General features: G+C 71.1%; 54 protein-coding genes, 1 tRNA gene and 1 pseudogene (1 of these 56 running past the window's edge). 34 read left to right on the top strand and 22 right to left on the bottom strand.

Annotated elements, in window-relative coordinates; all coding sequences use genetic code 11:
* On the bottom strand, positions 1-519 hold the 5' portion of the coding sequence (locus tag ACFQTY_RS00510) for a TetR/AcrR family transcriptional regulator (protein ID WP_337974173.1). 84 nt of this gene lie to the left of the window's left edge; the window shows 519 of its 603 coding nt (coding positions 1-519); the start codon lies at positions 517-519; its stop codon lies beyond the left edge, outside the window.
* A 130-nt stretch (positions 520-649) separates the two neighbouring features.
* Between ACFQTY_RS00510 and ACFQTY_RS00505 the strand changes: the two genes are divergently transcribed.
* A complete protein-coding gene (locus ACFQTY_RS00505) occupies positions 650-1174 on the top strand; it encodes a DinB family protein (RefSeq protein ID WP_378095741.1) in 525 nt (174 codons plus the stop codon).
* A 55-nt stretch (positions 1175-1229) separates the two neighbouring features.
* On the opposite strand, the gene ACFQTY_RS00500 is transcribed toward ACFQTY_RS00505, so the two are convergent.
* Both ACFQTY_RS00500 and ACFQTY_RS00495 read right to left on the bottom strand, forming a co-directional pair.
* Positions 1230-3455: a SpoIIE family protein phosphatase gene (locus ACFQTY_RS00500; RefSeq protein ID WP_378095738.1), complete on the bottom strand. Its 2226-nt coding sequence runs from the start codon at positions 3453-3455 to the stop codon at positions 1230-1232.
* Between the two features lie 54 nt (positions 3456-3509).
* Positions 3510-4703: a zinc-dependent alcohol dehydrogenase gene (locus ACFQTY_RS00495; RefSeq protein WP_378095735.1), complete on the bottom strand. Its 1194-nt coding sequence runs from the start codon at positions 4701-4703 to the stop codon at positions 3510-3512.
* Between the two features lie 244 nt (positions 4704-4947).
* On the opposite strand from ACFQTY_RS00495, the gene ACFQTY_RS00490 reads away from it, so the two are divergent.
* From ACFQTY_RS00490 to ACFQTY_RS00455, 8 genes are all read left to right on the top strand, one after another.
* Positions 4948-5184: a hypothetical protein gene (locus tag ACFQTY_RS00490; RefSeq protein ID WP_378095732.1), complete on the top strand. Its 237-nt coding sequence runs from the start codon at positions 4948-4950 to the stop codon at positions 5182-5184.
* Positions 5185-5284: 100 nt separating this feature from the next.
* Positions 5285-5980, top strand: a complete 696-nt coding sequence (locus ACFQTY_RS00485) for a TetR family transcriptional regulator (protein ID WP_378095729.1) — start codon at positions 5285-5287, stop codon at positions 5978-5980.
* 89 nt (positions 5981-6069) lie between these two features.
* A complete protein-coding gene (locus ACFQTY_RS00480) occupies positions 6070-7020 on the top strand; it encodes an ATP-binding cassette domain-containing protein (RefSeq protein ID WP_378095726.1) in 951 nt (316 codons plus the stop codon).
* Positions 7017-8675 carry an ABC transporter permease gene (locus ACFQTY_RS00475; RefSeq protein ID WP_378095723.1) on the top strand — a complete coding sequence of 553 codons (1659 nt, stop codon included), beginning with the start codon at positions 7017-7019 and terminating at the stop codon, positions 8673-8675. The genes ACFQTY_RS00480 and ACFQTY_RS00475 overlap by 4 nt, the downstream gene beginning before the upstream one ends.
* A gap of 131 nt (positions 8676-8806) precedes the next feature.
* Positions 8807-10396: a DHA2 family efflux MFS transporter permease subunit gene (locus ACFQTY_RS00470; protein WP_378095720.1), complete on the top strand. Its 1590-nt coding sequence runs from the start codon at positions 8807-8809 to the stop codon at positions 10394-10396.
* A gap of 60 nt (positions 10397-10456) precedes the next feature.
* Positions 10457-11065 (top strand): TetR/AcrR family transcriptional regulator, encoded by a 609-nt coding sequence (locus tag ACFQTY_RS00465; protein WP_378095717.1) that lies wholly within the window; start codon positions 10457-10459, stop codon positions 11063-11065.
* Positions 11066-11183: 118 nt separating this feature from the next.
* A tRNA-Gly gene (locus ACFQTY_RS00460) sits at positions 11184-11254 on the top strand.
* Positions 11255-11358: 104 nt separating this feature from the next.
* Positions 11359-12759 carry a tyrosine-type recombinase/integrase gene (locus tag ACFQTY_RS00455; RefSeq protein ID WP_378095714.1) on the top strand — a complete coding sequence of 467 codons (1401 nt, stop codon included), beginning with the start codon at positions 11359-11361 and terminating at the stop codon, positions 12757-12759.
* Positions 12760-13120: 361 nt separating this feature from the next.
* Here the strand turns inward: ACFQTY_RS00455 and ACFQTY_RS00450 are convergent, their stop codons facing one another.
* From ACFQTY_RS00450 to ACFQTY_RS00430, 5 genes are all read right to left on the bottom strand, one after another.
* Complete coding sequence (locus ACFQTY_RS00450) at positions 13121-13408, bottom strand: hypothetical protein (protein WP_378095711.1); 288 nt, start codon at positions 13406-13408, stop codon at positions 13121-13123.
* On the bottom strand, positions 13408-13953 hold the full coding sequence (locus ACFQTY_RS00445; protein WP_378095708.1) for a hypothetical protein: 546 nt from the start codon (positions 13951-13953) through the stop codon (positions 13408-13410). Before ACFQTY_RS00445 ends, ACFQTY_RS00450 begins: the two co-directional genes overlap by 1 nt.
* A gap of 326 nt (positions 13954-14279) precedes the next feature.
* Entirely contained in the window at positions 14280-15392 is a 1113-nt protein-coding gene (locus ACFQTY_RS00440; protein WP_378095705.1) for a hypothetical protein, read from the bottom strand.
* Positions 15385-17934: a Z1 domain-containing protein gene (locus ACFQTY_RS00435; RefSeq protein WP_378099056.1), complete on the bottom strand. Its 2550-nt coding sequence runs from the start codon at positions 17932-17934 to the stop codon at positions 15385-15387. The genes ACFQTY_RS00440 and ACFQTY_RS00435 overlap by 8 nt, the downstream gene beginning before the upstream one ends.
* 367 nt (positions 17935-18301) lie before the next feature.
* Positions 18302-19672, bottom strand: a complete 1371-nt coding sequence (locus tag ACFQTY_RS00430) for a DNA cytosine methyltransferase (protein WP_378095702.1) — start codon at positions 19670-19672, stop codon at positions 18302-18304.
* 45 nt (positions 19673-19717) lie between these two features.
* Here ACFQTY_RS00430 and ACFQTY_RS00425 point away from each other — a divergent pair, with 45 nt between their 5' ends.
* The 4 genes from ACFQTY_RS00425 (at position 19718) to ACFQTY_RS00410 (ending at position 22705) form a co-directional block, all read left to right on the top strand.
* A complete protein-coding gene (locus ACFQTY_RS00425) occupies positions 19718-20254 on the top strand; it encodes a very short patch repair endonuclease (protein WP_378095699.1) in 537 nt (178 codons plus the stop codon).
* Positions 20255-20688: 434 nt separating this feature from the next.
* On the top strand, positions 20689-21420 hold the full coding sequence (locus ACFQTY_RS00420; RefSeq protein ID WP_378095696.1) for a hypothetical protein: 732 nt from the start codon (positions 20689-20691) through the stop codon (positions 21418-21420).
* The gene (locus ACFQTY_RS00415; protein ID WP_378095693.1) at positions 21417-21722 is read left to right on the top strand and encodes a transcriptional regulator; all 306 of its coding nucleotides are present in this window, start codon (positions 21417-21419) and stop codon (positions 21720-21722) included. The genes ACFQTY_RS00420 and ACFQTY_RS00415 overlap by 4 nt, the downstream gene beginning before the upstream one ends.
* A gap of 29 nt (positions 21723-21751) precedes the next feature.
* The gene (locus tag ACFQTY_RS00410) at positions 21752-22705 is read left to right on the top strand and encodes a nuclease-related domain-containing protein (protein ID WP_378095691.1); all 954 of its coding nucleotides are present in this window, start codon (positions 21752-21754) and stop codon (positions 22703-22705) included.
* 47 nt (positions 22706-22752) lie between these two features.
* Here ACFQTY_RS00410 and ACFQTY_RS00405 read toward each other — a convergent pair whose 3' ends face one another.
* On the bottom strand, positions 22753-23241 hold the full coding sequence (locus ACFQTY_RS00405) for a hypothetical protein (protein WP_378095689.1): 489 nt from the start codon (positions 23239-23241) through the stop codon (positions 22753-22755).
* Between the two features lie 323 nt (positions 23242-23564).
* On the opposite strand from ACFQTY_RS00405, the gene ACFQTY_RS00400 reads away from it, so the two are divergent.
* The 7 genes from ACFQTY_RS00400 to ACFQTY_RS00370 all read left to right on the top strand — a co-directional run bounded on the left by ACFQTY_RS00400 (position 23565) and on the right by ACFQTY_RS00370 (position 31752).
* Entirely contained in the window at positions 23565-24167 is a 603-nt protein-coding gene (locus ACFQTY_RS00400) for a hypothetical protein (RefSeq protein ID WP_378095686.1), read from the top strand.
* Between the two features lie 305 nt (positions 24168-24472).
* Positions 24473-27430: a MobF family relaxase gene (gene mobF / locus ACFQTY_RS00395; RefSeq protein WP_378095683.1), complete on the top strand. Its 2958-nt coding sequence runs from the start codon at positions 24473-24475 to the stop codon at positions 27428-27430.
* A gap of 61 nt (positions 27431-27491) precedes the next feature.
* Positions 27492-27710 carry an excisionase family DNA-binding protein gene (locus ACFQTY_RS00390; protein ID WP_378095680.1) on the top strand — a complete coding sequence of 73 codons (219 nt, stop codon included), beginning with the start codon at positions 27492-27494 and terminating at the stop codon, positions 27708-27710.
* Positions 27711-27836: 126 nt separating this feature from the next.
* Complete coding sequence (locus tag ACFQTY_RS00385; RefSeq protein WP_378095677.1) at positions 27837-29126, top strand: hypothetical protein; 1290 nt, start codon at positions 27837-27839, stop codon at positions 29124-29126.
* A gap of 523 nt (positions 29127-29649) precedes the next feature.
* Positions 29650-30423 carry a hypothetical protein gene (locus ACFQTY_RS00380; RefSeq protein ID WP_378095674.1) on the top strand — a complete coding sequence of 258 codons (774 nt, stop codon included), beginning with the start codon at positions 29650-29652 and terminating at the stop codon, positions 30421-30423.
* Positions 30424-30434: 11 nt separating this feature from the next.
* On the top strand, positions 30435-31271 hold the full coding sequence (locus ACFQTY_RS00375; RefSeq protein WP_378095671.1) for a nucleotidyl transferase AbiEii/AbiGii toxin family protein: 837 nt from the start codon (positions 30435-30437) through the stop codon (positions 31269-31271).
* 133 nt (positions 31272-31404) lie between these two features.
* Entirely contained in the window at positions 31405-31752 is a 348-nt protein-coding gene (locus ACFQTY_RS00370) for a hypothetical protein (protein WP_378095668.1), read from the top strand.
* Between the two features lie 17 nt (positions 31753-31769).
* Here ACFQTY_RS00370 and ACFQTY_RS00365 read toward each other — a convergent pair whose 3' ends face one another.
* Entirely contained in the window at positions 31770-32261 is a 492-nt protein-coding gene (locus ACFQTY_RS00365; RefSeq protein ID WP_378095665.1) for a hypothetical protein, read from the bottom strand.
* A 144-nt stretch (positions 32262-32405) separates the two neighbouring features.
* Here ACFQTY_RS00365 and ACFQTY_RS00360 point away from each other — a divergent pair, with 144 nt between their 5' ends.
* Both ACFQTY_RS00360 and ACFQTY_RS00355 read left to right on the top strand, forming a co-directional pair.
* Entirely contained in the window at positions 32406-33647 is a 1242-nt protein-coding gene (locus tag ACFQTY_RS00360) for an ATP-binding protein (protein ID WP_378095662.1), read from the top strand.
* 152 nt (positions 33648-33799) lie between these two features.
* The gene (locus tag ACFQTY_RS00355) at positions 33800-35074 is read left to right on the top strand and encodes an ATP-binding protein (protein ID WP_378095659.1); all 1275 of its coding nucleotides are present in this window, start codon (positions 33800-33802) and stop codon (positions 35072-35074) included.
* Positions 35075-35135: 61 nt separating this feature from the next.
* Here ACFQTY_RS00355 and ACFQTY_RS00350 read toward each other — a convergent pair whose 3' ends face one another.
* From ACFQTY_RS00350 to ACFQTY_RS00340, 3 genes are all read right to left on the bottom strand, one after another.
* Positions 35136-36059, bottom strand: coding sequence for a hypothetical protein (locus ACFQTY_RS00350; RefSeq protein WP_378095656.1), 924 nt, complete (start codon positions 36057-36059; stop codon positions 35136-35138).
* 634 nt (positions 36060-36693) lie between these two features.
* Entirely contained in the window at positions 36694-37218 is a 525-nt protein-coding gene (locus ACFQTY_RS00345) for a hypothetical protein (protein ID WP_378095653.1), read from the bottom strand.
* Positions 37215-37415 (bottom strand): hypothetical protein, encoded by a 201-nt coding sequence (locus tag ACFQTY_RS00340; RefSeq protein WP_378095650.1) that lies wholly within the window; start codon positions 37413-37415, stop codon positions 37215-37217. Before ACFQTY_RS00340 ends, ACFQTY_RS00345 begins: the two co-directional genes overlap by 4 nt.
* 430 nt (positions 37416-37845) lie before the next feature.
* On the opposite strand from ACFQTY_RS00340, the gene ACFQTY_RS00335 reads away from it, so the two are divergent.
* The gene (locus ACFQTY_RS00335) at positions 37846-38472 is read left to right on the top strand and encodes a nucleotidyltransferase domain-containing protein (RefSeq protein ID WP_378095647.1); all 627 of its coding nucleotides are present in this window, start codon (positions 37846-37848) and stop codon (positions 38470-38472) included.
* Position 38473: 1 nt separating this feature from the next.
* The gene (locus tag ACFQTY_RS00330; RefSeq protein ID WP_378095644.1) at positions 38474-38851 is read left to right on the top strand and encodes a HEPN domain-containing protein; all 378 of its coding nucleotides are present in this window, start codon (positions 38474-38476) and stop codon (positions 38849-38851) included.
* A gap of 22 nt (positions 38852-38873) precedes the next feature.
* On the opposite strand, the gene ACFQTY_RS00325 is transcribed toward ACFQTY_RS00330, so the two are convergent.
* Positions 38874-39827: an HNH endonuclease gene (locus tag ACFQTY_RS00325; protein WP_378095641.1), complete on the bottom strand. Its 954-nt coding sequence runs from the start codon at positions 39825-39827 to the stop codon at positions 38874-38876.
* 545 nt (positions 39828-40372) lie between these two features.
* On the opposite strand from ACFQTY_RS00325, the gene ACFQTY_RS00320 reads away from it, so the two are divergent.
* The 4 genes from ACFQTY_RS00320 to ACFQTY_RS00305 all read left to right on the top strand — a co-directional run bounded on the left by ACFQTY_RS00320 (position 40373) and on the right by ACFQTY_RS00305 (position 43442).
* On the top strand, positions 40373-41047 hold the full coding sequence (locus ACFQTY_RS00320; RefSeq protein WP_378095638.1) for a nuclease-related domain-containing protein: 675 nt from the start codon (positions 40373-40375) through the stop codon (positions 41045-41047).
* A 251-nt stretch (positions 41048-41298) separates the two neighbouring features.
* Complete coding sequence (locus tag ACFQTY_RS00315) at positions 41299-42078, top strand: ABC transporter ATP-binding protein (RefSeq protein ID WP_378095634.1); 780 nt, start codon at positions 41299-41301, stop codon at positions 42076-42078.
* The gene (locus tag ACFQTY_RS00310; protein WP_378095631.1) at positions 42071-42841 is read left to right on the top strand and encodes an ABC transporter permease; all 771 of its coding nucleotides are present in this window, start codon (positions 42071-42073) and stop codon (positions 42839-42841) included. Before ACFQTY_RS00315 ends, ACFQTY_RS00310 begins: the two co-directional genes overlap by 8 nt.
* A 220-nt stretch (positions 42842-43061) precedes the next feature.
* Positions 43062-43442: an ATP-binding protein gene (locus tag ACFQTY_RS00305; RefSeq protein WP_378095628.1), complete on the top strand. Its 381-nt coding sequence runs from the start codon at positions 43062-43064 to the stop codon at positions 43440-43442.
* Between the two features lie 93 nt (positions 43443-43535).
* On the opposite strand, the gene ACFQTY_RS00300 is transcribed toward ACFQTY_RS00305, so the two are convergent.
* From ACFQTY_RS00300 to ACFQTY_RS00285, 4 genes are all read right to left on the bottom strand, one after another.
* Complete coding sequence (locus tag ACFQTY_RS00300; RefSeq protein ID WP_378095626.1) at positions 43536-44159, bottom strand: patatin-like phospholipase family protein; 624 nt, start codon at positions 44157-44159, stop codon at positions 43536-43538.
* A gap of 58 nt (positions 44160-44217) precedes the next feature.
* Positions 44218-44517 carry a patatin-like phospholipase family protein gene (locus tag ACFQTY_RS00295; protein WP_378095623.1) on the bottom strand — a complete coding sequence of 100 codons (300 nt, stop codon included), beginning with the start codon at positions 44515-44517 and terminating at the stop codon, positions 44218-44220.
* 225 nt (positions 44518-44742) lie between these two features.
* On the bottom strand, positions 44743-45243 hold the full coding sequence (locus ACFQTY_RS00290) for a hypothetical protein (RefSeq protein WP_378095620.1): 501 nt from the start codon (positions 45241-45243) through the stop codon (positions 44743-44745).
* A 66-nt stretch (positions 45244-45309) separates the two neighbouring features.
* Complete coding sequence (locus ACFQTY_RS00285; RefSeq protein ID WP_378095616.1) at positions 45310-46389, bottom strand: methyl-accepting chemotaxis protein; 1080 nt, start codon at positions 46387-46389, stop codon at positions 45310-45312.
* A 202-nt stretch (positions 46390-46591) separates the two neighbouring features.
* On the opposite strand from ACFQTY_RS00285, the gene ACFQTY_RS00280 reads away from it, so the two are divergent.
* The 5 genes from ACFQTY_RS00280 to ACFQTY_RS00260 all read left to right on the top strand — a co-directional run bounded on the left by ACFQTY_RS00280 (position 46592) and on the right by ACFQTY_RS00260 (position 51929).
* Positions 46592-48658, top strand: coding sequence for an MDR family MFS transporter (locus ACFQTY_RS00280; RefSeq protein WP_378095613.1), 2067 nt, complete (start codon positions 46592-46594; stop codon positions 48656-48658).
* 65 nt (positions 48659-48723) lie between these two features.
* Entirely contained in the window at positions 48724-49383 is a 660-nt protein-coding gene (locus tag ACFQTY_RS00275) for a TetR/AcrR family transcriptional regulator (protein ID WP_378095610.1), read from the top strand.
* 34 nt (positions 49384-49417) lie between these two features.
* Positions 49418-49597, top strand: coding sequence for a hypothetical protein (locus ACFQTY_RS00270; RefSeq protein WP_378095608.1), 180 nt, complete (start codon positions 49418-49420; stop codon positions 49595-49597).
* A 251-nt stretch (positions 49598-49848) separates the two neighbouring features.
* Entirely contained in the window at positions 49849-51129 is a 1281-nt protein-coding gene (eno, locus tag ACFQTY_RS00265; RefSeq protein ID WP_378095605.1) for a phosphopyruvate hydratase, read from the top strand.
* Positions 51126-51929 carry a 2,3-bisphosphoglycerate-dependent phosphoglycerate mutase gene (locus ACFQTY_RS00260; protein WP_378095602.1) on the top strand — a complete coding sequence of 268 codons (804 nt, stop codon included), beginning with the start codon at positions 51126-51128 and terminating at the stop codon, positions 51927-51929. The genes eno and ACFQTY_RS00260 overlap by 4 nt, the downstream gene beginning before the upstream one ends.
* Before the next feature lie 41 nt (positions 51930-51970).
* On the opposite strand, the gene ACFQTY_RS00255 is transcribed toward ACFQTY_RS00260, so the two are convergent.
* From ACFQTY_RS00255 to ACFQTY_RS00245, 3 genes are all read right to left on the bottom strand, one after another.
* Positions 51971-53218, bottom strand: a complete 1248-nt coding sequence (locus ACFQTY_RS00255; protein WP_378095599.1) for an MFS transporter — start codon at positions 53216-53218, stop codon at positions 51971-51973.
* Between the two features lie 70 nt (positions 53219-53288).
* On the bottom strand, positions 53289-53909 hold the full coding sequence (locus tag ACFQTY_RS00250) for a sulfocyanin-like copper-binding protein (RefSeq protein WP_378095596.1): 621 nt from the start codon (positions 53907-53909) through the stop codon (positions 53289-53291).
* Complete coding sequence (locus ACFQTY_RS00245; protein ID WP_378095593.1) at positions 53906-54187, bottom strand: SHOCT domain-containing protein; 282 nt, start codon at positions 54185-54187, stop codon at positions 53906-53908. The genes ACFQTY_RS00250 and ACFQTY_RS00245 overlap by 4 nt, the downstream gene beginning before the upstream one ends.
* Before the next feature lie 217 nt (positions 54188-54404).
* On the opposite strand from ACFQTY_RS00245, the gene ACFQTY_RS00240 reads away from it, so the two are divergent.
* Positions 54405-55055, top strand: a complete 651-nt coding sequence (locus tag ACFQTY_RS00240) for a DUF3105 domain-containing protein (protein ID WP_378095590.1) — start codon at positions 54405-54407, stop codon at positions 55053-55055.
* Positions 55056-55082: 27 nt separating this feature from the next.
* Here the strand turns inward: ACFQTY_RS00240 and ACFQTY_RS00235 are convergent.
* Positions 55083-55559, bottom strand: a pseudogene (locus ACFQTY_RS00235) (prolipoprotein diacylglyceryl transferase); the annotation flags it as partial.
* Positions 55560-55756: the final 197 nt, after the last annotated feature.

Genomic DNA, 55756 nt, shown 5'->3' with positions numbered 1-55756 from the left:
CTCACCGGGCACGCCACGGCCGGACAGGCAGGCGTTGACCAGGGGGACCGTGGTGGACAGGTCCTGCTCGGGGAACACCCCCGCCGCGATGCCGCGGGACAGCACGCCGCGCAGCACGCGCTCGAAGTCGGTGACGTGCTCCCGCAGCCGCGCCTGGGTGGCGCGGGACAGCATCGACCGCAGCTCCGAGCCGGGCAGGTGGTGGTCGTGCTTGAGCTGCACCATCGCGCGCACGTAGCTGCGCAGCTGCTCGACGGGGTCGTCCACGTCCGCCAGCGACTCCTCGAGCGCGTCGGCGTAGGCCTCGGTCGAGTGGGCGATGTACCCGACGAGCAGCGCCTCCTTGTCGGCGAAGTGGTTGTACACCGCCGTGCGGCCCACCCCGGCGGCGGAGGCGATGTCGGCAAGGGTGATGGTGTCGAACCCACGGTCGTTCAGCTGCTCGGCCAGGGCCGCGAACAGTCGTCGGCGCGTCTCCTCGCGGTGCTCGCGGAGCGACCCGCCGATGATCTTGGGCATGCTGACATCGTCGCACACGTCGTCAGCAAAGCCTTCCCTCAGCGCGGCGGCGCGGGTGTGGCGCGGGGCACGTCTGAGGCAGACTCGAGCCGACCGCCGGGCCGTGCCGGCGCCGGAGGAGGAGGACCGCGTGGCCGCCGAGATCGAGCCGGACACCAAGGACTGGACCTGGGTGCTGCAGCAGGCGTGCCCCGAGTGCGGGTTCGACGCGACGACGGTGGACCCGCGCTCGATCGGCGCGACCGTCCGTGCGCTGGTCCCCCGCTGGCAGGCCGCGCTGGCCCGTGACGACGTCCGCGACCGTCCCGAGCCGGCCACCTGGTCCACCCTGGAGTACGGCGCCCATGTCCGGGACGTGTTCCGGGTGATGGACCAGCGGCTGGCGCTGATGCTCGAGCACGACGACCCGCAGTTCGCCAACTGGGACCAGGACGCGACCGCGGTGGCCGAGCGGTACGACCTGCAGGACCCGGCGCTCGTCTCGCACGAGCTCGGCGGTGCGGCCGCCGTGCTCGCCGACCGCTACGACTCCGTCCCGGACGACGCCTGGCAGCGACCGGGCCGCCGGTCCAACGGCTCGGTGTTCACCGTCGACACGCTGGGCCGCTACATGCTGCACGACGTGCTGCACCACCTGCACGACGTGCGCGGCTGACACCGGTACCACCGGCGGCGCAGGCCGCGCGGCACCCGTCCGCCGAGGGGACCGTCTAGGCCTGCTGCTCCGGCGCCGCGGGATCGTCCGGCACGTCGGGAGGCACCTCGACGGGACCGGCCTCGGGCGGCCGTGGCTCGTCCTGCGGGTGCAGCCGGACGGCGACGAGCGCGACGTCGTCCTCCCGCCGCCCGGGCAGCACGCGCGTCAGGAGCTCGTCGCACAGCTCCGCGAGCCCGAGGTCCTTCGGCGCCAGCTCGGCGAGCAGCGCCTCGAGGCGGGCCATCCCGTCTCGCACGGACATGTCCCGCCGCTCCACCAGACCGTCGGTGTACAGCAGCAGGGTGCTGTCCCGCTCGAGCACCACCTCGGTCTCGTGCCGGGGGGCGTCGGGCATGATGCCCAGCAGCGGGTCGGGCTTGCCGTCCTTCAGCGGTTCCACCGTGCCGTCGGCGTGCAGCAGCATCGGCATCGGGTGGCCGGCGTTGGACCAGCGGACGCGGGTCCGGTGCTGGGCCAGGTCCTCCGGCGTCTGCTCCAGGCGCGCGACGACCGCGGTGGCGATCGACTCGGTCTGCAGCGTGCGCATCGCCCTGTCCACCGTGCCGAGCACCTGGGCCGGTGTGCCGCCGGTCGCCACGGCGATCCCGCGCAGGATCGAGCGGACCTGGCCCATCTCGGCGGCGGCCAGCACGTCGTGACCCACCACGTCGCCGATCACCAGCACCGTGGCCCCGTCCGGCTGGAGGAACGCGTCGTACCAGTCGCCCCCCACCCGGGCCGCCTCGGCTGCCGGCTCGTACCGCACCTCGATCTGCAGGTGGTCCGGCGACGGGGGCTTGGTCAGCAGCGACCGCTGCAGGCCCTCCGCCAGCGTCAGCTGCTCCTTGTAGAGCCGGGCGTTGTCGAGCGCCAGGCCGGCACGGCCGGCGACGTCGGCCGCCAGCTGCAGGTCCTCGTCCGTCAGCGGCGGCCGGCCGCGGTCGTGGAACAGGGACAGCACGCCGACGGTGCGGCCGCGTCCCCGCAGCGGCAGCACCACGGCGTTGCCCGGGTCCAGCCGGCGCAGCAGCTCGCTCGCCTCCCCGGGCACCAGCACCTCGAGCATCGACTTCGTCGCGTCGCCGGGGACGATCACGATCTCGCCCGTGCGCGCGGCGCGGCTGAGGAACGACTGCGGGGTCAGCGACGCCAGCCGTTGGGTGGCGTACCGCTCCACGAGCGTCCGCCGTCCGGGGTCGACGTGCCACGAGCCGACGTCGCGCAGCCGCGGGCCGCGGCGCGGCTCCCCCGCCTCCACCAGCGTGACCACGCTCCAGTCGGCCAGCACGGGCACCACCAGCTTGGCGAGGCGCCCGACGGCCTGCTCGGCCTCCAACGTCTCGGACAGCTCCACCGCGACGGTCGACGCGAGCTGGGCTCGGCGAGCAGCGGCCGCCGCCAGAGCGGCATCCCGGCGGCGGTCGGTCACGTCGAGGAAGTAGACGGACAGCCCGTCCGGGGTCGGCCAGGCGTGCACCTCGTACCAGGCGTCCAGCGGTGCGGGGTAGTACGCGTCGAAGTTCACCGGCTCGCCCGTCTCGACCGCGAGCCGGTAGCTCTTCTCGAACCGGGAGCCGACCGCCTCCGGGAACAGGTCCCACAGGTCCTGGCCCAGCAGCTCGTCTCGGCTGCGCTGCAGCAGGTGCTCGGCGGAGGAGTTCACGTAGGTGAACCGCCAGTGGGTGTCCACCGAGAAGAAGGCCGTCGGCATCGCCTCGAGCACGCGGGCCACGCGCACCTCGTGGTCACGCTCGGCGGTGGAGTCGAACGCGGCGCCGAGCAGCCGGACTGCGGTGCCGTCGGGCCCCGGTAGCGCCAGGCCGCGCGCGGTGACCCACCGGGTGACGCCGTCCGACCGGACGACGCGGTACTCCGCGGCGTACTCGCCCGTGGTCTCGATCGCCTCGCGGATCGCCCGGTGCACGGCCGGCACGTCGTCGGGGTGCACCGCCGCGTCGAAGCTCTCGATGGTGCCGCCGAAGGTCTCGCGGTCGTAGCCGAACATCTCCAGCAGCCGCTCGTCCCACGCGAGCACACCGGTGCGCAGGTCCCAGTCGAAGATGCCGATACCGGCGGCGGCGATCGCCACCCGGCCGAGGGCGCGTGCGGGGTCCAGGTGGTCGGCGACGCCGTTGGTCTCGGTGCCGGACCGCTCCATCGCGACGGCCAGGGCTTCGATCTCGATCCGGTACGGCGGCGAGAGAGGGAGGCTGGGCTCCTCGTCGCCCTGCGTCGTCATCGTGCCCCCAGTGCCCTGGCGACCTGATCATCGCTCGGTGCGATCATCCCCTGCTCACGCCTCCGGGTCGAGGACGACCTTGATGCAGCCCTCCTCCTTGCGCTGGAACATCGCGTACGCGCCGGGCGCCTGCGCCAGCGGAAGCCGGTGGGTGCGCAGGTCGAGCACTCCCAGCGGGTCGGACGGGTCGCTGACCAGGGGCATCAGGTCGTCCACCCAGCGGCGGACGTTGGCCTGGCCGAAGCGCAGCGTCAGCTGCTTGTCGAAGATGTCCATCATCGGAATCGGGTCGACGGCACCGCCGTACACGCCGACCACGGACACAGTGCCGCCGCGGCGGGTGGTGCCGATCGCGGTGTGCAGCGCCGCGAGCCGGTCGATGCCGGCCTTCTCGATCATCGGACGGGCGACGGCCCCCGGCAGCAGGCTGGCGCCCTTCTGCACCGCCTCGAGCGCGGGGGAGCCGTGCGCCTCCATGCCGACGGCGTCGATCGTGGCGTCGGCACCGCGGCCGTCGGTCAGCTCGAGCACCGCCTGGAGGGTGTCGTCGACGGATCCGTCGTCCACCGTCCGCACGCCGTGCCGAGCGGCCATCGCCAAGCGCTCCGGCACCGAGTCGACGCCGATCACCAGGCCGGCGCCGCGGTGCAGGGCCACCCGCGCCGCCATCTGCCCGATCGGCCCCAGGCCCAGCACGACGACGGTGCCGCCGGGCGGCACGTCGGCATAGGCGACGGCCTGCCAGGCCGTGGGGAGCACGTCGGAGAGGTAGAGGTACCGCTCGTCGGGCTCGCCGTCGGCCGGGACGACGATCGGCCCGTACTGCGCCTGCGGCACCCGCAGGTACTCCGCCTGACCGCCGGGCACCTGCCCGTACAGCGACGTGTAGCCGAACAGTGCCGCGCCCTTGCCCTGGGAGCGGACCTGCGTCGTCTCGCACTGCGACTGCAGCCCCACCCGGCACATCGAGCAGGTGCCGCACGCGATGCCGAACGGGACCACCACGCGGTCGCCGACGGACAGCCGCCCGGCCGCCGCGCCGGTCTCCACCACCACGCCCATCGCCTCGTGCCCCAGCACGTCACCGGGGGTGAGATAGGCGCCGAGCACCGAGTAGAGATGCAGGTCGGAGCCGCAGATCGCGGTGGACGTCACCTGGATCACCGCGTCCGTCGGCTGCTCGATGCGCGGGTCCGGAACCGTCTCGACGCGCACCTGCTGGCGGCCCTGCCAGGTCAGCGCGCGCACGGCGCACCCCCGGCCGGCGTGGTGGTGCGGTGCCTTCCGCGAGGCGGCTCGGAGGTGCGGGTCGCGTCCATCGGGCCACGGTGCCATCCGGGCTGGAGCCTCGCATTCCGGACGCCGCGGGCGCCGCCTCAGCGCAAGGCGTCGGCCGGCAGCGGCGACCCGGGACCTCGGACCCATTGACATCCATCGATGTTTAGAGCACCGTAGCCGTACATCGACAGACATCAATGAATGGTGCCCAGAGATGCACCCCGAGCTGTTCCTGCTCCTCTACCAGCAGCGCGAGCGTCAGCTCGAGCAGCTGCACGCCCGTCGTGCGGCCGCTGCCGAGCGGTTCGAGCTCACCGGGGCGACCGTCGCCCCGCCGGTCGCACGGACGCACGCCGTCTCGGCGGCGGTGACCGGCCTGGTCGCACGGCTGCGCACCGCCGCCTCGCCGTCGCCCGCGGCCGTCGCTCCGGCCTGCTGCCCGGCGCTCTGAGCCTCGGCGCGCCCGGCCGCTGCGCCTCCGCGGTACCAGTCGGTGAGCAGGGCCCCGAGGCCCTTGCTCACCAACTGTTCACGTGTATAGCCTGCTGGTCGTGCGTACAGCCGAACCGTCGGACGCCCGTCCGTCGTCGGACCTCACCGCCCGCGCCCGCATCCGGGACGCGGCCATCGCGTGCTTCGCGGAGGAGGGGTTCACCGCCTCCTTCCGCACCATCGCGGCCCGCGCCGACGTCTCACCCGGCCTGATCACGCACCACTTCGCGTCCAAGGTCGCGCTGCGCGCCGAGTGCGACGCCGAGGTGCTGCGCCGCTACCAGGCGCTCAAGACGGACAGTCTCGGCGACCCCAGCGGCTTCCTCGTCGCGAACCTGTCGGAGCCCGGTCCGGCCGCCGAGCTGACGCTCTACATGCTGCGCGCCATCCACGCCGGAGGCCGCCCCGCGCAGCAGTTCCTGGAGCGGCTCGTCGACAACGCCCGCGGCGTGATGCAGGCCAGCGTCGAGGCGGGGCTGGTGCGCCCCTCGCGCGACGAGGAGGCGCGCCTGCGGCTGCTGGTGCACCAGGCGATGGGCGGACTGCTCATCCAGCTGCTGATCGCGCCCGAGGCCACGCCCGAGACCTTCGGTACGTCGGTGCTGGAGCTGCAGCGCGCGCAGATCCTGCCACTGCTCGAGCTCTACACCGAGGGCTTCCTCGCGACGCCCCGCATGCTCGACGACTACCTGGCCTACCTCGGCGACCCGCCCCCTGCCGAGGCAGACGCCCAGCACGACGAGCGCACCGCCTGAGAGCGCCGCCGCCGCAGCCTCGCCGCCACGGCCCCACCGGGCCGGTACCGCGCTGATCCATGCACGTTCCCCACCCACAAGGAAGTCCCATGCCCACCAACCAGCCGGCCGTCGAGATCGAGGGCCTGACCAAGAGCTTCGGCAACGTCCACGCGCTGCGCGGCCTCGACCTCACCGTCCCGTCCGGCCAGGTCACCGGCTTCCTCGGCCCCAACGGCTCGGGCAAGACGACGACGATCCGCATCCTGCTCGGCCTGCTCCGCTCCGACGGCGGCCGGGCCACCGTGCTCGGCGGCGACCCGTGGGCCGACGCCGTCCGGCTGCACCGGTCCATCGCCTACGTCCCCGGCGACGTCACCCTGTGGCCCAACCTGACCGGCGGCGAGGCGATCGACATCCTGTGCCGGCTGTCCGGCCCGCTGGACCCGCGGCGCAAGCAGCAGATGCTCGACCGCTTCGAGCTGGACCCCACCAAGAAGGCCCGCACGTACTCCAAGGGCAACCGGCAGAAGGTCGCCCTGGTGGCGGCGCTGGCGTCCGACGCGGAGCTCCTCCTGCTCGACGAGCCCACCAGCGGCCTCGACCCGATCATGGAGACGGCGTTCACCGAGTCGATCGCCGAGGTGAAGGCGCAGGGCCGTTCCGTGCTGCTGTCCAGCCACATCTTCGCCGAGGTGGAGAAGCTGGCGGACACCGTGACGATCATTCGCAACGGGGTCACCGTCGAGACGGGCAGCATCGCCCAGCTCCGGCAGCGGCTGCGCACGCAGGTGACAGCCGTGCTGGCAGGCGGGTCGGCGACCCTGGCCGCGGTCGACGGGGTGCACGACCTGGTGCAGGTCGACGGGCAGACGCGGTTCACGGTGGACGAGGAGTCCCTGCCGGCGGTGCTGGCGCAGGTGGCGCGGCTGCAGCCACGGTCGCTGGTGGCCAACCCGCCGTCGCTGGAGGAGCTGTTCCTGCGGCACTACGGCGAGGAGCTGGCGGCCGTCAACGGGGTCGATGCGAACGGTGCCGGGCGGAACGGGGCGCAGAAGTGACCACCGTCGCGCCCCGGACACGCGCTGCCGCGGTGGCGCTGCCGACGCGGGGGCGGCCGGCGGACACGCTCGCCGGGCTCGGTGCGATGGTGCGCTTCGTCGTGCGCCGCAACCGCGTGCGGCTGGCGGTCTGGCTCGTCGTGCTGGTCGGGCTGTTCGCCTACGTCGGCGCCTACTACAAGAGCCTGTTCACCACGCAGCAGGCGCTCGACGACTTCGCCAAGGTCAGCGACACCCCCGGCATCCGGGCGCTGACCGGCCTGGCGGCAGCGCCGAACACCCTCGGCGGGGCCGTCTGGACCAAGGTCTGGATGACGTGCGCGCTGGCGCTGGCGTTCGGCGTCGTCTTCCTGGTCACCCGCAACGGGCGGGCGGACGAGGAGGTGGGCCGCACGGAGCTGCTGCGCTCGCGGGAGCTGGGGCTGCACGCGTACCCGGCGGCGTCGTGGCTGGTGTGCGCGGTGCTGTCCGTGCTGGTCGGCGCCCTGATCGCCGTCGTCTCGGTCGCCTCGGGCCTCGACCCGTACGGCACCGGCATCACCGGCTCGCTGATCGTCGGTGCGTCCGTCACCGGCGTGGGGCTGGTGGGCCTCGGGGTCGGGGCGGTGGCCGGTCAGGTCGCCTCCACGTCCCGCGGTGCCAACGCCCTGGGGTCAGCGGTGCTCGGCGTGCTCTACGTGATGCGGATGGTCGGCGACCTGGGCGACGGGCGGCTGACGTGGGCGTCGCCGGTGGGCTGGGGCCAGGAGATGCAGCCGTGGGGCGCCGACCGGTGGTGGCCGTTCGGGCTGCTCGTCGTGCTCACCGTCGTGCTGCTGGCGCTGGCGACCGTGCTCGAGGCGCACCGTGACCACGGTGCCGGCCTGATGCCGCAGCGTCCCGGCCCCGCCGGTGCGCCCGTGCGGTACGCGACCCCGCTCGGCCTCGGCCTGCGGCTGCAGCGTGGGCCGGTGGTCGGGTGGAGCGTCACCGTGGTGCTGTGCGGGCTGCTGTTCGGGTCCGTCGTGCACGCGATGGACAACCTGCTCAACGACGCCGGCACCTCGCTGCCCGCCATCCTGCGCGGGCGGGGGATCGACGCGTTGATGGCGGTGCTCGCCGGGATGATCGCCCTGATCGTGGCGGTGTTCGCCGTGCAGTCGGCGACGACGCTGCGGGCCGACGAGGCGTCGGGGCTCATCGAGACGCAGCTGGCCGGGGCGCTGTCGCGGTGGCGGTGGGCGCTGCAGCGGCTGCTGATCCCGGCCGTCGGCGGCGCGGTGCTGCTCGCCGCGGGCGGCGCCCTGCTGGGCGCCAGCTACGGGGCGACCGTGCACGACGGGTCGTGGACCGGCCGGATGGCGGTCGCGTCGCTCGTCTACTGGCCGGCGGTGATGGTGCTGGTCGGGGTGGCCGTCACGTTGTTCGGCTGGCTGCCGCGGCTGGCGATCGCGCTGACGTGGGGACTGCTGGCGGCGCTGTGGTTCGTCATGCTGATCGGCGACGCCCTGCACCTGCCCCACTGGGTGCTCGACGTGCTGCCGTTCTCCGCCACCCCGTACATGCCGCTTGACCCGATGCGGTGGACGCCCGTGGTGGTGATGACGGCCGTCGCCGCGCTCCTGGTGTGGGCCGGCGTCGACCGGTTCGCGCGGCGGGACGTCGTCCCCGGCTGACCGGTCGAACTGACCCCCGCCCGGGAGGCGGTCCCGCGCTCGATCGGGATCGCCTCTCGGGCTGGACTCTGCCGTGCTTCGGGTTCACGCTAGTCACTGTCATTTGGAAGTGACTATCAGTGGAGGCAGCGATGAACCCGACGACGAGCGGCACGGTGGGGTCGCGCCGGTGGTGGGCGCTGGGCGGCGTCACCCTGGCGGTGCTGGCCGTGTCGATGGACGTGACGATCCTCAGCGTCGCGCTGCCGACGCTGGCCGGGGCGCTGTCGGCGACCGCCGCGGACCTGCAGTGGTTCTCCGCCGGCTACGCCCTGGTGCTGGCGGCGCTGACCCTGCCCGCCGGCTGGCTGGGTGACCGGCTGGGCCGGAAGCGGGTGCTGATGGGCTCGCTGCTGGTGTTCGCGGCGGGCTCCGCAGCCTGCGCCTACGCCGGGTCGGCGGCGTGGTTCGTCGTCGCGCGCATGCTGCTGGGCGTCGGCGGGGCCGGGGTGGTCGTGATGGCCGTCTCCGCGCTGACCGTGCTGTTCGACGACGCCGAGCGCCCCCGTGCCGTGGCGGTGTGGGGCGCGGCGAACCTGGTCGCGTTCCCCGTCGGCCCCATCCTGGGCGGCTGGCTGCTGTCCCACGTCTGGTGGGGCTGGGTGTTCCTGCTCAACGTGCCGGTCAGCCTGCTCGGGCTGGCGGCCGTGGCGGCCTGGGTCCCGGAGAGCCGTGCCGACCGGGCCCCTCGGCTCGACGGTGTGGGGCTGCTCGCCTCGAGCGCCGGGCTCGCGGCGCTGACGTGGGGGTTCATCCAGGCCGGTCAGGACGGGTGGAGCTCGGCGCGGGCGTGGGCGTTGATGGTCACCGGGCTGCTGGCGCTGGTCGGGTTCGGCGGCTGGGAGGCGCGGCTGGCGCGGCGTGGGGGACAGCCGCTGGTGGACCCGGCCCTGTTCCGCTCGGCGTCGTTCAGCTGGGGCGTGACGCTGTTCGCCGTGCTGACCCTGGCGCTGATCGGCCTGATCTTCGCGCTGCCGCAGTACTTCCAGGCGGTGCTGGGGACCGACCCCCAGGGCTCCGGGCTCCGGTTGCTGCCGCTGGTCGGAGGCCTGCTGGTGGGCCTCGGCCCGTCCCGCGCGCTGGCGGTGCGGGTCGGGGTGAAGACGACGGTGGCGGCCGGCTTCGTCGTGCTGGCCGCCGGGCTCGCGCTCGGTGCGACGACGACGACCGCCTCCGGCACCGGGTTCGCGGCGCTCTGGACGGCGATCAGCGGGGTCGGCACCGGCATGGTGATGGCGACGGTCGCCGCCGCGGCCCTCGCCGAGATCCCGGCGGAGCGGGCCGGTGTCGGCTCGGCGGTGATGCAGGCCGTCAAGGGGGTCGGTGCGCCGCTCGGTGCCGCCGTGCTGGGCAGCGTGCTGGCCGCCGGCTACCGGAACCACCTGCCCGGGGTGACCACGCCCGGCGGCGCCGGCGAGGCGATGCGCGTCAACGTGTTCGCCGGGCTGCGGGTCGCACGGCAGCTGCACGACGCGCAGCTGGGGCGCCAGGTGCAGGCGGCGTTCGTGCACGGGGTGACCGGCACGCTGCTGGTGTCGCTCGCGGTGGCCGTGGCCGGCGCTGTGCTGGCGGCGCTGTTCCTGCCTCGTCGTGCCGTCGTCGTCCCCGCGTCTGGTGGCGAGGCCGTGGCTGGCGCTGCGGCCGATCCGGTGCCCGGCGACGAGCCGGCGACCACCCGATGACGCGGTCGCGGGGTGCGGCGTGCCCGTCGCGCCCCGCGGGGCAGGCAGCACAATGGGCACGTGCCCGCTGACGCCGCCCCCGCCACCGGCCTGCGGGAGCGCAAGAAGGCCCGCACCCGCACGGCCATCCAGCACCACGCCCTACGGCTGTTCACCGAGCAGGGCTACGCCGCGACGACGGTGGAGCAGGTGGCGGAGGCCGCCGACGTGTCTCCCAGCACCGTGTTCCGCTACTTCCCCACCAAGGACGACCTGGTCCTGACCGACGAGCTGGACCCCGCGCTCATCGCAGCCATCCGCTCCCAGCCGGCCGAGCTGGCCCCGGTGTCCGCGTTCCGCGCGGCGCTGCGGCAGGTGTTCGGCGCCGTCGACGACGGTCTGCTGGTCGACGTCAAGACGCGCGCCACCCTGATCCTCTCGGTGCCGGAGCTGCGCGCCGCGATGCTGGACCAGCTGGCGCAGAGCATCACCTGGCTCACCGAGCTGATCGCCGAACGTGCCGGCCGTCCGGCGGACGACCCGGCGGCCCGGGCGCTGGCCGGCGCGATGGTCGGCGTCTGGATCGCCGCCGCGACCGCCTGGGTGGCCCACCCCGACGACGACCTGCTCGGCGCGCTGGACACCGCGCTCGAGTACCTGGAGAACGGCCTGACGCTCGACGTGCCGTGAGCCGGTGGGGGCCTGGATCCGCGTGTCGGCGGCGACGGGCCATGGGCTAGCATGGGCCGCGCGTTGGGGGGACCGGGTCGGTCCCGCCGGGTGCACGACCAGCGAAAGTGCTGGTCACGCGGGTGTAGTTCAATGGTAGAACTTCAGCTTCCCAAGCTGAGAGCGCGGGTTCGATTCCCGTCACCCGCTCCGCGTTTTCGCAGGTCAGAGCGTCGCAGATGCTCTGTCGGACCTCCTTGAGACCCTCTGCTGGTCGGCTCGTGCCTATACGTGCCTTAAGGAGAGGTCCGGCCATGACCACCCGACACCATCGACGTGTATCCGGCACCGTGCGGCGGCTCCCCAGCGGGAGATGGCAGGCGCGGTACACCGGACCGGACGGCGCGCAGCGCGCCGTCGGCGTCTACGCGACCAAGGCGGAGGCCGACCAGGCTCTCGCCTTCGAGATCTCGGAGATCGCCCGCGGCACCTGGCGCGACCCGCGGCGCGGCGACCAGCCGCTCGGGGACTTCCTGCGGACCTGGATCGCTACCCGCGCCGACCTGGCGCCGAGCACGCGTGCTCTCTATGAGCGGATGTTCGCGCAGTGGGTCGACGCCGACGTCCCGCTGGGTGACCTCTCGCGCAGCGTCGCGCGGCAGACCGTGCGGCTCGGCGAGCGGACCCTGGCGTCGATCACGCCGGCCGACATCCGCGAGTGGGACGCCGCCGTGCTCGCCGAGGCGCGGCGGCGGGCAGGGGAGCGGTGGACCAAGGCGAGCGTCACACCGGAGCGGGTCAACAAGGCGATCCGCGCGTGGGCCGTCGAGCAGGGCCGTCCCGTCGCGCCCACCGGACGGATGTCGGCGTCGCTACGCGAGGCGTGGCTGGCGGCGACCGGGGGAGAGGTGCCGCTGGACCCGCGCGCCGAGCGGCACAACGTCGGCCACACGGAGGCGGCTCAGGCGTACCGGTTCCTGCACACCGGGATGGCCCAGGCGGTGTCCGACGGGCTCATCCTCGCGAACCCGTGCGCGGTCAAGGGCGCGAGCCAGCGCGACTCCCGGCACCGGACCGAGCGGCGGGTGCTCGCCGCCGATGAGCTGTGGGCGCTGGCCGACGCGATGCCCGAGCGGTACCGCGCCGCTGTGGTCGTGGCGTTCCTGTCCGGCCTGCGAGCGGGCGAACTGTTTGCGCTGCAGCGCCGGCACGTGGACCTGACGGCCGGGACGCTGCGGGTAGAGCAGGCGCTCGCGCTGCCGGGGAGCGGGTCGGTCTTCTCGACGACCAAGTCGCGTGCCGGGGTGCGGACCGTGGTGTTGCCATCCGTCGCGGTGGAGGTGCTGGCGGAGCACATCGCGCTCTTCACGCCGGCGGGACGGGACGCGTTGGTGTTCGGGACCGCCTCCGGCCGGCCAGTGAGCAACGGGCACCGGTCGATGATGTTCGGCCGGGCGCGGAAGGCGATCGGCCGCGACGACCTGACGTGGCACGACCTGCGACACTCGGCGCTGACGCTTGTCGCCTCGACGGGCGCGACGCTGCCCGAGCTGATGGAGCGCGCCGGGCATTCGACGCCGCGAGCGGCGCTGCACTACCAGCACGCGGCCGACGACTCGCAGCGCCGGATCGCGGAGCGGCTGGACGGTGTGTTCGGCAGGACTTCGCGCACCTCGGCCGCCGCAGGGCGGCTAGACGAGCCGAGACTTGTATGACCGCCTAAGCTCAACTCGGGCGGCAAGTTGGATCACGCCTGCATCGGCAGTGAGACCCGACGCAGACCGATCGTCCCGGGGCGAGGGCTACAGGCCCGGGAACGCTTCGCGGAGCGCGGTCAGCAAAGCGCTTGCAGCGTCTCTGTCGAGCTGGATCGTCTGGCTGACCTTCGGCTGCGAGGCGCGTCCGTCCGATCCGTAGGTGCTCAGATGGAACAGAGTCCCAGCGCCGTCCGTGACGACTTGATACGTCGCGTCAACACTTGTGCGGTGGCGAGAGACCACCGAAGTGCCCTTGGATATCGATCGAATGACGGCCACACGATCATCGTGCCATCCGGTCCTGCCCCTCTGATGCAAACTACTGAGCGACGAAGAGGCGAACCGCCGCAAGTACCCGTTCGAGGCCGTCCGTGGTCACCGTGCCGCCACGCGACTCGGAACTCGGGGTCCAGACATGGCCGGCCGCCTCGACGATGCCCTTCGCGAGTTCCGGCTTCGTCAGACTGGTGGGAAGTCCTAGGCCGAGGACCTCGTTCGCTATGAGGAAGATCTCCTTCGGTTCAGTTGAACCGGTCGACATCTTGGGCGCTTGGACGCCCAGCGCGGACGCGATGGCGGCTACGAGGTCAACCTTCTGGACTCGCATCAGTCTTGAGCCCCGGCGAGATACGGCCGGATCGTGTCGAGGACCTCGATCACCCATGGTCGGAGACCGTTGATCTCAACATCGTTCTCGAGCAGCCCTGCGAGGCGAATGCGCTCAAGCACCATGCCTCGAAGGGCGAGCTGTCCCCAGAGCCGCTCGTCACCGATTGTCTGCGGCACGACTAGCGCGGTGACTGGGTCAACATCCATCCGAAGCCAACTTGCCCACACACGGGGCTCAACATCCGACGCCTTGGTTATGAGGTCGGCTTGCAGGGTGCACTGCGCGAGGACCACGGGGAAGCCCGGCCGGCCGTCCGGGAACGCGCGCCAGGCGACGACATCAACGCCGCCGTCCTTGCGTATCGGCGGCCGGTACCCACCGCCCACGGGCACGCCGAGCTGGCTGGCGAGCCACTGGATCGCGGCTGGGAACTCGGGCGGCCGGCCTACGTCGGAAGGCCAGCCGAACCGAACAGCCCGGCCAGCGACACCCCAGAGTCCGGCAAGTGCGGCTGCGGCGATCCGCTCGAAGAGGACTTCCATCTCGTGAGTCGAACTGGCGGGGAGCAGCTGTCGCGCGACCGAACCCGACGTCAGCAAGAGGAGCGCGGCGTAGGGAGTCGAAGGTCCAGTTGGCGTGGCGCGGACCGCGAATGGTGACACTACGAAGGGATAACTCGCGGCGAGAGTATTGGCCCGCTGTGTCATCACTCGCTGAGCAAACGACACCTGCGCAGCACTAGCCCCGATCTCAGAAGCGGCCAAGCCGGTGAGCTCGTCTTCGCCCATTTGCCGAGTCCCTCGCGCAAGCAGCGTCGTCTCTAGCCAGTCGGCGACCTGCTCCCGACCCGAAACAGATGCCTCGAGCATCACGCCTTTACCGAGCCCAGTTCGTCCACGACATTCCGGAGAGATTCGACCAGGGCCTCTATGTCTGCAACAAGCGCCTGCACCTGCGGGTCGGACGCGTGGTCGGAAATATCGTCGGACGCATGGAGCAGTGCGTTCTTAGCTGCTCCAAGACGCTTCTGGAGCCGCTCTCGGGGATCCATGCCTGCTTGACTCACTCGCTCCTTGGCCTCCTCGAGCGAATGACCACCACGCAGGGCGTTGAGCCCGATCTCACTCGAAACGACGTTGCCAAGCTGGCTCATCTGGCGCGAGTCGGTAATCACGGGTTCATGGGCCTCGTCACCAAAGACCCAGGTGACCAGTTCGCGCAACTCGTCGGTGCGCTCGAGCGGTATGGGCCTTTGATTGATGTCCATACGTGATCCAAGGGGCGCCCCGATGTGGTCCCGGAGCTTCGTGTTACCCATTGCGACGGTCAAGACGGAGAAAGCCTTCTCGATTTCTGAGGTCTCGAGTCCGAGCTCCTGCGCCTGGCGAACGACTGCCTGGTCGCGGTACAGATCGGAAGCCTTGCTCTTGGTGATCCCGATCATTTCCGCTACTTCGGCGATCGTGCGACCCTCGGCAACTCGAGCTGCGATGAATCTAGCCTGCATGTAGGGCCGCCACTGAAGTTTGCCCACCACGTGAGCTTTAGCGACCTGGGAGTGCGTTGCCTCACGGGAAGCGTGAACGATAACGGGCACCGTCGAGTCCGGAACGAGTAAGGTGCGACCCGCGATCAGCTCCCATCGGTCGGGCTCCGCGAACTGCGCTCTGATCTCCGGGACAGCGAGGCCGAAAAGCGCTGTCAGTCGACGGTTCCCTTCAACAACGACGAACGCGCCAGGTTCGTCATCGGAAGCCACGGCGAGGAGAGGCTCGCCGAGAAAATAACCGTTGTCAACGATCGACTGTGCGACAGAAAAGGCGTCGAAACCCATCTCTAGAATGACGGCCAGATCTTCTTGACTGCCGCCTCGGTGCGCCTCGGGCAAGCGGGGATTGTGTGCGTCCACTCGGAGGTTGCGGATAGCGATCTGCTTTGCTTCGCCAACCTGGCTCGTAACTTGGTACGTCGTCTCAGTCATCGTTCATCTTCCTCGTGATGCCGCGGCTGCCTAGGTGAAGCGCAAGTGTGAGGAGTTCTCGGTCAGGCACGTTTCGGCGAACGACACGGTGCACTTGAACGACCACACGGTCCGGATCCCGGTCGAGATCTGGCGTGCTGCGGTCACCCGGATAGAAGGCGCCGTCCGGCTGGGGCTTGAGGTCTCTGCCCTGGAACAGGTTGATGAAGCCCACTTGATCGTCCCAACGGCGCTGACGGGGACGTCCATTGTCCTCCATCAGCAGAACCGGAACTTGCCCGTTCTGGTCGACCGTCCGCTGCAAATGATCGAGAAGGTCACCGTGTCGCCAACTGGGGCTGTAGCTCTCAACGGCCCACGGCGCGAGAAGCCTCTCGATTACTTCCGAGGCGTTCAGGTGTAGCGTGCGGAAAGCCAACCGCTGGTGATCCTCGAATGGCGCCTGAAACAGGCCGAGGGCGGCCACAAGCGACTCGTTGTGGCGAACCTCTTCCTCCGAAAGGACCGGGCGTCGGAGGCTGTGCCAACCGGCTGGCGTCGAGGAGAGTGCTGTCACCACAGTGTCACGGGTGGGCTTCATTCCCTCGGGAAGGAGGAGCCCAACTTCGGTCGCCCACGTGTGGACTGACCCGCCGTCGTCGACATGGTCCTGCAAGCGGGCTCGGAGGTCGTACTCCGTAAAGACGATGTCACGGAGGGAGCGGATCGTCCGGCGGCTTGCAAAGAACTGGCAGTACGGCAGCAATTTCCTCCGATAGCCGAACGCTCGGGCTCGCTGCTCGAGCGTGTCTACTTGAGGGCTCGCAGGGCGGTTCATGTAGGTGACAGTCAACCCCTCGACGGTGAACCCGCGGTCGAGTTTGTTGCCACCGACGAGCACGTGCACAGGCGAAACGGTCCAGTCGATCTTGGTGATCGCGGTGGACGAGTTGACGAGCCAGAGGTTGCACTCACGCATGACGACGCGAAGCTGGTTCAGGAGGAGCGTGTCCTCTACGTCCTCAGCGCCTGACCCGATCAGCCGTGCGCGTTCTTCGGCGAAGACGGCGGGCAGTTCCGCGAGTGCGGCGGCGTCGTCTAGGGCGCGGCGCCAAGTCTTGATCTGCCGGCCGAGCAGGAAGTGGTATCGGGTCTGGACGTCGTTTCGCGCTGTTGAATGCACCAACATGCTGAAAGGCGCATCTGCTGCCCCGTTCACCATGAGGAGAGCTGCTCCGACACAGAAGGAGGCGAATGCTCGTTCGAGGCTGTTTGGGAGCGCAAGCGGCGCCGTCTTGGACGCCTGCTCCTCGATGACCGGCACATCTCGCACTACTTTGTCAGCGAAGTCGACGAAGAACTCGCGCCCACCGGTATAGCCGGCGCCGGGTTGCAGAAAGACGACCGACTCAGGTTGAAGGAGGTCCTCCGCGTCCAACATCAAGGGCCCGTACGGAGTTGCCGTGTACTGGACGTAGAGGTGATTCGGCAAGGCGGCGCGTAGGTACCGTATCGCCTCGTACGTACGACTCTCGGCGTTGTCGCCGCCGGTGTTGAGTGAGCTCTGGTCAGCTTCGTCGTCGATGATCAATGCCGGCTGTGATAGACCGAGGTGCTGGAGCGACTCGGAGAGAGCGCGAATTCGCCCCGCATGCTTGAGAACCGGTATGAGAACGACTCGACCTCGGTCGAGGTGCGTGGCCACGCGCCTCGAGCCTGGGAGCCCGGACAGATTCGGCTCGGTGACCCACACGTAGTCCTGCCGAGCGCCGATCCCGAGAGCGTCCTCAAGGCGCCGCCGATTCTGGTCAAGCAGTAAATTGGTCGATCCGAGGAGTGCCACGGCAATTCGGTATCCGGCGTCCGCTGCCGCCGCTAGCAGGGCCGTGATAGAGGTGGTCTTGCCGGACTGGACCAGGCCGAGCGCCAGGCACGTCTCCCCGGCTCGGCCATCTCCAAGTGGTCCCTGTTCAAGCACCTCGCCAACCGAGTGCCAAATGTTGGTCCGGGTCCTCTCGTCCATGCCTTGCGCCAGCACCTTGTCGAGCCGCTGTGCTTCCGGACCGAGCATCGCCACCGTTTCGCCGTTCTCCTTGGTCCTGCTCAGTGCCTGCCGCTTCACATTGCCCCACGTGCCTAGTCGATTCCGAACGGTTGGCGCCGACGGCGCGTCCAGCGAGGTCTCGGCTCGCCACCGTTCATAGCCACCGTACGTACCGAGAGAGCCGGGCGACCGAAGGTAGTCAGCAACCCAGTCGAGCAAGTCGCCGTCGGTCCAGCGGGATTGGTAGTCGTCTCTCTGCGGTGCCACGGGCTCGACCTCGGCTTCGACGCAGACCGCGCGCCAGGAGCCGAATACTTGGCTGAGACGCACCGAGCTGGGACCGCGGACCTCGCCCTGCCGGATGAGGCTGTCGTAGGTGGTACTGGTCAGGGGCCACTCGTAGGTCGCCGCAAGCGAGACTGCCTCCAGCGACGCTTGCCGGCTCCAAGTCGTGGGCATGGCGTGGGGCTCGTTGACGAGGAGGCGACGTGCTGACCTCGGTACGTTGGTGCGCACCATGCTCACGTCGACTCCGAGCCGGTCCGCGACTTCGGACGCGGTACTTCCGGGGTGCTCCTCGAGATCGAGGCTGATGAGACGGGCGGCTTGGCGAACTCCCGCCGACTTGCGGGCGGATCTGGTGCCTCGCAGATCTGCAACTGTTGCGCCGCCGCTGATGCGGACAATCTGGCCGACCCGTTGGCGGGTCAGACCAAATCGATCAGCAAGATCCGCAAGGGTGCGGCCGGTTTCCCAAAGCGCGACGATCTGCTTGTCACGCGCGGCCCTCTGGGGTTGGTGCAACGGAGGCGTCATCGAGCTGGCCGGGCTGGCGCAGGGTCCGTGGGTCGCCGCGTGACCGAAGCCGTCCCCCATGTCCGGCACGCTATCGGCTGCTGAAGAGTTCCCGAAGGCGGCCGTCGGGTGAGTCTGGGGCGTCTAGGACTGCCGTGATGATCCGTCGACCCTCGGGCGTCGTCTTGAGGATCGCCTCGTCGCGGGAGACGTGGGCCTTCAGGACGTTCCAGACGGCGCCGACATTCACGCCGTTGCCGAGCTGGCGGTAGGTGGCCGCTTGAGGCTGGGTGCCGAACGTGAAGCCGTCAGGGAATCCCTGCAGGCGCGCGGCCTCGCGCGGGCTGAGCCTGCGGCGACGGGGGCCGATGATCGAAGTCTGGGTGATCGCAACCAGCGCCGGAAGGTAGGTCGCCCGCTTCGCGCGGATGCCAGACGGGCGAAAATGCATCACGCAGTCCCACAGCCGTGGGGTGTCCTGAGCCTGCCACTCGAGCTTTCGCCTCGAAGGTGGGAACGCTTCAGTGAAAACACCCCACCGCGCGGCCCATCGGTCGATGACCTGGCGGTTCGCGTCGTAGAACGCGTTGTTTTTGGTCAGGAAGTCACGCTTCCAACTTGGCGTCTCGTGTGAGTCGATCTGTTCCGCGAGTTCCGCTGCCTTGGCTGCGGTTGTGGGCCAGGCGTCGGCCCACAGGGGGAACCCGGGCAGTCGACGGCCTTGGCGCGCCTCCCACATGAGTTGGACGAAGTCATCCCACGCATCGATCCACAACTTCTCTGCTGTGGAGAGCTCGCATCCCGACGCATGGTGGTCGGGCTCGAGGAAGTCGTCCAGTGACCACTCGCTCGAGGGATCAAATCCGTCGATGCGGGTGCTGGGAGTGACTGCGGGCTCGGGGGCGAAGTCGTCTCCGACCCCGTCAGGGTCGTAGGTAGCGGTGATGAAGACGCGTTCGCGGACCTGCGGGCGACCACCGCGCGAAGGCGGCACCTGATGCGGAGAGAAGACTGCCGGGGTCTCGGAGACGCGGTAGCCCTCGGCGCGGAGCGTCTCGATGATGACCTGCCACTCGTGTAGATGGCGCGGGCCAGCGAGATTTCGCACGTTCTCAAGCAGGAGCACGGTCGGGTGGTGCGCCTGGACGATGTTCAGGATGTGCCAGTACAGGGTGCCGCGCGTCTCATCCATGCCGCGCTGGGCGCCCGACTTGGAGAAGGGCTGGCAAGGGAACCCCGCCGCGAGCACGTCGTGCTCGGGGACGTTCATGACCGAGTCGGTTGCGTCGTGAGTGATGTCACCCAGCGGGCTGTGCCCCCAGTTGAGCTCGTAGACCCTCGATGCGCGTGGGTCGATCTCTACTGAGTAGACGCCCGTGCCGCCGAAGGCGGTGAGCGCTGCCGCGAACCCGCCGATCCCGGCGAACAGATCCACGAAGCGGAACGCGGGCTCGGTGGACATGGAGGAAGCTTAAAACGTCTGTTCGAGCTGCACAAGCTCCATCGCATGTCGCCCGGTCTGTATCGCGAGCATGGCACGTGGGTGGAGGCGCCAAGCCTTCAGCGGCACGATGCTCGCGTGGCTCTCACGTTCCACGTCCCGTCTCACCCGGGCTCGACGGGTGAAGCCGTCTCGCGCCGCATGCGCGCTCTGAAGCGCAGGGACAACGATGGCGAGCTCTCCGTACGCCGCTTGCTGCACGCTGCCGGATACCGCTACCGCGTCCACTACCCTGTCCCAGACCGGCCTCGCCGAACGATCGATGTCGCCTTCACTCGCGCCAAGGTCGCAGTCTTCATCGATGGATGCTTCTGGCACGGTTGCCCAGAACACGGGACGGCCCCCACGTCCAACGGGGCCTGGTGGGCGGCGAAGCTGGCGGCCAACCAGGCTCGAGACGCGGACACAACCGTTGCTCTCAGGTGTCAGGGGTGGCACGTGATCCGCGCGTGGGAGCACGAAGAGCCTGCCGAGGTTGGGGCCAGGGTCATCGAGTGCCTCCGACGTTTGGCCCTCGGTCACGAGTCCCTCAACGGGGCCTGACGGTACGAGTGCCGCTGGTGTCGGCGATGGCTGAAGCGTTCGCGAGCCATCCGGGCCGAACTGCGAGCGGCCGTCAGTTCCTTTCGGACACTGTCTTCGCTCGCTGCATCCGACCGTCACCTCGCCGACCGTCACCTCGCCGACCGTCACCTCGCCGACCGTCACCTCGCCGACCGTCACCTCGCCGACCGTCACCTCGCCGACCGTCACCTCGCCGACCGTCACCTCGCCGACCGTCACCTCGCCGACCGTCACCTCGCCGACCGTCACCTCGCCGACCCTCAAACACCACGACTCGTCTTGCATCCCGATGCCAGCGCGGGTCGAGTGACATCAGCTGGGTCCCCCGGGAGCCGCTGCGCGGCTGCCGAGCGACTGCCCGCAGGGGCATCTCGTCTCTTGTCACAACCGGTCTGTAGTGCAAACCTTTGACCATGTCCGCCGCCTCGGAAGAAGCCGACGACCCGTGGGCCGTCCTCGCGCACACTCGTGACCTCACTCGCCGGGTGCGCATTGCGCAGCGGACGACCTGGGTCGCCCTGCTGGTGCTCGCCGTCGTCGTGCTGGCGGCGATCCCGCTGTACGGGTACGCCCGTTACGGGTTTGGCTCCGCGCACTGCGCCACGAGCGCCGACGGTCGTCTGAACGTCTGCCTGCCGTACTCGACGCTGGTCCTCTGGTACTGGCCCGTCGCGCTGGTCGCCGCCTACTTGGTGATCGGCGCCGTGTTCGTCCGGCGGGCGCGGGCCCGTGGCGTCGGCACCCGCGTGACGGCCTATGTCGTCGGCGGGGTCGTGCTGGCGCTCGCCGCCGCGGGAGTCTCGCTGTGGGACGCCGCTCATCCGCTCAGCTGGGCGCGCGTGGCGGGCACGTTCGTGGATGTGGGCTCGTCGTGGGCGCCGGAGCTGAACCGGCTGGTCGGTCCCACCGGGGTGATCGGTCTCGGTCTGCTGGTCCTGGCACGGGTCGAGCGCAGTCGGGCCCTGGTGCTGTTCGCCCTGGTGTACCTGTATTCGGTGATGGCCAGCGTCCCGACCGGGCAGCGTTCTACCGCGACGCTGTCGTCGTGGGTGTTCCTGCCCGGCCTGCTGCTGCCCGGGCTCGTGCTGCTGGTCGGCAGTGGGCTGTTCGCCGTGCTCGAACGACGTCGGGCGGGCGCGTTGTGAGCGACCATCCGGTCAACGGGCTGGACGACGTCGTCCACCAGCGGGTCCGGCTCGGCATCTTGGCGGTGACCCAGGAGGCGCGCCGCGTCGAGTTCGGCTTCCTGCGCGAGACGCTCGGCCTCACGGCCGGGAACCTCTCCCAGCACCTCGCGGTCCTCGAGCGCGCCGGCCTCGTCGACATCGAGAAGGGCTACGAGGGTCGCCGGCCACGCACCTGGGTCAGACTGACCAAGGCGGGTGGCACCGCTCTGCGCGAGGAACTCGCGGCACTCAAGGCATTGATCCGGCAGCTCGAGTCGTAGCTGCGCCCCTCGGTGCCGATACCCAACACATGGGGGACTGGGAAGTTCGGCGGTGGCGTCGGTACGGCAAGGACCGGCTGTACGTGCACGACGGCGACGGCAGTCCCGTGGGCTGGCGGGACCTGCTGACGGGCGAGGACCACGTCGAGGTCCCGGAGCGGCTCGACGACCTGCGCTTCGCCCTCCAGGCCTGGCAGACGAGCGAAGGCGGTGATCTGACGGTCGTGTCGGCGCCGAGGGCGGATCTGGCACCGCAGGCCGAGGTCACGTCGGCGGTCGTCGAGGCGTCGACGGCGCACGTCGCCCGGACATCGACCGTCGATCTCGAGCCCTCGATGCCCGTGGCGCCACCGGTCTGGGACGACCTGGCTGCCCATCGGGCGGGCGAGATGGCGCGCCAGCAGGCGGTCGCCTTGAAGCAGGCCGCACCGGTCCGAACCTTCGTCGCCCGGGTGCTCGGCGTCCACACCGATGAGCGGGCGTGGCGGATCGGCGCCGACGGGGAGGAGTTGGTGGCCGCCCGGCTCGCCAAGCTGGCCAAGAAGGACCCGAGGTGGAAGTTCTTGCACGCGATCCCGGTCGGCGAGAACGGCTCGGACATCGATCACCTCGTCATCGGCCCCGGCGGTGTGTTCAGCCTCAACGCCAAGCACCACCCGGGCGCCCGGATCTGGATCCGTGACAACGCCTTCAAGGTGAACGGCCAGCAGCAGCCGTACATCCGCAACTCGCGTCACGAGGCTCTTCGAGCCGGCCGGTACCTGACGGCGGCGTGCGGGTTCCCGGTCTCGGTGGCGGGGGTCGTCGTCCCGGTGGGTGCCGACGACGTCACGATCAAGCAGCCTCCGGCCGACGTCTTCGTCGTAAACCGCATGGCGCTGACCGACTGGCTGCGCCGCAGGCCGGTCGTCCTCGAGGACGAAACGGTCGAGGCGATCTTCGAGGCCGCCCGACGGTCGACCACCTGGCGGCCTCAGGGCTGAGTGGCCCCGCCCCCGCGCGCAGGCGGGGTCTCCGGTTGCGGCTCGGATCAGGGCGTCGTGGTCCCTCGGAGCTCGGCTGCGACGGCTTCAGCCTCGGCTGGCGTCGCCAGCGCGAGCTCTCCCGAGCGGGTGGTGAGTGGTTCCTTGACGACGGGGGCGCCGAGCACCTTGCCGTCGAGGAGGATCGCTATCTGCTTGTCCACAGCGCTGGTGGTGACCTCGCGCATGGTGTCGACGCCGGCCTGGTCGTACTCGAGGTAGACACCGTGGCCCTGGGTCGTGACGGATGTCGGAGTCACTGTGCCCAGCGACTTGCCCAGCACGTAGGTGGTGGTGCCTTCCCGGTCGCACGCGGTGCCGGGTCCGTCCGCTGTGAGAGGCGGGGCGCTGCATGTGCCCGCAGTAGACGACGTGACGAGACGCAGCTGCAGCGAGTGCATCGGTGTACCGCCGCGAGTGTGTGCCGCGCCGCATCCGGTGGCGAGGAGCGCGACGGCGACGAGGACGCAGACACGGGGCATGGCGCGGGTGCGCACCCCTCGAGCCTCCTCGGGAATCGCGGAGCTCGTGGGCGGATCCCCCGTCGAGTTCGAAGGCTGCCTTCGTCAGTTGTCGACGCCCGCCAGGCGCTGTGGGCGTTGCGGTTGACGGTGGAGACGTCGACAGCGCGATCGACAACCGCAGCGACGGGCATCGACAGGTGGATCACCGCCGCTGCGCCATCTCGTCGGCACGACCCGGCGGCCCGGACGCGGCGCACCGAGTGCGCGCGGCGCTAGCGTTTCGATCACGCACGCTCGCCGCGCCGCCAGAGCGCACGGACAGCGGGCGCCGAGAAGTGGCCAGGGGGCGGTGCGCCATGTCGATCGACGAGCTGGACGTCTGGGCCCAGCCGCCCGGTCGGCGGCGAATGCGCCGCCGAGGCACTCGGCATGGTGTCGCGGCAGCAGCCGGAGTCATCGCCGTTGCGCTGGCTGTCTGGACCCTGGTCGGCATCCAGGTCGACGGCCCGCTGAGCTGGCAGCTGGCCGGGGGCGCAACCGCCTGCAGCCCAGATCCACTCGACGCGCCAGGCGACGTGACCTGGACGTTCGGGATCGGAGCAGAGCTGCCGTTCCGCATTCAGGACGTGCGCCTGATCGGTGCGCACAACGTCGCACTCGTCGGGGCCTACATCGCCGTCATCGACCCGGGGCCGGACGGGGTCTACCAGGTGCCAGCCGTGGCAGCCGGCTGGCCATCGTTGGCGGGCGGGATGTCACCGGCGAGCCTCGTCGACGCGGCTGGCGCCACCGTCACGGGGCCTGCGCCACACGCACTCGTGCTCCGACTTCGGGTGGAGGACCCGGCGATGGAGGCGAGCTTCAAGGACGTCGGGATCATCTACCGTTCCGGTCCCGTCCGGCACGAGAAGCGGCTGGAGTACATGCAGCGACTCGTCGCAGGGGGCTCCTGCACGTAGTCAGTACGGCGGGGCGATGGCCGGCGCCGCCGCATGTTGCAGGCTCGGTGCACACGTCTGGATGTGGAGCCATCTCGTCCCGGTCACCGGCCGACCCATAGACAAGCCGATAGACAGCCATGTCACCGCGATGTCACCGGCGGGATGTCACCGGTTTGTCTATCGGTTTGTCTATCGCTGCTGAGGATCGTCGCGCGCGTGCCACGACCTCCGCTGCCTTCGTCGTCCGCGACGCCCGCCGATCAACCGGTACCCGTCGCGTGTTGCTCGTCATCCTGCACTCCCGCTTGTAGGGGGACCACGCCGTGGCGCCCCGCGAGAGGGGGTGCCTCGCGGTGCTGGCGATCGCCAAGTTGACCGTCGGTGACGGGTACGAGTACCTGTCGCGGCAGGTCGCCACCGGTGACATCGAGATGTCTCGCAGCCAGGCGCTGGCCGCTTACTACGCCGCGTCGGGCACGGAGCCGGGCGTGTGGCTCGGCCGTGGTCTGGACGGACTGGCCGAGGTGCGTCGCGGCGACAAGGTCACCCGGCAGGCGATGACCCGGGTGTTCCGCGACGGTCGTGACCCGTCCACCGGGGATCCGCTCGGTGTTCCGTTCGATGCCGTGCACGTCGGCCGGGGCAAGCCGGTCGCCGGCTTCGACCTCGTCTTCACCGTCCCCAAGTCCGCCTCGGTGCTGTGGGCGCTCGGGGACGCGGCCACCCGGGAAGCCGTCGTCGGCGCGCACCGCAGCGCGCTGGCGCAGGCGCTGACGTTCCTGGAGGACAAGGCGATCCGGACGCGGGTCGGTGCCGGTGGCTCTCGCCAGGTGCGGACCCTCGGGGTGGTCGCCGCGGGTTTCGAGCACGTCGACTCCCGGCTCAACGACCCGAACCTGCACACGCACCTGGTGATCGCCAACAAGGTGCAGACCTCCGACGGGACGTGGCGGGCGCTCGACGGACGCACGCTCCTGCAAGCCACGGTCTCCGTCAGCGAGCTGTACGACGGGTTCCTCGCCGACGAGCTGAGCCGGCGGCTGGGCGTGCGGTGGGAGCTGCGCGACCGTGGTCCGCGACGCAACCCGACGCTGGCCCTGCAGGGAGTGCCCGACGAGGTGCTCGACCTGTTCTCCCGACGCGGCGCCCAGGTGGACGCCGCCCAGCAGGCTTGGGAGGCGACGTTCGTCAACAAGCACGGCCGCGCGCCGGATCCGGTCGAGGTCACCAAGGCCCGCGCCCTGCTGACCCGCTCGACCCGCCCCGCAAAGGTGCTGCGGCCGCTGGGCGACCTGTTCGAGGAGTGGGCCAACCGGGCCCGGGCGGTGACCGGGCTGGAGCCGCGCGACCTGGCGGCTCGGGCGCTGATCGGGGACTACGGGCGCAGCTTGCACGTGCACGACGTCGCAGGGCCGATGCGCGCCGCCCTGGTCGACCAGGTGCTCGCCGACGTGCAGGGGCGTGCGGCCGTCTTCAGCACCTGGACGCTGACCGCGGCCGCAGCCCGCGCCACGCGGGTGCTGCCGATGGCCTCGCCCGACGAGCGGATCGCCCTGGTCGGAACCCTGGTGACCGCGGCGGCTGGGTGCTGCGTGCGCCTGGACGACGGTCAGGTCCGCCGGATCGGGGAGGAGAAGTTCACCACCCCGGCGATCCTGGCCGCGGAGCAGGAGCTGCTTCACCGGGCCGCGTCGCCGACGGGGCTCGGTGTGCCGCGGGACTTTCAGATCGCCACCGCGCTGGCCCGTCACCCGCGGTTGAGCCAGGACCAACGTGCGGCGGCGGAAGCGGTGCTCGCCTCCGGGCAGGTGGTCGACACCGTCGTCGGCCCCGCCGGGTCCGGCAAGACGACCACGCTGCGGGCCGTGATCGACGCCTGGCAGTCGCTCCACGGCGCATCGGTGATCGCGCTCGCCCCGTCGGCGACCGCGGCGCACGTGCTCAGCGAGGCGTTGGGGATCCGGGCGGAGACCACCGCGAAGTGGCTGTTCGAGCACGCCCGCAACGACGAGCGCGACGCGCAGTGGCGGGAGCTGGCGGCCCGGATCTCGCTCACCCCGCGACCGGGCCGCGACCAGGTCGAGGCACGCGTCGTCGACCTGATCGACGAGATGAAGAGCTGGCAGCTGTCCCCTGCGCAGCTCGTGGTGCTCGACGAGGCCTCCCTGGCCGACACCCCCACCCTGGCCGCCCTCGTCAGCCAAGCGCAGGCCGCCGGCGCCAAGCTCGTGCTGGTCGGCGACCCCGAGCAGCGGCCTGCGGTCGGACCTGGTGGTGGGTTCGGGATGCTGGTACACCGGCGCGCCACGGCGCAGCTGACCGCGCTGCACCGGTTCTCCCAGCCGTGGGAAGCCGCAGCCAGCCTGCAGGTCCGCGCCGGCGACGCCCGGGCCATTGAGATCTACCGGACCCAGGGGCGTATCAGCTCAGGTGCGCCCGACGAGGTCCTGGACGCCGCCGTCCAGGCTGCCGGGCAGGACACCGCCGACGGGAAGGTGGTGCTGCTGCAGGCTGCCGACACCCGAACGGTCCACGAGCTCAACGCCCGCGCGCACGTGGCTGCCGTTCTGGGCGGCCGCGCTCACCTTGCCGGCGGGGTGCGGCTGTCCGACGACACCCTCGCGAGCGTGGGCGACCGGGTGGTGACCCGGCACAACGAGCGTCGACTGCGCACGGCCGACGGGTTCGTGCGGAACGGCGCGCTCTGGGACGTGACCGCCACCGCTGACGACGGGTCGCTGACCGTCCGTCCGGTCGGCTCGCGGGCCGAGCGCGGTGCTGCCGTCCGGCTGCCCGCCGGCTACGTCCGTGAGCACGTCGAGCTGGGCTACGCCACCACCACCGCCCGATCCCAAGGCCGCACGGTCGACACCACCCACACCGTGGTGAGCGCGGCGATGGCCCGCGAAGACCTCTACGTGGCGATCACTCGCGGCCGCGACCACAACCAGCTCTACGTGCAAACCGGCCCGTTCGACCCCGACTGCCCACCGGGCCGCGCCCGCCGCGAGGAGGTCGACGAGACCCTGCGCACCGTCCTGGCCACCAATCGCATCCCCACCACCGCCACCGAGACGTGGACCGCGAACCATCCCGACGAGCCGGTCCCGCTCGCACCGCCCGCCCCGACGCGATCGTCGGGGACCGCCATCGCCGACGACGACATCGACCGGCCCTATCGGCGAGTCCGGGCGGCGCGTTCCGCCCTGCCGCCCCCGTCAGCGATGGCGCCCCTGTCGCGCCCGCCAGCTGCCGTCGTCGACCGCCCGTTCGGCGGTTGACCGACCATCACCGGCCCCGACCGCTCACCACCGGAAACACCCGCACCCAAGGAGTCCCGAGATGACGCTCACCACCACCAACCCGTCCCGTGCCCCGTACCTGACGGTCGCCCAGGCCGCCGACGAGCTCGCCGTCACCGACCGCTTCATCCGCAAGCTCATCGCCGAGGGCCAGTTGCGCGCGGTCAAGGTCGGCGACCGTGTCCTCCGGATCCGTCGCACCGACCTCGAGGACTTCCTCCGCCCCGCGCGGGTCATCCCTCGGTTAGGTCGACGCTGATCATCTGCGACCGATGGGCGCTGACGCTGGCGATCTCCAGTTCACCCAGCAGCCAGCGAATGCAGAGCCGGCGCGCCGGGCATGCTTCCCCTGGCGGTGCGTACCGCCTCATCAGGGGGTCATCGCATGGGTGTGCATCTCCGTCTCGGGCCGCGCGTCGCACGGGTGCACGTCGGCAGCCGTGGGATTGGCGTCAGCTCTGGCATCGGGCCGTTCTCCGCGTATGCCGGCACCGGCCGCCGCTCGCGAGCCAGCGCCGGATCCGGCGGGGCCGGGATCACATTCCTGTTTGTCACGCTCATCGCGCTCGTCATCGTCTACTGGTGGGTGGTGCTCATCGCACTCGGCGTCGTCGTGTTGATCGTGGCCGCCGTCCGCCTGACGCGTCGCATCTCAGCCGAACGTCGTGCAGCGGCTCAGGCGGCGGGTGTGCGTCTGGCGCTTCCGGCTAGCACGGCTCCAGCGTCAGCCGCCCAGTTGCCAGCCGGGCCGTCGGCACAGTGGATGCCGCAAGAACCGCGACCTCTGTCGGCGCCTTTGGCCGTCCCTCGTACCGACTGGGTGCCCGCGCCCGCCGCCGCGCTCGTGCCTCACCCGCAGTCCGGCGTTGCCGTCCCGTCCGTTGCCGCGCCGTTGCGGCAGTGGACCGGTCAAACGCCGGGACCCACCGCCCACCCGCTGGCTGACGGGACTGCACAATGGACAAAGCAGCCGGTCGTGCCCGTGTCTGCATCGGCCACGCACCCGGCCCGACGTACGCCGCAGGCAAACCACGGTGAGGGGCTCGCGGCCGATGTCCGGGTGCGCACGGCCCAGACGGATGCGGCGCGCCGCGCTCAGGAAGCTCAGCGGCGGGCCGCCTGGCGGGCGGAGTATGGCGAACCGTTCGTTGCTCCACGGCGGCTGCTGCCCGTGAGCGTCGTGCTGTGGGTGCTCGGCTTCTTCCTCTTGTTGCTTGGTGCCGACATCGTCGAAGGGCAATACGTCACGCTGAGCATCGCAGCGCTGTCGATGGCCGCCGCCACGATCGCCTGGGGTGTCTACCTGTGGCGCGGCATCCCTTCACGTCGAGCCGCAGCGCTCGAGGACCTGACCAAGAGCGAACGTCGGACGTTCGCAGCCGCCCGCCGGTCCCGTGCATGGGCTCTAGTGGTGTGGCTCATTGCCATCCCGGCCATGACCGCCATCGTGGGCGTGATCAAGCCGGGCCGCACAGGCTCCGTCGGCATCTATGTAAGTGCATGCTTCGTGATTCTCGGCCTCGCCCTGGCCGGCGCAGGTGCTTACCTGTGGCGCGGCCTCATCGTCACCCGCGCCCGGCTGAAAGAACTGCACGATGCGGACCAGGCGCTCCTAGCGGCGGGACACGATCCGTGCGGCGCGACGTTGACAGCGCTCGCCACTCCCAGCGCTTGAAGACTTGCGGCCCCTGGGGAAGAGCCCAGAAGGTCAGCGCAGACTAGTCATCTTCATCTACATCGTGATCTGCATCGTCGGGCTGGCCGGGTTGCCCCCAGTGCCGGTGCTCTGGGTGACCTTGACCGCGCGTCTGCTGGTTGCATGCCCCTAATTAACCAGTATGGTTCATGACATGGTGGCGGTTAATAAGCAGTGGACGACGACCGCGTCTCGTCGGGCGTCGGACGCCCTTGCGGCACTGCTGCATGACGCCCTGGGATCGGCCATCGCGGTCGATCGGTCCCCGTCGGGTGAGCTGCTGCTGCACTACCAGGCTCGCACTGCCGTTCTCAGGCCGTTGTGGGCGGGTGCGGGTTGGCCTACGGATGTCGATCGCCTGCGCCGTTCACAGGCGTGGGAGTCAGCAACCGTCCATGGCGTCCCGGTTGTGGTGGGTCAGAAGCTTTCGAGCACCGTCCGGGAGGCACTGAGTCGAGACGGTGTCGCATGGGCTGACGAGACAGGCAGCGCTGCAATCGACGTGCCCGGTCTGCTGATTCGGCTCAGTGACCCCGGCAAGGCTGACAAGCGCGCCACCGCCAGGCCCAAGACGGAGGTGCGGTGGTCACCGGCGGTCGGCCTCCTCGCCGAGGCCCTGCTCGAGCCGATCGCGGGCAGCGCCAGTTCCGAGCGGACCGAGCTGCCGAAGATCGCCGCGCTCGCCAACCAGACAGGGGTATCGGGTCCCTTCATCTCCCGCACGCTCCGTGGGTTCGACGCCATGGGCTGGACAGCCAAGAGCGGCGGCGAGCGCGGTGCAACGACCGTGCGCGAGCTCGTCGACCCTGGTTCTCTGCTGAGCGCGTGGGCGCACTGGTACCCGGGCTCGCGACCGCAGGGGATCGCAGCACATGCCCTGATCCGCGACAGCACCGCGTGGCTCGCCGACGTCGCGCGTTCGTGGCCGCGAGGCTCGTGGGCGCTGACCGGTGGCGTGGCCCTGGAGCGTCGGGCGCCGTTCCTCACGTCCGTACCGGTGATCGAGCTCTATCTCGCCGAGGACGTGTGCGTGGACCCTGGGCGGCGAACGGCGGCGTTCAACACTGCCGGGCTGCGAGAGGTGGACTCCGGTGCGCGCGTGGTCGTCTTCCCGGCGTCTCGCGCGGCCCTCGGCCTCATGGAGCGCAGCCCGTGGTGGACGCCCGAGGATCCCGAGGTGGGCAGCATCCGGTTGTACGGGGACATCCTCGCCTCGCAGACCGTCCGCAGCGACGAGGCCGCGGACCACCTGCGGCGCACGCGGATCGGCTTCTAGTGAGGTCCCCGTTGACCCGCGACCTCGCGGAGCGCGCCCTCATCCGGCTGGCATGCGCGATCGGCGAGCACACGGAGTCGCTCTGCGTGATCGGCGGCCTCAACGCCGACCTGCTGACCGACGCCGATATCCCGCACCAGGGCACCAACGACATCGACCTCCTGGTCGAGGTCGGCCTGGTCTACGACCGCGACGACCTCGACTTCGGCTGGCTCGAGCGAGGTCTTCATGAGGCTGGCTTCACGCCGGCCACAGACGGTCGCCCGTGGATCTGGTACGCGGACGTCGACGGGGTTCCGGTGCGGCTCGACGTGCTGTGCGACGCGCCGGACAGTCCTGGCCAGGAGCTGGCGTTGCCGGGCGCCTCGAACGTCGCGGCCCAGAACATCGCGGGTCCCGCCCCGGCGCTCACGCAGCCGGTCGCTCGAACACTCCCGGTCCCGGCCGAGGAGGCCGCGATCGTGGGACGCCCGGCTGGTGCGCCGGTCCAGGTCCGCTTCGCCAGTCTCGGGGGCTACATCCACGCCAAGGCGGCTGCGGTGCACCACCGACGCGAACCGCGGGACTTCTACGACTTCGCGTACGTGCTGCTGCACAACTCAGCGGGCGGACCGGCTGCCGCCATCGTGGCCGCGCTCGCCGCGATGCCCGACCACCCGCACTCCGACCATCGGGCCACCCTTCGGGCGGCGCTGAACGCGCTCAGCGGGGCAGACGGTGCAAAGCACTACGCACGGCAGCGCCAGCTCGACGGAGACGAGACGGAGGAGGCCGTCCTCGCGCAGGACGCCGTCGGCGCAGCACTCCAAGCGTTGGCGGCGCTCGACGCCGAGTTGCCATCAAGCTGAGCCACCGTCAGCCGGTCCGCGTGGGGCCCCCGCTGGACCACCTACGCGCGCGACGGCCACGGCCGGCAACGTCGCGCTTCGCGAGCTCGCCGACGTCGACCCGAACCATCCGCGGCACTTCCAGTTCAGCATCTTGCGCGTCTTCGGCCCCAGCGTCCCCCAGGTCAATGCGACGTTGGCGTACGGCCCGGCGGGCATCGAGCTGTGGGCGCGGCACCGGGACGGCGCGGTCGTCAGGGTCGTCGAGCATCCGTGGTCGCAGATCGTCGACGTGAAGGTGGCCGATGACATCCGGGACTACCGTGGCCGGCGGGTCCTGGGCCTGCGGACCACGCTCGTCGACGGTCGCGAGGAGGACGTCGTCGTCACGGTGCGCGGGGACATGATCTTAAGATCCTCACGCGCCGCGAAGCTACGGCTGACCGCGCTGGCGCACGACATCCTGGCCTGCCGCACCGCCCCGGTCATGCCCCGCGCCTGAGCCGCAGCGGGTCGGACTCAGGAAGGGGACCGCGTCGAGTCGTCGATCTCGACGGAGTACGGGCTCCCGGTGGCAGGCTGGCTCACGAGCCGGAACTGGTGCACCGTGGGGGAAAGGACCATCCCGGCCGTTCGCCCGTCGTCGGCCTTCGCCCGCGCCGTCACCTGCGCGGCCGTGGCCGGGACCACAGTGACGTCGACGCCCTTCGCGCAGTCCTGCGTGAGACGCAGCAGCACCAGGCCCCCGTCGTGGATCTGCGATGGCCCGGCGCTGACGTCCCACACGAGCGGCATGTCGGGTGCCGTGAGGAGCGCCTGCCCGCAGACCTTGAACGTCCCCTCGCCTCCTACCTGGTTGCACCCAGGAGTGAAGTTCACCGGCACGACGACCAGCGCCGCGACCGCCGCCGTCCGCCAGCGGGAACGAGGACGGGCAGCGACTGACCCGAAGGCCCGCACGTTCGAGGCGTCGTGCCGGTGGGCGACGCGCCGGACGTGCTCGCGGTTCACCGGCAGCTCGCCATCCGCGGTGTGCGCACGTAGTGGCGAACCACGCGGGGGCCAGCATCCTGTCTCCCGCATAGCGACACCCGTGTGCGACGCACGCGGTACTGTGTGCTCGGAGTGCAACTATTATCGGCATCTGAGGTGACTATGCCCGCCTATCTCCCGAGGCTCGTCGACGACCAGCTCACCCGCGGCCTTCGCTCCGCGGGTGCCGTGGTCCTCGAGGGTCCCAAGGCGTGCGGCAAGACGACCACGGCGCGCCAGCAGGCGGCGAGCCTCGTGCGTCTCGACGCGTCGCCGCAGCTGCGCGTGGCCGGTCAGGTCGACCCCGGCCTGCTGCTCGCTGGAGAGACGCCTCGGCTGATCGACGAGTGGCAGCTGGTTCCGGAGGTCTGGAACGCGGTGCGTCACTCGGTCGACGAGCGTCAGGCGAGCGGGCAGTTCATCCTCACGGGGTCCGCGACCCCGACCGACGACGTCACGCGGCACACGGGCGCCGGGCGGTTCTCGCGAGTCCGGATGATGCCGATGTCGCTGCTCGAGCAGCAGCGTTCCAGCGGGGAGGTGTCCCTTCGGGCTCTGCTCGACGGTGAGGCCGCCAGCAGCGCGGGGAGCGACCTGGACCTGCTCGGTGTCGCACAGCTCCTGTGCCGCGGGGGCTGGCCGGGGAACCTCGAGCGGGAGCTCGGCGATGCGATCAACGCCAACCGCGACTACCTGGCGACGATCGCCGGCGCCGACATCGTCACACTCGACGGTGTCCGCCGGGACCCTCGCAAGGTCAGCGCGCTGATCTTCGCGCTCGCCCGCAACGCCGGAACCTACGTGACCAACCGCACCCTGCAGGCAGATATCACCGGTGACGGGCAGAACCTCGCCCCGCGGACCTTGGACAGCTACCTGGACGCCCTCGCCCGACTATGGCTGTACGTCGAGCAGCCGGCGTGGGGCCAGCACATGCGCTCGTCGGCCCAGGTGCGGCGGGCCCCCAAGCGACACCTGGTCGACCCGTCCCTCGCGGCGGCCGCCCTGGGCGCCACTCCCGAGGCGCTGGTGGCAGACCCGGAGACCTTCGGGCAGCTGTTCGAGAGCCTCGTGTTCCGTGACCTGTCGATCTACGCCCAGGCGATCGACGCTCGGGTGTTCGCGTACCAGGACACCGCTGCCGAGCTCGACGCGGTCGTCGTCCGCGGCGATCGTTGGATGGGGGTCGAGGTCAAGCTGTCGGGCCGTGCGGAGATCGTCGACGGGGCCGCGTCCGGGATGCTCCGGCTCGCTGAGCGGATGCGAACTCCGCCCTCAGCCCTTGCCGTCGTGACAGCCACCGGCCCGTCCTACCGTCGGCCGGACGGCGTCGTCGTCACCTCGATCCTGGACCTCGGCCCCTGACACGATCGTCGAAGGACACCGTGGCCGCTCACCTGCGGTCGGAACAGCACTCACATGATCAGCGGAATGCGGCGCCTCGCCCCCGTAGGATCGGTAGCCTTTGGACACGCAGAACGGTAGCGTTTGACTCGGCGCAACGGTAGTGTTCACGCGTGCCGTACACCACCCGCGTCCTAGACGGGCAGCTGGACCGCTTCCTGGCGGGGCTCCCAGCGGTCGTGATCGACGGCCCCAAGGCAGTGGGCAAGACGGCCACTGCGACCCGGCGTGCAGCAACGGTTCTGGCCCTCGACGATCCGCTCGAGCGGGCCCTTCTTGAGGCTGACAGCGGGCGACTGACGGCGGTGGACCGGCCGGTGCTGGTCGACGAGTGGCAGCTGTACCCCGCGGTCTGGGACCAGGTGCGGCGTGCCGTTGACGGCGGGGCACCTCCCGGATCGTTCCTGCTCACCGGCTCCGCGACGCCGACCTCCGCTCCGACGCACACCGGGGCCGGGCGGATCGTGCGGGTGCGGATGCGTCCCATGTCGCTGGCCGAGCGCGGCCTCGTCGAGCCGGCCGTCTCGCTCGCCAGCTTGCTCTCCGGGGAGAGGTCGGCCGTCGCCGGGGCCAGCACACTGAACCTGTGCGACTACGCCGACGAGATCGTGCGCAGCGGCATGCCCGGGATCCGTGCGCTCGACGACGACGTGCGCCCCGACGCCCTCGGCGGCTACGTGGAGGCGATCGTCGATCGTGACTTCCCCGAGCTCGGCCACGTCGTGCGCCGCCCCGCGACCCTGCGCCGGTGGCTCACGGCCTACGCGGCAGCGACCGCCACGACCGCCTCCTACAACTCGATCATGGATGCCGCGACAGCCGGGCAGAGCGACAAACCGGCCAAGACGACGACGATCGGCTACCGCGACACCCTCGAGCGTTTGTGGCTGCTGGACGAGGTGCCCGCGTGGACCGGAACGAGGTCCCCGATCGCGTCTCTTGGGCAGGCGCCCAAGCATCACCTCGCCGACCCGGCCTTCGCCGCTCGGCTCCTCGGGGTGAACGCGGCGGCGCTCGTGAGCTCTCCGAGCCCCGACGGCCCACTGATTCCCCGGGACGGCACGCTGCTCGGCGCCCTCTTCGAGGGGCTGGTGACGCTGTCCCTCCAGGTCTACGCCGCTCATGCCGGTGCACGGGTCAGCCACCTGCGCACGCAGCGCGGTGACCACGAGGTCGACCTCGTCGTCACCCGCGACGACGGGCGCATGGTGGCGCTCGAGGTCAACCTCGCGCCGGTTCCGACCGGCGACGACGTCCGGCACCTGAAGTGGCTCAAGGGACAGGTCGGCGACGACCTCCTCGACGCGGCGGTGATCACCACCGGACCAGCGGCCTACCGCCGCCCCGACGGGATCGCCGTGATCCCGGCCGCACTGCTCGGCACCTGAGGCCGTCGTCGATCTGACGAATCACACCGCCGGCCTGGAGGTGGGCTGCCGATCGGCGGGCTCAGCTCTTCCGGGCTCCCGTGGTGACGACTCGGCCCCTGCCCGATGGCGCCACCCCAGGTCGGGGCCGCAGCAAGACGATGAGCACGGCGACACCGACTGCGGTGATGACGCCGACCGGCCCCATGACCGACCACGCGGGCTCTCCGCCGCGGGCGGCCGTCACCAGCGGGGTGACGAGGATCGGCAGGCCCGTCATCACGAGGAAGACGGTGGCGGCCGGCGCGAGCGCCAGCCCGAGCGGGCGGCGCAGCAGGACGAGGCGGCCGATGGCCAGGACTGCGGGCAGGAACACCGCCAGGTCCAGGACGTGCACCGGGTTCGAGGGCAGTGCCAGGTCGGCGGCGCCCGTCGGCGGCCGGCCCGCGAGGACGGCCGGGACGATGTCGGAGAGCCACAGTATGGTGAACACCGCCGCAATGACGATCAGGTACCAGCCCACCACCCGGCGCGGGGCGCCGGCGAGAGTGGCGGCCACCACGGGTGGGCGGGCCGCGCGCAGGCCTCCGACGAGGGAGAAGAAGGTCAGGCCGAGCACCGCGACCCAGGCCAGGAAGAGCGGCCCCACGTGGATCGACATCGTGTAGATCACGTAGTTGTAGACGGTGAAGGTCAGCACGCCGGTCCACAGCAGGTGCGCCCGCACGGATCCGCGCCAGGCCAGCCACGCCAGCAGGAGGGTGGCCGGGCCGGCCACGACGAGGTTGACCAGGTCCTGGGCGATGGCTTGGTCGACGAACGAACGCGTCTCCTGGCCGTAGATCGCGTGGACGCTGGCCAGCCCGATGCCGCTCGCGATCATCCCGACGGTGGCCGCCGCCGCGGCTGCGGCCCACCAGGGTGAGGCTGCGTCTCGTTCGACCGCCGGGGTCGCCCCCTTCTTCTGGCGGAGCGCGGCCTGGGCGGGGGGTGTCTTCGTCGGCACGACTCAAGCGTGTCGGAGCGCGCGGCGGGCGCACCGTCCAAAGGTCCTCCGCCCGGCGCGGCGACGATCGGTGAGGCACTGGAAAACGAGCCGTTGAGGAGCGTCCGAATCGGTCAATCCGCAGCTCCTGGGGACGACAGATCGCCGGAATATCCCTGTGCGCTGGCGCGGGCGAGCACCGCGGCTGGCCGTGGCAAGGCACCACGAGGACGGCCTCAGTGCCTGACCGAGTGCTGCAGCTCGCACTCCAGGCCGCGCAAGCGCCGACGAACCTGCAGGCCACGACCCTGCCGCGGGCCGGAAACACCATGCGGTCAGCCCCTTAAGGCATGCCTTTACGTGCCTTAAGGGGGTTCCCAGAGGGCCCCACGGGTGCATCTCGGTGTAGAGTCGCACTCGTCTGACCAGCAGTTTTACCCGGTCTTGAACGTCCGAAACCCCTCCTGGGTGAGCTTCCCAAGCTGAGAGCGCGGGTTCGATTCCCGTCACCCGCTCCATCGTTTTCCACCGTTCCAGCAGGTCGCCGACGTGGTCGACGGCGGCGGGGACTTGCAGATGGACACCAGCAACGTCGCCTCCGATGTCACCGAGGCGCCCGGGTTGTGCGGCGAGGCGTGCTGCCGAATGAAGTAGTTCAGCGCAGCAGCTGACCAGTCTCGTCGTCGAATCGCACTTCCGGCAGGGCGTTCGCCGGCTCGCAGTCTGCGCCGAACTGGCGCCCCGTCTCGCCGAGCGCGCCGAACCGCGCAACGCGGGTGACCATGAACCACCACCCGACCAGCGAGCTGGCGATGACCCCGTGGAGCTGGCGCGCCGCTGCCCTGTGGCCGTCAATGGGCCCGTTGGTGATCGTCGCGTAGAACCGATCAGCGAACTCCGGATCCTCCCCCAGCGCCGCGGTCTCGACTGTTCCCCATAAGCCCTTGGGGTCCTGCCGGTCAGCCCGCGCCTGCGCTAGTTCATCGAGCCGATGGAACCTGCCCGCGTTCGCGTACAGGTGCAGGCAGTCCAGCAGGACCGGCCACACAGGATCGTCGTCGACCCGACGCACAAGACGGGCGACGTAGTCGACTTCCTGCTGGGTGTCGAGCCACCGGTGAACCCGCACGCGGAGATCCGCGTCGAGCTTGACGAGGTTGTGGGAGTACAGCTTCTTCATGTCGGGCCACGCGTGGTCGTCGCCAACCATGCCGAGACCGACACCTTCAGCAGTTTTTCGACACCGATGGACCAGACGGTGAGCACGGGATCGAGCACAGTCCCGCTGTAGTCCGAGTCGGCTAGTACGTGGACCCCGTGGGCGAGAAGCTGCCGCGCGGACTCCTGCTCGAAGACCAGCGCGAAGCCTTGGTTCATCGCTAGAGGCTGCGCGCCGGCGGATCCGTTCGGTGCACTCACCGGCCGACCTTGAGCGACGCGAAGATCACCACGGCGACCAGCACCGTGAGGATCACCCCTCCGACTGCTACCGCTGTCCGTCGCACCATCGCCGCCCCCTGTTCGCGTGGTGTCCCGGTACGCCCCGGGACATCACGCGAACCGTCCCACCATCCACCGGCACGTGAGCCCCGAACGCCCCAAGGAACGGGCGCCCCGGGGCTCACAGTCACGCGATCAGGCGAACCGGGCAGGGCAGGTCTCCCGACGCACAGAGGTGGTCACGCTTCGGAGACTGGTGAGGCCGCGTGGCAGCGACGATCGGAGCCCTTACTCGCGGAGTGCGGTAGTTCTCGTGTGAGAACTATGGTTATCGCACGAGTAGTTGGGGACTCACCTGGAGTGGACGATGGATGTCTCGAACCCGATCGCTGACGTCGTGCCGTCAGCTCACGGTCCCGTGCTCGTGGTCCTGGCGTCGACGTCCACGCCGCTCACCGGCCGAGCGATCGCCGACCTCACTCGCCCGCGAGTCTCCCAGCCCCGCGTAGCGCGCATCCTGACGGACCTCGCCGAGGCAGGTCTGGTCGATCGGGTCCAGGCAGGATCTGCGTCGCTGTTCACGCTCAACCGCGAGCACCTCGCTGCCCGCGCAGTGGAGGAGCTCGCCACCCTCCGCAGCCTGTTGTGGGAGCGGATCTCCGAGCATGCGGCGGGATGGAGCCATCCGCCCGAAGCGATCATCGTTTACGGCTCGACCGCTCGCGGCGACGGGGGCAGCGCTAGCGATGTCGACCTACTCGTCGTGCGCCCGGCGACAGTGGATGAGGACGACGCCAACTGGCAGCGCAACCTGACCGCCCTCGGGCTCGCGGTACCGCGCTGGACGGGCAACCCCTGCGAGATCCTCGATCGGTCCCGAGCGGATCTGCGCGCCATGGCGTCTGCCGGAGAACGCCTTCTCAGCGAGATCCGCCGCGACGGGCGGGCCATCGTCGGATCGCTCGCCGTGGTACCAGCTCCGAAGGCAGCCTGAGATGGGTGCCCGGGACGACGCACTCAACCACCTCCGCAAGGCCCGGGAATTCCTCGAGGCCGCGGGCCTGGAGCTCGAGCTCGAGCTCCACACCGCTGCGGCGTCATCGGCCGTGCTCGCTGGGATCAACGCCAAGGACGCCATCTGTCTCCAGCTCACCGGACGAACCGGCAAGGCCGAGGACCACCGCTCTGCGGTGCCCGAGCTGGCCGGCGCCGGACCCGCGGGAAAGGCGCTCGAGCACACCTTTCGCAGGCTCCTCGGGCTCAAGACGGCGGCGCAGTACCAGGCGCGACCGATCAGTCGGACCGACGCGGCGAAGGCGGTCGAGTGGGCGACCCGCATGGTCGACGCCGCCCGGGACGTCACGGGCTCCTGACTGCCCGCTCGGCAGCGGCCCGTCAGTTCAACGCCAGCTCCCGCCAGCGATCCCGCGCAGAGGAGTGGTGCAGGGCCAGCAGATCGCTACTTGGGCGAACTCGCGGCGCGATGTTGACCTGGACACCGTCGAGGGCCTCCAGGTGTCGGTACCGAGCGATGAGGCCCGGTGCCACGTGTGTGGTCCAGGGCGCGGGGTCGATGGTGAGAAGCAGACGGTCGAACAGCCTGTGGACGTCGGCGCGCAGCAGCAGGCCTGCATCGCGGTCGTGTCGCTCGAACTCCGCGAACGACGCCAGGTGGGCCGCGTCCAGCACTGCTTCTGGCTGCGGACCGGTCACGGCACAGACAGAGTCGAACCGCTCCAGAAGAGCATCCCGGAACTGGCCTTGGCCGATCCTGCGGGCGTAGAACGCGTCGATCCGTCCACTCGGGATCGGCTGTTCGGCCGTCAGGGTCATCACGCGGAATGCTGATTCGACGCCACCGTGGAACTGGACGAGCTGCAGTGCGCGGTCGACGTCGAGACGGCGGATCGCGTTCTGGCGGTCTCGACCCGCGTAGACGCGATCGAGGGCGCGGGTCGGAGCCGGAGAGGTGAACGGCGTCCACGTCGATTCGTATGCGGCGACGTAGGTCGTCACGTCCATCTGCGCCTGGATCGGCTCGGCGAACTCTGCCTTGCAGTGCGGGCAGTGGTAGGCCGGGTTCGCGTGCAGACGAGGCTTCTGACCGGCGCGGCTGCACACGGGACATCTGAGCATCGGCTTCGTGTCCCGTGCAGCTGCGATGCTCGTGACGACGCCCCATCCGAAAACGAGCCAGCGGTCGCGCATGACCACGATGTCGCCGACACCAATTCCCGCGTGATTGACCACGTTGGAGTCGTAGGCGTACCGAGAGCCCAGCGTGTCGTCGTACGCATGGCCGAGGAGCTCCTCGCGAGCTGCCGAGTAGCAGCTCCATGCGTTCAGCACAGTCCGGCTTTCTCATCGAGAGCGGATGGTTCGCGCTGAGCTCACCAGACAACGCCGTCGGTAGGCAAGGCAGACCGCCGCCAAATCGACCCTTTGACGCGCTCCCTTCCGAGTGCACAGCGCCCAGCGGCTCCGAATTCGGCCGCTGGTCAAGCTTCCGGCGACGCAACGATCGAGGCCGGGAACTCCGGCACCGACAGGGCCTCGTGTCAGATGTCGGCTGCGCCGATACGGCACTCATGGGCGAGTGGCAGGTTCGGCGCTGGCGTCGGTACGGCAAGGACAGGCTCTACGTCCACGACGGTGACGGGCTTCCCGTCGGCTGGCGGGACCTTCTGACCGGGGACGATCATCCGGACACCCCCGAGCACCTAGGGGCTCTGCGTCGGGCGCTCGATGGCTGGCGTCCGGACGCGCCCGATGCGCCGGCGCCGGCGGTGGCACCGGCTGTGCCGTCGGCAGGTGATCCGGGCGTCGCACCCCAGGCCAGTGACGAGCACGTGTCCAGGTCCGCGGTCCAGTTCGCACCCGTCTCGCCTGATCCGGTGTCCCCGTCACCCGTCGTCTCGTCACCGCCGGGAGCCCCGCCGATGTGGGAGGACCTCGCTGCTCATCGCGCCGGTGAGATGGCCAGGCAGCAGGCTGTGGCCCTGAAGCAGGCCGCGCCGGTCCGGACCTTCGTCGCCCGAGTGTTCGGCCTCCACACCGACGAGCGGTCGTGGCGCATCGGCGCCGACGGCGAGGAGAAGGTCGCGGCACGGCTCGCCAAGCTGGCGAAGAGGGACCCGCGTTGGAGGTTCGTGCATGCCATCCCGGTCGGGGAGAACGGGTCGGACATCGACCACCTGGTCATCGGTCCGGGCGGGGTGTTCAGCCTGAACGCCAAGCACCACCCCGGCGCGCGCATCTGGGTCCGGGACAACGCCTTCCGCGTGAACGGCCAGCAGCAGCCGTACATCCGCAACTCCCGGCACGAGGCGCGTCGCGCCGGCCGCTACCTGACCGCGGCCTGCGGGTTCCCGGTCGACGTCACCGGGATCGTCGTCCCCGTTGGTGCCGACGACCTCACCATCAAGCAGCAGCCCGCGGACGTCGTCGTCGTCAACCGGATGGCGCTGGCCCCGTGGCTACGCCGCCGGCCCGACCTTCTGGGGGAGGCGGCGGTCGACGCCATCTTCGAGGCGGCGCGGCGCTCGACCACGTGGCGGCCTCAGCGCTGAGCAACTTCGCAGTCCCTGGACGCCTGGCGCAACCGCTGGTGGCATCCGACGTCTGACGGTCCCGCCGAGGCCGTGCCATCCTCGGCGCCCACCACCGAGATCGCGCCCCCATCGACGGCCAAGCGGCCGAGGCGGGCCCGGCTCCTGCGCTGGGGAGGCCGACCGCCACCTTCTCGGCTCTCGGGGAATTCACAGGCTGTGGCGCCACGATTTCGCCGGTCAGTTCCGGTGGGGGCGAGAGAGGTAGGCCTGTGGCTGACGCGGCAGGTGCTCCGATCCTCGAGGTCGACGGTCTCGTCGTGCGGTACGGGTCGTACACCGCCGTCGACGGTCTGAGCCTCAGCGTCGGGCGCGGTGAGATCTTCGGGCTGCTCGGGCCGAACGGCGCGGGCAAGACGAGCACCCTCTCGGCGATCGAGGGGCTGCTGCACCCCGCGGCCGGGGCGGTGAAGGTCGTGGGCCACGTCGCGACGAGCGAGCCGCTGGCGGTCCGTGCCCTCATCGGCGTGCAGCTGCAGGCGTCGAGCTTCCAGGCAGAGCTGACGCTCACCGAGATCCTGCGCCTGTACTCAGGGCTCTACGGGCTCACGCTGTCCGCCGACGAGCTGAGCCAGCGGCTGCGTCGGGCAGGCCTGGCGGACGAGGCGGGCAAGCGCTACAAGCAGACGTCCGGCGGCCAGCAGCAGCGCTTCTCGCTGCTCGTCGCGATGCTGCACGACCCGCCGCTGCTCCTGCTCGACGAGCCGACGTCCGGGCTGGACCCGCAGGCTCGGCGCCAGCTGTGGTCGCAGATCGAGCGGGCGCGCGGCGAGGGCGGCTCGATCCTGCTGACCACCCACTCGATGGAGGAGGCCTCGGCCGTCTGTGATCGGGTCGCCATCATCGACCACGGCCGGCTCGTCGCTCTGGGCACCCCCGCGGAGCTGATCGACCAGCACCGCACCGACCCACGGGTGCTGCGCGCGGCGCACGGCGACGTCACGCTCGAGGACGTGTTCATCGGCCTGACGGGGGACGAGATCCGTGACTGAGACGACCCTCCTGAAGCCGCCGCCGATCGGCCTGGCGATGCGCACGCTGCTGCGCGCCGACGCCACCGTGCTGCTGCGCAACCGGCAGGCGCTGCTGCTGTCGATCGTGCTGCCGGTCGCGATGCTGTTCATCACCGGTGCCGGCAGCGGGCGACGGCAGGTGCTCGATCCGGGGTACCTGATCGGCCTGGCGATCACGTACGGGCTGATGGCGTCGGGCCTGTTCGGCTACCCGATGGCCGTCGCGCGTGACCGCGAGTCGGGCGTGTTCCAGCGGATGCGCGTGACGCCCGTGCCGATGTGGACGGTCTCGGTGAGCCGGATCGTCGTCCAGCTGGTGCTCTCGCTGGTCATGTCGCTGGTGGTCCTCGGCCTCGGCGGCGTGCGCCACCACCTCACGTTCAGCCTCTCGAACTGGCTCCTGGTCCTGGTGGTCTCGCTGCTGGGCGCGGCGGTGTTCCTGGCGATCGGGCAGGCGATCGTCGGCCTGACCACCACCTCGGGCCAGGTGAACGCGTTCAGCCGGGTGCTGTTCGCGCTGCTGCTCGTCGTCGGCCTCGTCGGCTCCTCCGGCCTGCTGGGGACCACGTTCAAGACGATCGCCGGCTGGACGCCCGTCGGCGGCCTGTCCAACCTCTTCAGCGCCGCCACCGGCAGCGTCGGTTGGGGCTCCGACCAGGTGATCGGGCTGGTCGCGTCGGTCGGCTACGCCGTGGTGTTCGGGTTCATCGGCGTCCGGTGGTTCCGCTGGACGGTCCGCTGAGTCCCGACGAGGCACGGACGGACGCACCCGAGCGCGTCGCCGCAGGCAGGGCCCTCAGGATGCATCCGTGTCCTCAAGAGGTGCGGACGGCGCGGGCGGGCCATGATCGATCGATGGCTCGTGTGCGGGGGGACACGCCGGGGGACCGGCGCGCCCGGGCACGGTCGTCGGTGGGGAGCCGTGCGGGTGTCCCGACCGCCTGCAGACGGGGAGACGGGTCGTGGACTCGCTGAGCTTCACGGCCGCCCTCGACGGCATCCCCACCACCCGCCGGTGGGTGGTGGCGTGGGCTCGTCGTGCCGGCTGCCCGGAGGCCTGCGTCAGCACGATCGCCCTGCTGACCACCGAGGCGGTGACCAACGCGGTCCGGCACGGGCCGGACCGCGGGACGGTGACCGTCGCGGTGTCGCAGGTGCGCGGGCAGTGGCGGGTGGCGGTCACGGACCAGAGCCGTGGTCGGCCGGTGGTCCGGGACGTGGAGCCGTGGGCGCTCGGCGGGCGCGGCGTCATGCTGATCGACCGCCTGGCGGCCGCGTGGGGCGTCGACAGCGGGCGCGGCGGGGCCAAGACGGTGTGGTTCCACGTCGCCTGCGCCGACTGATCCGGAGGCGTCGCCCCCGCTCGATCATCGACGTGCCGGCCGCCGAGAGGTCCTGGCGGCCCGGAACCCGTCGGCCCCGGGCCGCCCGCGGACCTAGACCCAGAACGTGCGCAGCCGTTCGGCGAGGCGTCGTCCCTGGTCGTGGCCTCCTCGCGCGGCCTGCAGGCGGGTCGACGGGTCGAGGGCGTTGGCGTCGAACACGTCACCGGCGCCCGCATCGGGGAACACCGTCTCCACCTCGCTGCCACCCGCGCGCAGCTCCTCCACCTGCGAGGCGAGGTCCATCCGCCACGCGGCCGGCATGCGGGACCGGCCCCCGAAGGGTGAGAGGACCAGCACCCGCCCGTACCCCGCGGCGAGGTCGGCGTTCTCGCTGCGCCGGTAGCCGCCGTTGAGGTAGCGGCGGTCACCGATCGGGTACGGCAGCATCGCCGACGTGCTGGCGGCGACGGCGTCCACCAGGTCCACGCCGCTGTCCCGGTCGAGCGCCACGGGTTCGCCGGTACGGGCGTCCACGGCCACCAGCAGCACCCGCTGCTGCGGCCACTCGGTGCTCGGCAGCCGGCTGGCGACGACGTCGCGCCACCGCGCGCCCGCCGCTCCGTCGGACGCGTCCCGCCGGAGCGCCGCGGCGCCCATCCGGCGGCGCATGTCCGCGGCGTCCGCTGCGGACGCGATCACCTCGTCGGACCAGGCGAGGTAGCCGGCGCCGGACACACCCCGGGCAGGGCCGTGGCCCGCGCTGTTCCGGGGACCGTTCCCGGCGCCCGCGCCGTTACCGGGAACGGTCCCGGTGCGGGCGCGCGTCCGGGAGAGGTGGCGCGTCGACGATGGCGGAGTAGAGCTCCGCCGGCCGGGGGCCACCGGTGATCTGCGCCGCGACGGTGGCGCCGGACGACGTCCCGACGATCAGGTCGGCCGCCGTGACGTCGACGCCGGCGTCGGCAAGCCCGGCGATGACACCGATCGCCCAGGCGTTGCCGGCCGCGCCGCCGCCGGCGACGACGAGCGCCCGCCCGCCAGCCGACGGACGGGGGGACGAGGAGGAGGAAGAGGAAGAGAAAGGTGCGTTCATGGGAGTCGCCTCTCGGGAGATGCCTGGCGGGCGCTCCCGGAACGACTAGCGCAGCTGTGCGGTCGCCGACCTCGAAGGAGCACCCGATGCGGGTACTGCCGCCATGGGTGTCACCTGCTACCGGTCGGTCGCCGCCGTCGGGATGTCCACGCGCCGACGACGCGGTCCACGGACCGCGCGCCCACTATCGCCGCCGGCGGGGACTCCCGTCCATCGAATTCGGGTTCACCGCGCGGACGTCGCACCGAGCGCCGTCGCGGCGTCGTCCGCCTGCGCCGCCGTCGAGAAGGAGAAGGTCACGGAACCGTTGGTGATCGGGGCCTTGATCACGGGAGCGGCGACGACCTTGCCGTCCCGGAGCACCGCCACCTGCTTGTTCACCTGACCGGTGGTGACGTCGCGCAGCGTGGTGGTGTCCGTGGGGCCGAACGTGGCGACGACGGACGGGCCGGCCGCTGGGCTCTGCCGGGCCACCGATCTCGGCGTGAGGGTGGCCAGCGGCGGGCCGAGCACGTAGGTGGTGCTGCCCGCCAGGTCGCAGGCGGTGCCGGCGACGTCCGCGGTGAGGGGCGGTGCGCTGCACGGGCCGGGGGCGGACGAGGTGACCAGACGCAGGCCGATGGGGTAGCTGGCCGGGTTGGCCTGGACGTCGACGACCGCGCACCCGGACGCGAGCGACACCGCGGTGAGGAGCAGGGCGGTGCGGGCGACGTGCTGCGTGCGCATGGTCCGAGCCTGCACCGGCCGGCGGCATCCTGCCGGGGGACGGATCGCCCCGGTCGAGGGCCGTCCCTATGCGGTGACCAGGGAGTCCAGCTGGGCGGCGTTGGTCGCCACCACGCCGGCCGACTCCCGCAGCAGGGCGCTGACGTGGGCCGAGCTGGTGGCGCCGTCGGCGACCGCGGCCACCCCGGAGCTCATCTCGCTGGCCACGGCGGTCTGCTCCTCGACGGCGCTGGCGAGCGCCGCCTGCTGCAGCTCGATCTCGTTGATCAGTTTCAGGATGTCCGTGATCGCCTTCTCGGCGTCCGTGCTGTCCGCCTGGATGGCGCCGATCATCTCGGTGATCTCCGCCGCGGCGGTCCGGGTGCGGCCGGTCAGGTCCTTGACCTCGTTGGCCACCACGGCGAACCCCTTGCCGGCCTCGCCGGCGCGGGCGGCCTCGATCGTCGCGTTCAGCGCGAGCAGGTTGGTCTGGTCGGCGATCGCGGAGATCAGCTTGGTCACGGCGCCGATCCGGTCGCTCGACTCGCCCAGCTTGGCCAGGCGCTCGTTGGCCACCCCGGCGATCCGGACGGCGTTGGCCGTGCCCTTCGAGGCGGCGGCGGCGCCGACGGCGATCTCCCGGATGCTGGCGGACATCTGCTGCGAGCCGGCCGCGACGGCGTCCGCGCGGTTGGAGACGTCCGCGGACACGGCGGCGATCTGGTCGCTCAGCTCGGTCAGCGAGCCGGAGGAGCTGAACAGCTCTCCGGCCACCGACTTGGTGACCCGGAGGTTCTCGGTCGCCTCGGTGTCGTCGGCCCACACGACGACGAACCCGTCGGCCAGACGGTCCACCGTGGTGCGCGCCGACGCACGACGTCCGGCCTCCTCGACGGTGACCACCCGGGTGACGGGGAAGGACCGCTCGTGGGCGATGATCGAGGCGAGCTCCTTGCGCAGCGCCGGCATCACCGCATCGCCGCGCTCCGCAGCCACGCGAGCGGCCAGGGCGTCGGCCGCCCGGTTGCGGGCGACGATCTTGCCTTCCGCATCCGTCACCAGGATGGCGGCTGGCGCAGCGAGGAACACGTCGAACGCGCCCGCGCGGATGAACTGGGCATCGAACCCGTTCGACGACGACGTGGCGCGGGACCGGCGGCGGAACATGGCGACCTTTCGGTAGGCGTGACCTCTGCTTCGCCTATCGGCAGCACACGATGGGTGCTGAGAAGTTGCAGAGTGTGTAAAGTTGCACGGCCTGCAACGCGGTGATCCCGCGGTGAGCGGGCTCCCAGCCCACGAGAGAGTCGGTCCCGTCGTGCCCCACGCAGCTCCCGCACGGCCCGCAGGCACGTCTGCGGCCCCCGTCATGACCCAGCGCCAGATCATGCTGGTGATCTACGCGCTCATGGCGGGCATGTTCCTGTCGTCGCTCGACCAGACGGTGGTCGGCACGGCGATCCGCACCATCGGCGACGACCTGCACGGCCTGAACCAGCAGGCGTGGGTGACGACGGCGTACCTGATCACCTCGACCATCGCGACGCCGATCTACGGCAAGCTCTCGGACATCTTCGGCCGGCGGCCGCTGTACATCTTCGGCCTGACCGTCTTCATCCTCGGGTCGTTCCTGTCGTCGTTCTCGACCTCGATGATCATGCTGGCCGCGTTCCGGGCCTTCCAGGGCATCGGCGCGGGCGCGCTGATGTCCGTGCCGCTGGCGATCATGGGCGACATGCTGGCGCCGCGGGAGCGCGCCAAGTACCAGGGCTTCTTCCTGGCCGTGTTCGGTGTCTCCGCCGTCGTCGGCCCGCTGATCGGCGGCGTGTTCGCGGACGCGTCGCAGATCCTGTGGATCGCCGGCTGGCGCTGGGTGTTCCTGATCAACGTGCCCGTCGGCGTCGGGGCGATGTTCATGGTGCTCGCGTTCCTGCACCTGCCGAAGTTCCACAAGACCACGGCGCCGCGCATCGACTGGTGGGGCGCGTCCGCCGTCGTCGTCACCCTGGTCCCGCTGCTGCTGGTCGCCGAGCAGGGCCGTGAGTGGGGCTGGACCTCGGCCTCCGCGATCACCTGCTACGTGATCGGCGTGGTGGGGCTCATCGCCTTCTTCGTCGCCGAGACGATCATGAAGGCGGACGCGATCATCCCGCTGCGCCTGTTCCGGTCGTCGACGTTCTCCATGTCGACCGTGCTGGGCTTCCTGGTCGGCTTCGGCATGTTCGGCGCGATGCTGACCCTGCCGCTGTACCTGCAGCTGGTCACCGGCCTGACGCCCACCGAGTCGGGCTTCGCGACGCTGCCCATGGTCGGCGGCCTGATGATCGCCTCGGTCGGGTCCGGCCAGGCGATCGCGCGCACCGGCAAGTACCGCATCTTCCCGATCACCGGGACGCTGGTGACCGCCGGTGGCTACCTGGTGCTGACGTTCATGACCGTCGACCGGCCGCTGTGGTTCCTGATGATGGCGATGTTCTTCATCGGGCTCGGCTTCGGCCAGCTGATGCAGTCCCTCACGCTGGCGACCCAGAACGCCGTGGACGTGACGGACATGGGCGTCGCCACGAGCTCGGCGACGTTCTTCCGCCAGATCGGCGGCACGCTCGGTACGGCGGTGCTGCTGTCGGTGCTGTTCGCGCTGATGCCGACCAAGGTCAGCGGTGCGATGCAGAACACGGCCGACCTGACCAGCGCCCTGGACGCCGCCCTGACCCCGTCGGTCGCCTCCGCACCGGCCAACCAGGGCGTGATGAACCAGATCTGGAACCCGATCGTCACCCCGGTGAAGGCGCAGGTGCAGACGGGGCTCGACCAGGGCACCGCCGCCGCGACGCAGGCCGCCGACGCGGCCGTCACGCAGCAGGTGACCGCCGCCGTCCAGGCCCAGGTCGCCGCCGGTGCCGTCCCGGCCGCCCGTGCCCAGGCGGTGATCGACGCCCAGGTCGCGGCGGCCAAGCCGGCGGCCGAGCAGAAGGCGCTCGCGGCGGCGGCCCAGCAGGCCGGCGTCACGGTGGCCGGCGGCAAGCTCACCGTCGACTACACCGACGCGGCGCAGCGCGGTGCGGTGGTCGGCAAGGTGGTGCCGACGATGATCGACAAGCTGAAGAGCTCGTCGGCACCCTCGACCTCGTCGTCGAGCACCGCGGACACGTCCTTCCTCAAGGGTGCCGACAAGCGGCTGACCAGGCCGTTCCTTGCCGGGTTCAACGACTCCGCGGTGGTCGTGTACTGGGTGGGCCTGAGCGTGATGCTGCTGGCCTTCGTCCTCACCTGGTTCTTCAAGACGCCGCCGCTGCGGCAGCGCTCCGCGCTGCAGGAGCGTGCCGACGCGCTGCACACGGCCGACGACCTCGAGGTCGACGCGATCGACGCGGCGGTCGGCGCCGGGGCCCCGACGGGACCCGGTGGCGGAACCGTGCACACGCACCGGGCATGATCGCCCGTGACGGGACCCCGGCCCCCGGGGTCCCCGCCGGCCCGGCCCGACGAGGAGGAGGCGCCGTGAACCTTCCAGCAACGGCCGTCCCGGCCGCACCGGGACCGGACCGGCCCTGCTCGCTGCGGGAGCAGAAGAAGCAGCAGACGCGCCACGCGATCCACGACGCAGCCTGCCGGCTGGTGATGGAGCGCGGCCTGCCGCACGTCACGGTGGCGGACATCTGCGCCGAGGCGATCGTGTCCGAGCGGACCTTCTTCAACTACTACCCGTCGAAGGCGGCGGCCGCGCTGGGCCTGCCGGACACCGCCCTCGCGGCGCACGACGAGGAGCGCTTCCTCGCGGCGCACGGGGCCCTGGTCGACGACGTGTGCGTGCTGGTCGCGGACACCGCCGAGCTGCACGACCACGACCTGCCGCGGCTGCGCGAGCTGATCCGCCTCGAGCCGGACCTGCTGACCGCGGTGAAGCAGTGGACCGTCAGCCTGCGCAAGCGCATCGTCGAGCTCGCCGAGCAGCGCACGTCGCCGGAGCGTGCCCGGCTGGCCGTCGCGCTGGTGTTCGCGGCGCTGCTGCTGCACGCCGACGGCGGGTACACCTCGCACCCGCCGACCGCGCGGGAGCTGCGGGAGACCGTGGCGCGCCTGGTCGCGGTCGGGGCGGAGTCGCAGGAGTCCTTCGCCGCCGACCTCGCGCCGGCGCTGGTGCCGGGCGCCGCGCGCTGAGCACCGGCGCGAGCTCGTCGGCAGCGGAGGGCCGATGTTCTGGGTGGTGATGACGGTGGTCGCCTCGACCGTCACGGTGACCTACGCGGTCATCGGCCGCTACGGGCAGCGTTGGGGCATCTCGGTGGAGCGTGCGCGTCGGTTCCGCACCTCGAGCTGGCTCGCCGCCGGGTGGACCGCCGTCTGCGTCGGTCACTTCCTGGTCGGCCGCTGATGGCCAGGACGCCGGTGGCCGGCCCCAAGGCGAGCGTGCGACGCCGCTGGGAGTGACGCGACCTCGGCCCTTCTCGTGGTGCCGGTGCGCTGTAGGGTCGGGATCGTCACGGTGGTGGGGCTCACCTTCAACCGCGGTCGTCATGGCCGCCAACGGTCCCTGGGATGCCTGTTCGGGCGTGCCGTGACCTCTCGTCCTCCGGCCGCCCGCGCCGGTGTCCGTCTCGACGGCGCGTAGCGGAAGGACAGACGATGACCCGTCAGGGTGTTGTGCTCACGGCAGTGTCGGCGCTGGAGATCCTGGACTCGCGGGGCAACCCCACGGTGCAGGTGACCCTGGTGACCGACGACGGCCGGTCGTGGGTGGCCGGGGTGCCGTCGGGCGCCTCGACCGGCACCCGGGAGGCCGTCGAGCTGCGTGACGGCGACGCCGCCCGGTATGGCGGCAAGGGCGTCACCCACGCGGTCGCGAACGTGAACGGGGAGATCGCGGACCTGTTGCTGGGCCGCGGGTGGGACAGCCTGGCGGACCTGGACCGGGCGACGATCGAGCTGGACGGCACACCGACCAAGGCCCGGCTGGGTGCGAACGCCCTGGTGGGCGTGTCGATGGCGGCGGCCCGGGCGTTCGCCGGCGAGCAGCCGCTGTGGCAGTCGCTGCAGCCGGGCGGCGTGACGCCACGGCTGCCCGTGCCGCACTTCAACGTGCTCAACGGGGGCGTGCACGCGCCGAACGACCTGGACTTCCAGGAGTTCATGATCGCGCCGGTCGGTGCGCCGTCGTTCCCGGAGGCCGTGCGCGCCGGCGCCGCGGTGTACGGGCGGCTGCGGGCACTGCTGCGGGACCGCGGCGAGAGCACGGGTCTGGGGGACGAGGGTGGGTTCGCCCCGAACATCGCCCGGCCGGAGGACGTGCTGACGGTGATCGTGCAGGCGATCGTCGACGCCGGGTACTCCGCCGGGATGGACGGGGTTGCGATCGCGCTCGACCCGGCCGCCAGCGAGTTCTACCGCGACGGCGCGTACCACGTCGCCGGCGAGACGCTGAGCAGCGCAGACATGATCGCCCGGTACGAGCAGATGGCCGCGGACTTCCCGCTGTGGTCCCTGGAGGACGGGCTGGCCGAGGGCGACTGGGACGGATGGCAGCAGCTGACTGCCCGGCTCGGCGGCCGGCTGCAGCTGGTGGGGGACGACATCTTCGTCACCAACCCGGCGATCATCACCGAGGCGATCGACCGCAAGGTCGGCAACTCGGCGCTGATCAAGCTCAACCAGATCGGCACCGTCACCGAGACGCTCGAGGCGCAGCGGATCTGCCGCGAGGCCGGGTACACGCAGATGATCTCCCACCGGTCGGGCGAGACCGGCGACTCCTTCATCGCCGACCTGGCGGTGGCCACCGGCACCGGCCAGCTCAAGACGGGTGCACCGGCCCGCGGCGAGCGCGTCGCCAAGTACAACCGGCTGCTGGAGATCGCCGCCGCCCAGCCGGCCATGCCCTACGGCCTGATCACCCCGGAGGTCCGGTGACGGCGGCCGACCAGCCGGTGGACGACCGGCCGAGCCCCGGGCGGACGGCGGGGGAGCAGACCCGCCGCCCGCCCGGCACGCTCGTCCTGCTGCGCAACGGGCAGAGCGAGGCGGACGACGGCCAGGTGTTCGCCGGCCTGCTCGACCCGCACCTGACCGAGGTGGGGATCGCCGAGGCTGCCGCGGCGGCGACGATGCTCACCGCGCACGGCGTCCAGGTCGACCTGCTCGTCACGTCCCCGCTGGCCAGGGCGGCACGAACCGCCGAGGTCGTCGCACGGACCCTGGCGGTGCCGCGCGAGGCGGTGCTGACGGACGATCGGCTGCTGCCCCGCGGTCTCGGCTGCCTCACCGGGCTCGCCAAGCGCCGGGCGCTCGAGCGGTACGGCCACGACGCCTACCTCGAGTGGCGCTACGCCGTCGACGGTCGACCGCCGTCCGCGACGGTCGCGCAGGCGGCCGGCTGGCCGTGGCGACCGCCGGCCGAGCTCGTGGACGACGCCGCACTCGTCGCCGGCGAGTCGCTGCGAGACGTCATCGGCCGCGTCGAGCCCGTGTGGACGCAGATCGTGCGTCCGGCGCTCGCGGCGGGACGCGGCGTGCTGGTCGTGGCGCACGGCGACTCGCTGCGTGCGTTCCGTGCCGTCGTCGAGGGGTTGACCGGCGAGAGCCTGGCCGACGGCAGCGTCACGCCCGCCCAGCCGCTCCTGTACGCCACCGGCGGCGACGGGAACGTCGTCGGCCCCGCGCAGTACGTCGAGGACCTCGGCCGGCCGCCGGAGGCTGAGCCCGGAGGCTGAGCCCGGAGGCTGAGCCCGGGGGCTGAGCGCCGGGCGGCGACTCAGGCGGGGAGCGGAGTCAGCCGTCGGGGCCACAGCGCCGTGGCCCCGACCGTCGCCGCAGCGGCGACCACCGCGAGCACCAGCGCCGCTCCCCGCAGTCCCGCGGCGCCGAGCCAGCCGGCCAGCGGGTAGGTGACCAGCCAGCAGGCGTGCGACAGGGAGAACTGCGCGGCGAACACCGAGTGCCGCTCGCCGGCGGGCACGTGCCGCACGATCAGCCGCGCGATGGGCACCTCCGCGGCCGCCCAGCCGGCGCCGACGGCGAGCCACAGCACGCCGACCGTCACCAGTCCCGCCGTCCGCGCCTGGATGCCGAGCGCGAGCGGCACCGCGAACGTCGCCACGGTCAGCAGCACGGCGCCGCCGAGCATCACGGCGCGTTCCGACCGCCGGCGCAGCACCGCCGGCAGTGCCAGGGCGGTCGTCATCGACCCGAGGCCGTTGACCGCCAGGAGCAGTGCGACCACGTCGTTGCTCTGCCCGAAGGTGTCGCGGGCGATCACCACCGTCTGCACCAGGACGAACGCACCCGCCGCCGCCACGGCCAGGTTCAGTGCCAGCGCAGGACGCAGGCCCGGGGTGCGGGCCATCAGCAGGGCGCCGTGGCGGACGCGGGCGCCGAGCGGCAGCTCCTCGAACGGTGTGCCCTCGTCCGGGGTGGTGGCCGCGCGCGGGACGACGACGGACAGGATCAGCACCGCCGACGCGGCGAACCCCAGCCCGGTCCCGACGAACAGCGTGTGCGTCGACACCACCAGCAGCAGGGCAGCGGCCAGCATCGGGGACAGCACCATCTCCAGGTCGTCGGCCAGCCGGGAGAACGACAGCGCCTGGGTGTACTCGTGCTCGTCGGTCACCACGTCGGGCAGCGCCGACTGGAACGTCGGCGTGTGCACGGCGGACGCCGCCTGCAGCACGAACACCAGCACGTAGATCTGCCACACCTGCCCGGCGAACGGCAGCGCCAGGGCGACGACGGCCCGCAGCACGTCCGCGGTGACCATCACCGACCGCCGGGGCAGGCGGGCCACCAGGGCGGTCGCCACCGGTGCGAGCACCACGTAGGCGACCATCTTGATGGCGAACACGGTGCCCAGCACGGCGCCCGCGCGTCGGCCCGCCAGGTCGTGCGCCAGCAGCCCGAGCGCGACGGTCGCCAGGCCGGTGCCGAGCAGCGAGACGACCTGCGCGGTCAGCAGCCGCCGGTAGGTGGCGTTGCGCAGCACGGGTCCGACGGGCGAGGGCATCCGGCGATGCTACGGACCTTCCGACCCGGGCGACGCGCGCCGCCGACGGGGCGGGACCGACGGACGCGCGTCAGGCGACCGTCAGCTCCGCGTACATGCCGGCGGCATAGTGCCCTGGGAGGTTGCAGACCAGCTCGTACCGGCCCGCGGGCAGGTCGAGCGTGGTCCACCCGGCCGTGCCGGGCTGGACGCCGTCCCCGGTGCCCGCGGCACCGGTGCGGGACGCCTCGCCGACGCTGCCGGACTCGTCGACCGTGCCGTCGGCAGCAACGGAGCGGGTGCCCACCTGCTGCCCGTCGGCCAGCGGCAGCACCACCAGCTCGTGGGTGCGCCATCCCGCGTTCGCCAGCACCAGCGAGACGGTCCCGGCCGGCACGGCGGTCCGGTCCACGGCCAGGCCCATGTGGCTGCGGCCGCCCATCATCGCGCCCATGTCGACGGCCGTGACGCGGACCGTCGCGCCGTCCAGCCGGGGCACGGTCGTGCCGACGCGGCCGCCCATCATGCCGCCGGGTGCGTGACCCGGCACGATCGAGCTCCAGCCGCGGTCCGTCCTCGCGCCCCCACCGGCGTTGCCGGCCCAGGCGACGGTCGCCGCCACCGAGCCGACGAGCAGCACCACCGCGGTCACCAGGCCCGCGAGCAGCCACGTCCGCCGTCGACGACCCGGACCATCCCCCGCGGTGCTCATCGGGTGCCCGACTCCCTGAGCGTCGCGCGCACCTGCTGGTACGTCGCCAGGTCGATCTCGCCCGCCGCAAGGCGTCGGTCGAGGAGCTCGAGCGACGACGGGGCCGACGCGGGTCCGAACCCGGTTGCCGGCGGCGGGACCGGCATGCCGACGTCCGTCCGGTGCCCGGAACGGACGAGCGAGACCACCAGCCACACGATCGCGGCGATCAGCAGTACCCAGAACAGCCCCATGACCACCCATCCGACGCCCATCCCGACGCCGTACCCACCCATCATCACGATCTCCTCGAGGCTGCCCGGCCGGCAGGCGCTGCCGACCTGATACGAACCAGCCTCTGCCGGCGATGCGAAGGCTCGGACGTCGTGATGATTGAGATTCGATGAAGGGCCGCCGCGACGGCTCCCGGGCAGGCGCTGACGCTCAGACCGATGGTGTCCAATAGCCCGTCCGAGCCGCACCCGTCGACGTGAAGCTTCTGAGAGGCGTTCATCCATGAGCAAGAAGCGCACCCCGGAGCTGACGGAGCGTCAGGCACGCCTTGCGGAGATCAAGCAGGCGCAGCAGCGCGCCGAGCGGCGCCGACACCTTCTGGTCTGGTCGATCGTCGGTGTCGTGGTGCTCGCGCTGGTCGGGACGACCGTCACCGTGCTCGTGCGCCAGGCCAACCACGACGCGAGCGTCCAGGCCGCCGCCAAGGCCCCGATCGAGGGCGTCAAGACGTTCACCGGCCTGTCCCGGAACCACGTCACCGGCACCGTCGCGTACGCGCAGAACCCGCCGGTCGGCGGCGACCACTCCGAGATCGTCCAGAACTGCGGCTACTACTCCGCGCCGGTGGCCGACGAGAACGCCGTGCACTCCCTCGAGCACGGCGCCGTCTGGATCACCCACGACCCGAACCTCCCCGCGGCGCAGCTGGCCACCCTGAAGTCACTGGCCGCGAAGAGCTCGTACGTCCTGGTCACGCCCCGCGCCGGCCTGCCGGCCCCGGTGGTCGCCTCCGCCTGGGGCCTGCAGCTGCAGCTGACCTCGACGGACGACCCCCGCCTGGCGGCCTTCGTCACCAAGTACGCCAACGGCCCCCAGACCCCCGAGCAGGGCGCTGCGTGCTCCGGCGGGACGGGAACGCCCGACGCGCCGTGACGGCCGGGCGCGCTCCATCAGGACCGCACCGATGACGACGCCGAGCAGCGCCCACAGCTGCGGCTGGGTGAGGGGACCGAGCACCCGGGTGTTGATGCGCAGCATCTCGACGAGGAACCGGGAGACGCCGGACAGCACCAGGTAGGCGCCGAACACGCCGAGCGGCGCCAGCCTGCGCTCGAGCCGCCACAGCACGACGGTGATCACGACCGCGGCGAGCGTCTCGTACAGCGGGGTGGGGTGCACGGGGACGGTCGTGGGCACCGTGCCGTTGGCGAACGTCACGCCCCAGGGCAGGGTGGTCGGCGTCCCGTAGGTGCCGTCGCCGGACAGGAAGCAGCCGATGCGGCCGATGCCGTAGGCGAGGGCGAGCGGCGCGGCGGCGGAGCCGGCGACAGCTCTGGACGTGGAAGCTCCCGATCGAGACGAGCACGGGCAGCACGGGCGACTCCTTCCGTGGCGTGCGCGCAGGGCGCACGGGGGCGTCGTCCGCCCGGGGACCACCGTCGCGTCGGTTCCCTCGCCGCACTGCTCGCGTGCGATCAACGTTCGATGAAGAGGGCACGAGCGCGGTTGGCACCTATACCCCCATGGGGTATAACGGTGAGTGTGCTGGTCCGGCCGGGCCCGCGGTCCCGCTGGGTCGCGGGGCGGACGCGAGGGCCGGCGCACGCGCGGGGACGAGGAGAGGGGACGGCACG

Origin of the sequence: Cellulomonas sp. T2.31MG-18 (assembly GCF_964266755.1) — a bacterium.
In the GTDB taxonomy this organism is placed as follows: domain Bacteria; phylum Actinomycetota; class Actinomycetes; order Actinomycetales; family Cellulomonadaceae; genus Cellulomonas.
This window is presented reverse-complemented; position numbering and strand designations above follow the sequence as displayed.

Excerpts from the sequence above, each read along its gene's own strand:
- ACFQTY_RS00500 (WP_378095738.1), bottom strand. The coding sequence starts at position 3,455 with ATGACGACGCAGGGCGACGAGGAGCCCAGCCTCCCTCTCTCGCCGCCG.
- ACFQTY_RS00490 (WP_378095732.1), top strand. The coding sequence starts at position 4,948 with ATGCACCCCGAGCTGTTCCTGCTCCTCTACCAGCAGCGCGAGCGTCAG.
- ACFQTY_RS00480 (WP_378095726.1), top strand. The coding sequence starts at position 6,070 with ATGCCCACCAACCAGCCGGCCGTCGAGATCGAGGGCCTGACCAAGAGC.
- ACFQTY_RS00470 (WP_378095720.1), top strand. The coding sequence starts at position 8,807 with ATGAACCCGACGACGAGCGGCACGGTGGGGTCGCGCCGGTGGTGGGCG.
- ACFQTY_RS00455 (WP_378095714.1), top strand. The coding sequence starts at position 11,359 with ATGACCACCCGACACCATCGACGTGTATCCGGCACCGTGCGGCGGCTC.
- ACFQTY_RS00450 (WP_378095711.1), bottom strand. The coding sequence starts at position 13,408 with ATGCGAGTCCAGAAGGTTGACCTCGTAGCCGCCATCGCGTCCGCGCTG.
- ACFQTY_RS00445 (WP_378095708.1), bottom strand. The coding sequence starts at position 13,953 with ATGGAAGTCCTCTTCGAGCGGATCGCCGCAGCCGCACTTGCCGGACTC.
- ACFQTY_RS00440 (WP_378095705.1), bottom strand. The coding sequence starts at position 15,392 with ATGACTGAGACGACGTACCAAGTTACGAGCCAGGTTGGCGAAGCAAAG.
- ACFQTY_RS00435 (WP_378099056.1), bottom strand. The coding sequence starts at position 17,934 with ATGGTGCGCACCAACGTACCGAGGTCAGCACGTCGCCTCCTCGTCAAC.
- ACFQTY_RS00430 (WP_378095702.1), bottom strand. The coding sequence starts at position 19,672 with ATGTCCACCGAGCCCGCGTTCCGCTTCGTGGATCTGTTCGCCGGGATC.
- ACFQTY_RS00425 (WP_378095699.1), top strand. The coding sequence starts at position 19,718 with ATGTCGCCCGGTCTGTATCGCGAGCATGGCACGTGGGTGGAGGCGCCA.
- ACFQTY_RS00420 (WP_378095696.1), top strand. The coding sequence starts at position 20,689 with ATGTCCGCCGCCTCGGAAGAAGCCGACGACCCGTGGGCCGTCCTCGCG.
- ACFQTY_RS00410 (WP_378095691.1), top strand. The coding sequence starts at position 21,752 with ATGGGGGACTGGGAAGTTCGGCGGTGGCGTCGGTACGGCAAGGACCGG.
- ACFQTY_RS00400 (WP_378095686.1), top strand. The coding sequence starts at position 23,565 with ATGTCGATCGACGAGCTGGACGTCTGGGCCCAGCCGCCCGGTCGGCGG.
- ACFQTY_RS00390 (WP_378095680.1), top strand. The coding sequence starts at position 27,492 with ATGACGCTCACCACCACCAACCCGTCCCGTGCCCCGTACCTGACGGTC.
- ACFQTY_RS00385 (WP_378095677.1), top strand. The coding sequence starts at position 27,837 with ATGGGTGTGCATCTCCGTCTCGGGCCGCGCGTCGCACGGGTGCACGTC.
- ACFQTY_RS00360 (WP_378095662.1), top strand. The coding sequence starts at position 32,406 with ATGCCCGCCTATCTCCCGAGGCTCGTCGACGACCAGCTCACCCGCGGC.
- ACFQTY_RS00345 (WP_378095653.1), bottom strand. The coding sequence starts at position 37,218 with ATGAAGAAGCTGTACTCCCACAACCTCGTCAAGCTCGACGCGGATCTC.
- ACFQTY_RS00340 (WP_378095650.1), bottom strand. The coding sequence starts at position 37,415 with ATGAACCAAGGCTTCGCGCTGGTCTTCGAGCAGGAGTCCGCGCGGCAG.
- ACFQTY_RS00335 (WP_378095647.1), top strand. The coding sequence starts at position 37,846 with ATGGATGTCTCGAACCCGATCGCTGACGTCGTGCCGTCAGCTCACGGT.
- ACFQTY_RS00330 (WP_378095644.1), top strand. The coding sequence starts at position 38,474 with ATGGGTGCCCGGGACGACGCACTCAACCACCTCCGCAAGGCCCGGGAA.
- ACFQTY_RS00295 (WP_378095623.1), bottom strand. The coding sequence starts at position 44,517 with ATGAACGCACCTTTCTCTTCCTCTTCCTCCTCCTCGTCCCCCCGTCCG.
- ACFQTY_RS00290 (WP_378095620.1), bottom strand. The coding sequence starts at position 45,243 with ATGCGCACGCAGCACGTCGCCCGCACCGCCCTGCTCCTCACCGCGGTG.
- ACFQTY_RS00285 (WP_378095616.1), bottom strand. The coding sequence starts at position 46,389 with ATGTTCCGCCGCCGGTCCCGCGCCACGTCGTCGTCGAACGGGTTCGAT.
- ACFQTY_RS00280 (WP_378095613.1), top strand. The coding sequence starts at position 46,592 with ATGACCCAGCGCCAGATCATGCTGGTGATCTACGCGCTCATGGCGGGC.
- ACFQTY_RS00270 (WP_378095608.1), top strand. The coding sequence starts at position 49,418 with ATGTTCTGGGTGGTGATGACGGTGGTCGCCTCGACCGTCACGGTGACC.
- eno (WP_378095605.1), top strand. The coding sequence starts at position 49,849 with ATGACCCGTCAGGGTGTTGTGCTCACGGCAGTGTCGGCGCTGGAGATC.
- ACFQTY_RS00255 (WP_378095599.1), bottom strand. The coding sequence starts at position 53,218 with ATGCCCTCGCCCGTCGGACCCGTGCTGCGCAACGCCACCTACCGGCGG.
- ACFQTY_RS00250 (WP_378095596.1), bottom strand. The coding sequence starts at position 53,909 with ATGAGCACCGCGGGGGATGGTCCGGGTCGTCGACGGCGGACGTGGCTG.
- ACFQTY_RS00245 (WP_378095593.1), bottom strand. The coding sequence starts at position 54,187 with ATGATGGGTGGGTACGGCGTCGGGATGGGCGTCGGATGGGTGGTCATG.
- ACFQTY_RS00240 (WP_378095590.1), top strand. The coding sequence starts at position 54,405 with ATGAGCAAGAAGCGCACCCCGGAGCTGACGGAGCGTCAGGCACGCCTT.